This window comes from Rheinheimera sp. A13L, assembly GCF_000217935.1.
In the GTDB taxonomy this organism is placed as follows: Bacteria; Pseudomonadota; Gammaproteobacteria; order Enterobacterales; family Alteromonadaceae; genus Pararheinheimera.
In genome coordinates this window covers 57672-115342 of record NZ_AFHI01000005.1, presented here as the reverse complement: position 1 = coordinate 115342, position 57671 = coordinate 57672, and the positions used below count along the sequence as shown (strand labels likewise).

Here is a 57671-nt window from a genome sequence, read left to right as displayed (position 1 = left end):
TTGTTTATCCGGATAGGTATCAAACAGGTTGTTGGCACCAAAACCAAAACGTAATTGATCCGTCAGCTCATAGTGGAAGGTTAAATCTACAGTGGTTTTGCCGCTGTAGGTTTTATCTCCGGTGGCATAGCCAATAGTGTAAGGACCAAAGTAGTTTAGCCTCAGATTGGTTTGCAGCTGTTTATAATCCTGTGTCAGGCTCCAGACTGCCCCTTTGTTTGGGTTGGCTTTGGTTAAGCGAACCTGTTCAACCCGATCAAAAAGTTTGGTTTCCAGGCCATCCAGCAAGGCAGGAACCCGAATCGCATCTATGCTGGTATCGTTGTACTGAGCGCTGAAAGAGGTTTTCCATTCGCCCCATAAACCTGCGTCCCACTGATAGGCGGCTACAGCTTCCAGACCCTGAGTGGTGGTGTCTACTGCATTGGTAAAGAAGCGCACAGAGTTTGCTCCTGAATCGCCCAGAATCTCCGCTAAGGCAGCACTGTCGGCCCGGCCAACACTGCCCGTCAGTATCACTCGGTCGTCCAGTTCAATACGGTAAGCATCCAGCGTAAAGCTAAAGCCATCGTCGCCCTGAAAGGTAATGCCAGCACTGAAACTTAAGGCCGATTCAGCCTGCAAATCACCCTGACCTATAGCGCGGGTCACAGCTGAAATATTGTTAAAAGTACCGGACTCAGTTGGAGTCAGTACACCAGTTTGTGGATCGGCGACAAAAAGTGTCGACAGGTTGGAGAAATACAGTTGCTGCACACTAGGAGCACGGAACGCATCGTTTGCTGTGGCGCGCACTGCCCATTGCTCGGTTAACTGATAACGGCCAGACAGTTTCCAGCTGGTATCGCTGCCAAAGTCGGAATAGTCTTCCTGCCGCAGTGCTGCTCCCCAGGTGAAATCATCAGTCAGAGCGTTTTCCAGCTCCAGATAAAGGGCGGTATTGTGGCGCGATTCATCCACTTCTGATGCTGGCGTAAAACCACCAAAACCCTGAATACCACCGGCTTTATTCTGATAACCATAATTGCGCCATGACAACTCTTCACCCGCATTAATCTGGTAGCTGTTATGACGGCGGCTGAGGCCTGTGGATACCACCAATTCTGAGTCGTTGATAAAGCTGTATCTTTTGCTGGCATCTATATTAAAGTTTTGCTCGGCATTCACCAGCTCGCCGGCATAAGCGCTGCTTGGGCTGTTTGGGCCAAAAGATGCGTTCAGCGAGTTATTGACATAATATTGGAAACTGCTTTGACCTGTACCTGCAGACAAATCCAGTCGCCAGTCGGCAAGATCAAATTTAACCCCAGCAGTGAGAGAGTAATCGCCTGATTCCGGGGCTATTTCCGGCAGATAACCGTCAGGGTAAATTTCCGGGATATTACGGGCATCTTTGGCAATACGATAAAAAGCGCCTGAAGCTGATTCTCTGTGGCTGGCACCACCAAAAGCATACCATTCTGTAGTGCCGTGTTCGTAACCTGCGTTAATAAAGACAGACTGTTGCTTAAATGCGGCATCACCCACTTTGTGGCTTAAGCGGTTAAAGCTGGCTTCACGTGGGTCTGGTGCGCCGTTGATCGGGTTGTATTGTTCACGGGGATCTAAGCCCGCTCTGTTGGTGCCGTTTTTGTGTTGCTGTTCAACACTGAAATTGACAAAACCTGTGTCGGCAAAACGAAAGCCTGAATTCAGCGATGCTTTGTAGTATTCACCATCTCCTTCATAGGTCTGGCCAGCGCTGGCTGCGACTTCACCTGAACCCGCCTGATCTTTCAGTACTATGTTAATGACACCCGCAATAGCATCTGAACCATACTGAGCTGCGGCGCCGTCACGTAATACTTCAATACGTTTAATAGCTGAGACAGGGATAGTATTCAGATCCACGTTTGAACTGCCACGGCCCATAGTGCCGTTTAAGTGAACCAAAGCTGTGCCGTGCCGTCTTTTACCATTGACTAAGACCAGCGTATGGTCAGGTGACAAACCACGTAAACTGGCTGGTTTTACTGCATCTGAACCATCAGTAATAGAAGATGTTGGGAAGTTAAAGCTTGGAACCAGCATTTGCAGCGCCTTTGCGGTTTCCAGCGCTCCTGTACCTGCCAGTTGAGCTTCATCAATAATATCGACTGGTGAGCTGGTTTCAGTGGCCGAACGCACTGATAAACGGCTGCCAATAACAGAAATTTTTTCGACCTCGGCCTGTGCCTGCTGCGCCAGAGTACTGCCGCTATAAGTGCCGCTGATCAGTGCCAAAGCGATAGCGGAGGCCAGTGGAGTTTTTATTGTCATGTTAAATCCTTTTTTGATCTGCTGTTTTGGGATCATACCCAATCTTTTATGTAAATATTTTAATAAATTGTGATTTTATATTTCAAATGGATATAAACATTTCACTTTATTAGATAAAAGCCTTGTTCCTTTTGGTTCTGGCTTAGAACTGAACTGAATAGGTCGGAATGCAGACAGCCCCTATACTGGCGGCCTTTACAGCGCGGAATTATTTATGAAAAACATCAGTTTAAACTTAGCCCTCTGGCAACAGGTGTTACTTGCTATGGTACTGGGGGTGGTAGCAGGTTTAGTCTTAGGCGCCGATGCTCTGGTATTAAAACCCTTGGGTACTGCCTATATCAATGCCATTAGAATGCTGGTGATCCCGCTGGTGTTTTTTAGTCTGATTTTAAGTATCACCTCACTTGGGCAAGGTAAAGGCTTAGGTCGTATAGCCAGTAAAACAGTGGGTTTGTTTTTATTAACAGCCTTGATTGCAAGTCTTATAGGCCTTGGCGTTGGCACTGCTTTTCAATTTGAAGCCGGCCAGAATTTAGTGGCTGCACAAGTGACTGAAAAAGTCATACCTCCTGTCAGTCAGGTGCTGGTGGATTTAATACCAGCGAACCCTATTGCTGCTATGGCGCAAGGCCAGGTTTTACCTGTGATGTTGTTTGCTATTTTGTTGGGGCTGGCGCTGCGTAATATTGGTGAAAAAGGCGCTGCCATGCTTGCTGTGGTGCGTTCCGGTGCCGATATGATGTTTGAAGTTACCCGCCTGGTATTGTTGTTTACCCCAGTGGGGGTTTTTGGTTTGATAGCCTGGGTGGTTGGTACTTATGGCTTAGAGATGCTGCTGCCTTTGGGCAAATTTATTCTGGCTATTTATCTGGCTTGCCTGCTGCATATAGGTCTGACCTATGGTGGCCTGGTGCACTTTTTCAGTTCAATGAAAGTGACTGATTACTTCAAAGCGATCTTCCCTGTGCAGCTGGTTGCCTTTAGCACCTGCTCCAGTTATGCCTCTTTGCCTGCCAGTTACAAAGCTGTGACTGAAGATCTGAAGGTATCAAAAGACTATGCCGGTTTTGTATTGCCTTTAGGCTCAACCATTAATATGGATGGTTGTGGTGGTATTTATCCGGCCATAGCCGCTATTTTTATCGCCAGCTTATATGGCATTGAACTGCAGTTTATTGATTATCTGTTGATCGTTGGCACTGCTACTTTGGCTTCTTTAGGCACTGCTGGTGTACCAGGCACTGCGCTGGTGATGCTGACCGTCACTTTATCCGTAGTAGGGTTACCGCTGGAAGGCATTGCTTTTATCGCTGCCATAGACCGTATTATCGATATGGCACGCACTACGACTAATGTCACAGGCGACACTATGGTGGCTTTAGTGATCGCAGAGCAGGAAGGTTTGCTGACAGATCCTCTGACAACAGAAGACTTAAAAGACGACCGCGCTTTTACAAAAGCGCTGTCAGAAACCGCGGTTAGCTGCGAAATTCGCAGCTAACTTTTATAGTTTGGCGAGAGCCTGTGCCAAGTCGGCAATTAAATCATCGGCATCTTCAACACCTATACTCAGGCGAACCAGATTATCGGTGACGCCAGCTCTTTGTCTGTCTTCTGCTGTCATAGCGGCATGAGTGGTGCTGGCTGGATGACAAGCCAGACTTTCCACATCACCCAGGCTCACGGCCTGAGCGAATAATTGCAGGTTATTTAAAAACACTGCAGCTTTGGCAAAACCACCTTCGATATCAATAGCCACCATGCCACCAAAACCCGTGGCGGTGTCGGCTATAGCCCTATGCCCTGGATGGTTGGCGTGGCCCGGGTAATAGACTTTAGCCACTTGAGGCTGAGCTGCTAAAAAATCAGCGACTTTACGGGCGTTGTCGATATGAGCATCCATCCGTAAGGTCAGAGTTTTTACGCCACGTTGCAGCAAATAGGCTTCCTGTGGGCCTATAGGCGAACCTATATGTTTTAGCGCCACAGTGCGGATTTTCTGCATCAGTTCGCTGCGTCCTGCCACTATGCCAGCAATAATATCGCCATGACCAGACAGGTACTTAGTGCCGCTGTGCATCACAATATCAGCACCAATTTCCAGAGGGCGGAATAAATAAGGCGTTAAAAAGGTATTGTCACAAATCACCAATGCACCCACTTTACGCGCTGCTTCCACCACAATGCGGGTGTCTATCACTTTTAAAGTAGGGTTGGTGATGGGCTCAAATAACACCACTTTGGTGTTGGCTTTCACCCGTTCTGCAAAGTCCTGATCGCTGCTGTAGCGGCTTAAGGTGACGCCAGCGCGGGTTAAGGTATTACGTAAAAAGGCATCAGTACCGCCGTAGACAGGGTCGATAAAAGCCACTTCATCACCTGCATTGGTCAGCGCATACATAATAGCGCTGACAGCGGCCATACCGCTGGCGACTACTAATGCTTCGTCTGCCCCCTCCAAAGCTGCTAATTTTTGCTCTAAGGCTGCAGTGGTTGGGTTGGCAAAACGACTGTAAACATAACCCGGATTCTGACCCGAAAAACGGGCCTGACCTTCTTCGGCTGTGCCGTAACTAAAGGTGCTGGTGAAATACACCGGCGTGGCTAAAGCGCCGGTGCTTGGGTCGGGTTGCTGTCCTGCATGAATACTTAAAGTACGAAATTTCATAGTGAACCTTGGTTGTTTTTATTTTTTGTTTATACACAAATAGTGCTTTGGCTGAGCTTAGACAACTTTCGCCAGTTCCGCATAATGGGCCGCTGCCACATCACGGTGTGAACGTAAGCGTCCTTTTAGCACATTTTGACCCACCTGATAAAACAATGGGTTATTTGGATCGCTGGCCGGACCCTTAGCTTCGTCAGCTAAATGAGACGGTAATTGCAATAAAGGCACTGTGGCATCCAGTTGCGCTGCCATAAAAAAGGCACAGGAATAACGTTCAATGCCTGAATTTGGGCTGACCACACGGTGTAAGGTGGCTTTTAAATAACCGTTGGACGCCAGTTCCAGCAGCTCGCCAATATTGACCACAAAAGCGCCAGGCAAAGGGGCAACACTGACCCAGCCTTGTTCGGTTTCTACTTCTAAACCGGATTGATCATCCTGCACGACCAAGGTCAGATAACCCGGATCTTTATGAGCGCCCACACCTTGTTTGCTGTTGGATGCTTTGGCATCCACACCAGGATAACGAATAAGCTTCATATGCTGATAAGGGCCGGCTTTGATGCTGTCATCTAAGGCATCAGAAGGTTGCTGTAACGCCAGCATTAAAGCGCGCATCAGTTTCACTGTGATATCTGATAACGACTGCTGCCAGTTCAGCAATTCAGTTTGCATTTGTGGTAAAGCTGTTGGCCATTGGTTTGGGCCAATTAAACCTTGCCAGGCCGGGCTGATATCCGTTTTGGCGGGCACGGCTTCTTCACGCATGATATCAAACTGCTCGCGTATATCCGGCTGACCCCGGGTTAATTCACCACCTAAACCCGTGTAACCACGAAAATGCGGCGAGTGGATCATCTGCACTTGTTGTTTATCGGCCAGTGGCAGCGAAAAAAACTGTTTTGCCAGAGCTAAAACCTGCTGTTGTTTCTGTTCAGTCTGACCATGACCTGTCAGGTAAAAGAAGCCCACATCACGGGCAGCTACACGCAGTTGCTGAATAAAACACTGTTGCTCAATAGCTGTGCCATCCATCATGCTTAAATCCAGCACAGGTAAAGCCCTGCTGGCCTCTTGTGTAGTATTGCCGGATAAAAACTCTTGTGTTGACTGAAGCATAAGTACCCCGATGAGCTTAAATTTATACTGACCAGGCCCGGAAACAAGGCTGCAGGGCTGGCAGAAAGTGAGCGCATTCTAGGCCTCTGCAAAACCTTAAATAACTAATGGATTGGTCTTGTATAGATGAATTAGAAATAACCGGATGTCTGGATAGTTAGCGGTCTTTAAGCATAAAAGTCTTACTATCTAAAATTTTATGGAATAAAGGAATGGTCACTTATGCTTTTCAAGCAAGTCCTTTGCTAACTGGCTTATTTATAACAATATTTCGTAAAAAGTGGATAGAACGTATAAAGCTGTACGTTTTTATGGATTAAAAGCCTGAGCGTTTCTATATCGCTAAAAGTTATAACCAAGATAAATTTGGCCTGTAGCTAGATACAACAAAGGCACCATCAGGTGCCTTTGTTCATACTGAATTACCTGTTAAGCAATCAGGATAAAACCGACAAACGCCAGAGTGGCTGCTATTAATGCATAAGGCAGCTGAGTGACGGCATGCGACACCAGATTACAGCCTGAACCCTGAGCTGCTAATACAGTGGAGTCACTGTAGAAACAGGCCTGACTGCCAAAGGATGCTGCGGATAACAGCGCACCAATGACCAATGGAATATCTGCTTCTACTGCATAAGCCAAAGGCATCACAATAGGAATAGAGACCGCAAAAATGCCCCATGACGAGCCTGTAGCAAAAGACAGAATCGCCATAGCTAAAAACACAATAGCTGGCAGCATTTGTGCCGTCATATAAGGTGTCAGGTTTTCAATCACATACTGAGGCAGTAATAACTTGTCACAGACATCTTTAAAGATAAAAGCGGCGACCACAGTACAAATGGCTGGCAGCATGGTTTTAAAACCATTCATCATCACTTCCATCATATCGCCTAAAGACATCAGGCGCTGATAGCTGTAAAACACAATAGTCAGCACTAAAGTAACCAACAAACCTTTAAGTACGTCTATATCAAAGTAGATGGTAAAACCAATCAGCATCAGCATAGGCACTATAAAGTTGCGTAATTTGCCTTGCTTGTTGCTTTCTTCAAATTCCTGTTCCATCGCATGCACAGCATACTGATCACCAGCTGGTACATTCTGACCCTGCACATGATGGTGACTGGCTGAAGCTTCGACACTCACCTCTGGCAAAGCATCCAGAGGGGTACCATTTTGCGCTGCCAGTTCTGCTTTTTTCATTGGGCCTATGGCAGGCATTATTTTTAAGGTCACCAGCAACACCAGAGTGACGGCTAACCATGGGTACAGCATATAAGGAATGGCTTGCATATAGACTTCAATACCATTGCCTGCTTCAGCCACTTTGTTATCTTCCAGTAAGCTGCCAAAAAAGATAGCCCAGGTAGAGATAGGAATAATGACACAAATAGGCGCAGCCGTAGAGTCGACTATATAAGCCAGCATCTGGCGGGAAATTTTGTATTTGTCAGTGACTCTTTTCATCGCTTCACCCACGCTTAACGCATTGAGGTAATCGTCGATAAAAATAATGCAGCCTAAAACAAAAGTCATAAACATGGACGATTTAGGTCCGGTCGCCAGCTTAGAGGCCGAACGACCAAAAGCCACAGCACCGCCCGTGTGGATCAATAATCCAATCAGTGAACCAAAACCACCACACACCAGAATCAGCCAGCCAATGGTTTCATCCTGCATGACGTTTTGCGATATCTCAGCGAAGGTATTCAGTAACTCAAGAGGTTGAGTCGGGAACAGCATCAGCAAACCTGCAACAGCACCCACAACTAACGACAGAATGGGTCGTTTCAGCCAGATGGCAACAGCCATCACAACAACTGGTGGGATCAAACTAATGGCACTTGGTGAATCCATTAAAGGGTTCCTTCACAAAGCCTGGCATTGCCAGAAAAATAAAAGCCAACCGCAGTAGCATAGCTTATTTGCTTACGTACGGAGTGTTTGGGGTTGAGCTGCCAGAGCCCGGGACTGAAAGTGATTGCTTATGGCGCAATTTCATCAGATCAGGGTAAACAACAGAATGAATTTACACGGGTTAAATTCAGGCGCGCAATAATAACAAAAAAAATGTTTTGTACAATATTTGTATAACGATGAAAAACAGATATGGATTTGATGTAAGGCTTTGAATTCAAATTAAAAAGCACTGTCAGCTTTGGTGGCAGTGCTCAGAAAATTATTTAGCCGGAGTGATCAGTTCTAACTTATTTAACACATCAGCGTTAAAGCTTAATTGCACAGACTTTTGTGCTGCTTCCTGAGTTTTTACTAATTCAGTTAAAGTAGGGTAGCTGGCAGACAATACAGTCACGTCGTATAACCACAAGGTTTTGCCATCTTTTTCTGTTTTGCTGGCTGGTTCACCCAGTTTTTCAGCAATGGCAGCCTGAGTTGATTTACCTTCAGTTAAACCTAAAGCTGTACGTACTGAAGTATTTAAAGCTGCAGTTTTAGCGCTTTCTTTAGTTTCGTTCAGCGTGCTGCCTACACTATCTTTAACGGCATTTAACCAATCAGCCTGAGCTGGAGCTGCGGTCACTACTAAAGCAACGAATAAAGCGCTTAACTTAAATTTCATCATGTCTCTTCCATTTGAGAATTAATCAGGGAACCTGCAACTGCTTGCTGCAGGCGGCGCGGATGGTATAGCAGATTGAGCTTTAGTCCAAGTTTTTTACCTAAACTTTACATAGTTTTGCGATGGACTGAAGATGAAGCAGGCGCCATTCGTAAATAGAATCACAAAAACTAAAGAATTAGTTGCATTATGAAAGCTGCTCGGCTAGATTAAAACTAATTCTTTAGTAGGTTGTTTTTTATTGGGTAGCAGACATGGCCAGAACAAAATCCGTCGAGCTTACAAGCGCAGAGCAAAAAATCATGCAGGTGTTATGGCAACATGGCCCGAGTTCAGTCAAAGACATCGCAGCAGAGCTAAACAAAGATGCTGCTGTTGCTTACACCACGGTACAAACCTTATGTCGCATTCTGTTTGATAAAGGCCATGTCGATTGTGAAAAACAGGGCAAAGCTTTTATTTACCGGGCGACTACAGTGCAACAGGAAGCCCGCAGTCAGGCTTTAAGTACACTGCTGCAGCGTTTCTTTGGCGGCTCTCCGGCTTTGCTGGCACAACATCTGATAGAGCAGCAAGAATTAACGCCAGAGCTTGCTGATGAGTTGCAGGCGCAAATTAATGCTCACTCAGCCAAGGCTGCACAGGGAGACTGATCATGCTGGAATTTAGCTGGTTGTTGTTTTATCTGGTTTTACATCTGCTGTTGGCATTAGTAACAGTGCCATGGTTGTATTGGCTTAGCCAAAGCTCATGGCGGCCTGCGCCGCACTGGATGTTGCGCTTGTGGACTGCATTGGCGGTGCTGTTGTTTGTAGTACCTGCTGTTTTATTAAGTGAAGGCGCTGAGCAAATTGCTCCGCAGCAATGGTTTAACGCTGAGATCTCTGTTTTACAGCAACAGCTTCAGTTACCTGAAGTCACAGCCGCTGCAGAGATCGAACCGGCTTTAACTCAGCGCTGGGCTCTGGCGCCACAGCTGTTTTATTTGTTTGTCCCTCCAGCCTGGTGGTTATTGATTATTCCTTTGGGCAGTTGTTGGCAGATAAGAAGATTCAGCCAAAGTTACAGCGCGAGCCGCAAGTTGTGGTCACAGGCTCAGCCCCTGAGCTTGCCAGATCCAGCTCACCACAAGCCATCACTGTATCAGCACTCTGCCATTGATAGCGCTATGCTGGTGGGACTGCGTCAGCCTCGAATTATCCTTCCTGCATTATGGTTAAAGAGTTTGTCTGAAGAGCAGTTGCAGCATGTGATTGCTCATGAGCGTATGCATTGGTGTCGAGGCGATCTGGCGGCTTTTTATCTGCAACAATTATGTGCAGTGCTGTGCTGGTGGAGCCCGCTCTGGGGCTTAATCTGCCGGCAACTTAATCAATACCGAGAATTAAGTTGTGATGCTGCTGTAACGGCGCAATTAACGCAGCCCCATAGGTATGCCCAAACCTTACTGGATTGCAGCAAAGCGGATTGCAGTAAAATGAACCGCAGAGGTCAGCCAGCAATACTGGCCATGCCATGGCAGCAACAACCTTTGTTAGCACAAAGGATCCGTTTTGTGTTGCAAGGCTCTGCAGGCAAAATCACACCACAAAGTTGTGCTTTGCTTATTGCATTGTCTTTGTCTGTAGCCACAAGCTTAGTTCTGGCCCAGCGTGCTCAGGTGGCCAGGTTACCAGCTGAATACGCCCAGCTTAGCCTGACTGAATTTACTCAGTTGCAACAACTGCTGAAAAAAGTGCGGCAGCGGGATTTAGCTGAAGTGCGTCAACTACTTGCTTTGGGTTATCCGTTAAATGCCGCTATGCCGGGCGAAGGTACGGCATTGATGTTGGCTGTACGAGCCAAGGATAAAGCTATGGTTGAATTGTTACTTGCTGCTGGTGCTGATGTGAATTTGAGCAGCAGGCGGGATGGCAACCCGCTGATTATCGCTGCCCAGCTTGGCAATCTGGAGTTAGCTCGAAGGCTGGTTCAGGCCGGGGCTAATGTGAATGCCATAGTACTGGCGGATGAAACACCACTGATTAATGCCAGTTATATTGGCGATTTGGCGATGGTGCAGTACTTGGTTCAGCAAGGCGCCAGGGTTAATCTGAAAGTGGAAGCTACGGTTATGGATGGCAGTGAACTGCGCTCGCCACTCAGCAGGGCTTCTACTGCCGAGGTCAGAGCTTATCTGCTGGATCAGGGGGCAACCCCCTAGAACAAAACTGCTTTTAATTAAAGACTCAGAATTTCGGGCCTTGTATGCCTGCTGGCGAAGCTTTGCCCAAAACCATGGAAAACGATAAAACTAAAGGACAAAACCAATGAAAAAAAGACTAATAGGTGCGGCAGTTGTGTTGCTGGCTGGGGCTGCAGTGGCATGGGAGCTGTTGTCTGGCTGGACAAATTTATCGGCAAAGTTGTCAGCGGGGGTACCAGAGCAAACAAAAGTGTATCAACCAGAGTTTCAGGTCTCTGCAGAACAAGCCATAACTGCACTGAAGCAAAGTCAGCAGCAAGGTCAGTTTCCGGCTTTGACCGCTGCTGTAGCATGGCGTGGCCAGTTGTTATGGGCTGGAGCTGTGGGTTATGCCGATTTGGAAAGTCAAAAGCCAGCCAGTATTGAAAGTCAGTTTCGAATTGGCAGCACATCAAAGGCGGTGACCGCCACTGCATTAGCCAGAGCCATGGCCGCCGGCGTTATAGAATTGGATACTCCAATCAGCCGCTATAAAACCGACCTACCCAATTCGCTGTGGCAGGATTTAACGTTACGGCAACTGATGTCACACACAGCGGGTTTTCCTGGCTATAAAGAAAACACCGACTGGATTGGTGCGGTACAAACGTTATTAAAGCAAGCCGAGTTTCATGATGTGCATGATGCTTTGAGCTTGTTTGATGAAAGCAAACTGCTGTTTCCGGCAGGCACAGATTTTCATTACAGCTCTTTTGATGTCAATCTGGCCAGTGCTGTATTGCAAAGTGCGGTACAAACACCATTTTTACAGTATCTGGATGCGCAAGTCAGTCAGCCACTTGGCTTGTCCTCTCTGGCCGCTGCTGAGCAGCCATCACCCCATCAGGTCAGCTTTTACATGACCCGTGATGGTTATGCCAAAAAACACAGAGAGGTGAATTTAAGCCAAAGATGGGCAGGCGGTGGCCTCGCCGCCAGTTCAGTCGATTTAGCAGTGTTAGGCTCAGCCTGGTTTAACTCAGACTTTATTCCTGCGGCAGTACAGCAGCAATTCTGGACTCCACAAAAATTGCGCAATGGCGAAGTCAACGAGCAGTCTTATGCTTTGGGTTGGCGTAACTTTTCGCAAAAACATTTGTTTTGTGACAAAGAGAATCCGCTGAGCCGTACCGTCAGTTTTGTGCACCATGGCGGTGTGTCCAGCGGTGCACAAAGCTGGTTAGTTATTTATCCGGAGTTGCAGCTGGTGGTGGCGATGAATACCAACACAGTCAAAGAGAACTACTGCGATTTTGCTAAACAGGCTGCTTTGATCACCAGACCTTTTTTACAGCAGATAGCACCGGAATGGGTAAACAAAACATCGACGCTTTAAGCATTAAAAAGGCGACCCGCAGGTCGCCTTTTGTCTTTCTAAGCAATTGATAGTTAAATCGCAGCTATTTGTTCCTGCTGGGCTTTTAACTTCGTAATAGCTTCCAAAGCTTCTGCCAGTTTTTCACGCTCTTTTGCTAAAACCGCTTCAGGCGCTTTAGCCACAAAACCTTCATTTGCCAGTTTACCGGCAACACGGTCATGTTCCTGCTGAGCTTTTTCCATTTGCTTGGCAATACGGGCCAGTTCAGCTTCTTTGTCGATAAGGCCAGCCATAGGGATCAGAATATCCATTTTGCCCAAAAGCTGAGCGGCACAAGCTGGTGCTGTGTCGCCATCGGCTAATACAGTAATGGCTTCTAACTTCGCCATATTCTGCAGGAAGGCCATATTGCTTTGTAAACGGCGACTATCGTCTGCAGTCAGGTTACGCACTAATACAGACAATGGTTTGCTTGGCGCTATATCCATTTCACCCCGTACGTTACGGATAGCAACGATAAAGCTCTTCACCCATTCCAGATCAGCAGTAGCAGTTTCATTCACCAGCGCCTGATTAAATTCAGGGTAAGCCTGCAACATAATGCTGTCGCCGGCGCTGATGTCAGTGCGAACCATAGGGGCTACGCGCTGCCAAATTTCTTCAGTGATAAATGGCATGATAGGGTGCATTAAACGCAGCAGCGATTCCAGCACTGTCAGTAAGGTATGACGGGTGCCACGTTGCTGAGCTTCGGTGCCTTTAAACAATACAGGTTTGGTCAGCTCTAAATACCAGTCACAGAACTGGTTCCAGGTGAACTCATACAGCGTATTGGCCGCCATATCAAAACGGTAGCTGTCTAAATAACCACGGAACTGAGTGATAGTTTGCTGATACTGGCTGATGATCCAGTGATCGGCTAATGACAGCTCCATTTCACCGCCACCATTGCCGTTAACAGAGAGACCGCAATCTTTTTCTTCGGTCATCATGGTGACGTAACGGCTGGCGTTCCACAGCTTGTTACAGAAGTTACGGTAACCGTCTAAACGTTTCATATCCCAGCTGATATCACGGCCTGTTGAAGCCAAAGCCGCTAAAGTGAAACGCAGCGCATCTGTACCGCTGGCTTCAATACCTTCAGGGAATTGCTTTTTGGTCTGGTTGCCAATTTTTTCGGCCAGCTGTGGCTGCATCATATTGCTGGTGCGTTTCACCAGTAAATCTTCCAGACTGATACCGTCAATCATATCCAGCGGGTCAATCACGTTGCCCTTGGATTTTGACATCTTGTCGCCGTTTTCATCACGAATAAGGCCAGTCACATACACAGTCTTAAAGGGCACCTGAGGTTTGCCATTTTCATCTTTGATGAAATGCATCGTCATCATAATCATCCGGGCAACCCAGAAGAAAATGATGTCAAAACCAGTGACTAACACGTCGGTCGGGTGGAAGGTTTTTAAATCTTCAGTGTTGTCCGGCCAACCTAAAGTAGAGAAGGTCCACAGCGCTGAGCTGAACCAGGTGTCCAGTACATCGTTGTCCTGACGTAATTTCACGTCATCGGCTAACTCGTGCTTAGCTCGCACTTCAGCTTCATCACGGCCTACGTAGACTTTACCTGTTTCGTCGTACCAGGCAGGAATACGGTGACCCCACCACAGCTGACGGCTGATACACCAGTCCTGAATGTCACGCATCCAGCTGTAGTACATGTTTTCGTATTGCTTAGGCACAAACTGAATGTCGCCGTTTTCCACAGCTTCAATGGCAGTTTTTGCCATAGGGGCAACACGCACATACCATTGATCTGTCAGTAATGGCTCAATCACTACACCAGAACGGTCGCCGTAGGGCAGGGTGTTATTGTGATCTTCTACTTTGTCCAGAAGGCCAGCGGCATCAAAAGCAGCCACTATGGCTTTACGGGCAGCGTAACGCTCAAGGCCCTGAAATTCAGCAGGGATTTCAGCATTGTGCGCCGGGTTTGCTTCACCATTGGTAAAGAAACATTCGCCTTCAGTGCGGATAGTGGCATCGGCTGTCATCACGTTGATCATGGGCAACTGATGACGTTTACCTACTTCGTAGTCGTTAAAGTCATGAGCTGGGGTGATTTTGACACAGCCCGTGCCTTTGTCTTTATCAGCATGTTCGTCGGCCAGAATGGGAATACGGCGATTCACCAGTGGCAACAGCACTTCTTTACCAATCAAAGACTGGTAGCGCTCATCGTCCGGGTTGACTGCAATACCAGTATCACCCAGCATGGTTTCTGGACGGGTAGTGGCTACTACTATGTAGTTTTTGCCATCAGCTGTGGTCACGCCATCGGCCAGTGGATAACGTAAGTTCCACAGATGGCCTTTTTGTTCTTTGTTTTCTACTTCTAAATCAGAAATAGCAGTGTGAAGCTTCGGATCCCAGTTCACCAGGCGTTTGCCACGGTAAATCAGGTCGTCCTGATACAAACGCACAAAAACTTCCTGTACGGCATTCGACAGGCCAGCGTCCATAGTGAAACGCTCTTTGTCCCAGTCGACTGAGTTGCCTAAACGGCGCATTTGTTCAGTAATGGTGCCACCTGATTCGGCTTTCCATTCCCATACTTTTTCAATAAAAGCTTCGCGGCCCATGGCATGACGGTCTGGTTTGCCTTCGGCTGCCAGTTTACGCTCCACCACCATTTGCGTGGCGATACCAGCGTGGTCAGTCCCTACTTGCCATAAGGTGTTTTTGCCCAGCATACGTTTGTAGCGGGTTAAGGCATCCATAATAGTTTGCTGGAACGCATGGCCCATATGCAGGCTGCCGGTCACGTTTGGTGGTGGGATCATGATGCAATACGCACCATTGCTGTTATCACCACTTGGCTTGAAATAGCCTTTGCTTTCCCATGCCTGATACATGGCTTGTTCAACTTGACTCGGGTTAAATGTCTTTTCCATCTTCGTTACCTGAAACTCTCACTAAAAACGCAGGCCGGCCATCAGAGCTGCACTGTTTGCGGGGTTAACCCCGACTGGCGATAAAATTTAAATCGTTCCCGCGCCTGAACCTTTAACTGTTCTTCGGCTGGAACAAATTCGATAATGTGTTGAAAACGCTGACTAAAAGGCGGCACTGTTGCCGACAGGTTAATTAAAACCGGCCTCGCGTTACCTGGAGGCAGCCAGCTGATTTCCACCGGAGCGCCTCGTGCAGGGCCTTCGCCCGCCAGATTGTGTGGCACAAATCGCTCTGGATCAAAGCGCCATATTACCTCATCCAGCAGTTCGGCGTCCGCCTGATTTTGGCAGAACACAAAAACCCGCTGTCCGGCCTGATAAAAATCAGCGCAGAGTTTTGCAGCAACATGAAAAAAAGCTGGCTCTGACGCCAGCTGTGATTCAGCTTCTGCTGCCATTTCCGGCAGCAGATAAAAACTGACTTGAGGCACTGTTATCCCTCGATGTCGGTTCCGACACGGTTAATTAAAAACTGGGTCAACATAGCCACAGGACGGCCAGTCGCGCCTTTGTCTTTACCACCACTGCGCCATGCAGTACCGGCAATATCCAAATGCGCCCAGTTGTATTTACGGGTGAAGCGCGACAGGAAACAAGCTGCGGTAATAGTACCGGCGGCACGGCCACCTAAATTACTGAAGTCCGCAAACGGGCTTTCCAGCTGATCCTGATAGTCATCCCACAAAGGTAAACGCCAGGCTCTGTCACCACTTTGATCTGAGGCATTTAATATTTCATGCGCCAGCGGATTATGGTTACTTAATAAACCTGAAGCGTGTTTACCCAAAGCAATGACACAAGCGCCCGTTAAGGTGGCAACGTCAATCACCACATCCGGGTCAAAACGCTCGACATAAGTTAAAGCATCACACAACACTAAACGGCCTTCAGCATCTGTGTTTAACACTTCAACCGTCTGACCTGACATAGTCGTTAAAATATCACCAGGGCGATAAGCGCGGCCATCCGGCATATTTTCAGCGCCAGCCAGCACAGCCACCATATTAATAGGCAAACCTAAGCTAACCACTGCATGCATAGTTCCCAGCACTGAAGCTGCGCCACACATGTCGTATTTCATTTCGTCCATCGCATCGCTTGGCTTTATGCTGATACCACCGGTATCAAAGGTTAAGCCTTTGCCGACCAACACCACAGGCGCGCTATTATCCATAGCGCCGTTGTATTTAATCACCGCCATTTTGGCTTCGTTTTCCGAGCCACGGCCCACAGCCACGTAAGAGTGCATACCCAAAGCTGTCATTTCAGCAATGCCAAGCACTTCCACTGATACTTTGTCGTGTTGGGCTAATGCCACAGCCTGATCCGCTAAATAAGCAGGAGTACAGATGTTTGGTGGCATATTTGACACGTCTTTACAGACTTTGATACCAGCAGCCACAGCCAAACCATGTTCAACGGCTTTTTCGCCTATGGTTAAATCGCGGCGGGTCGGCACGTTAAAAACAATTTTACGCAGCGGGCGACGGGTTTCGTCTTTACGGCTTTTCAGCTTGTCGAATACGTACAAACAATCCTGGGTGGTTTCTACCGCATGACGTACTTTCCAGTAGGTGTCGCGGCCTTTTACATGCAGCTCAGATAAGAAACACACAGCTTCCATTGAGCCGGTTTCATTTAAAGTGCTGATGGTTTTGGAGATGATTTGGCGGTACTGGCGTTCGTCCAGTTCACGCTCTTTACCACAACCCACCAAGAGTACACGTTCACTCAGTACGTTCGGTACATGGTGCAATAACAACATCTGGCCGGGTTTGCCTTCTAAATCGCCCCGGCGTAATAAATTGCTGATGTAGCCTTCGCTGATTTTATCCAGCTGTTCGGCAACCGCTGACAAGCGGCGCGGCTCATAAACGCCGACAACGATACATGCACTTCGTTGTTTTTCCGGACTACCGCTTTTTACGCTGAACTCCATGCTCACTCCTGATTCTAAGACTTTCGGCCACTATACCAAGTTAGTTCGGTGGTACAGTGGTCTTCTGTGTGATGATATTTTGTCCGGCTTTACAAAAAAGCTCGGATTTATCGCCACTTTAGTCAATAATAATTGCTGTAAACATCCAGTTTACTTAAAAATCGTCAGGGTTCCAGCAAAAAGACAGGTTTTAGGGGGCATTTTTGATTGTTTTTCGTTATCTGATTGGTGAAGTGTTTAAATCCCAATTGGCGGTCTTCCTGATCCTGATCACTATTATCATGAGCCAGCGCTTTGTGAAAATTCTGGCAGACGCATCAGACGGTGATATTCCTGGTCAGTTGGTGCTGACTGTTCTGGCATTAAAACTGCCACAACTGGCGGTGATTATTATTCCTTTAAGCGCTTTTTTGGGCGTTTTAATAGCTTATGGCCGCATTTACGCCGACAGCGAAATGACGGTATTACATGCCACCGGCATCAGCGAATGGTATGTCACCCGCTTAACCCTGATGTTATCTGTAGTGATGGCGCTTGGGGCAGGTTTTGTCACTTTGTATTTAAGCCCCTGGTCGACCGAACGTGAATACCAGATTTTAGAACAGGCCGAAGCCGATTCGGGCCTTAGCAGCTTAATTCCAGGGCGTTTCCAGCAAACGTCCAATGAAAAAGCCGTGGTTTTTGTGCATGACATCAGCCGTGATGGCGGAGAGCTGGAAAGGGTGTTTTTAGCCCAGACCTCTTCAGAGCCAGGCGGTCAAACCTCTATTGTGTATGCGCAATCTGGTTACGTGAAAGAAGATGCCAGCGGTGCTCAGTTGCTGGAGTTAAACAATGGCCGCCGTTATGCCGGTGAAACCCGTTCTCCTGGTTATGAAGTGGTGGAATTTGGTCAATATCAAATTCAAATTCGTGAACAACAAGTGGAACAAAAACGCCGTAAGTTATCCAGTTTACCCACGGCTGAACTGCGCAACCAAACAGGGCCTGAAGCCGCTGCTGAATGGCACTGGCGTATAGCTATACCACTTTCTATTCCTATTTTAATGCTGATTGCAGTGCCGCTGAGCAAAGTAAACCCACGCCAGGGCAAGTTTGGCCGCTTATTACCAGCCTTGGCCTTATACCTGCTGTATTACATTTTGCTGATTGCCAGCCGCTCAGCTATAGAGGACGGCAAAATTCCAGAGCAATTAGGTATGTGGTGGATCCACGCGCTTGGCCTGACCTTCGGTATTGTGCTGTTGGTGAAACACCGCACTGCAGGCCAAAAGCTAAAAGCATTAATCACAGGGCGCTCTTCTCATGTTTAAGATACTCGACCTGTATATAGGCCGCACCATATTAACCACAGTGCTGATGACTGTGACTGTGCTGATGATTTTATCCGGCATGTTCAGGTTTATTGATCAGTTACGTTTAGTTGGCCGCGGTGATTACGACATGTTATCCGCTGGTTTATTTACCTTGTTCAGCGTACCTGGCGATTTAATTTTGTTTTTCCCTATGGCGGCTTTAATAGGCGGTTTAGTAGGGCTGGGCATGCTGGCGAGCAATAGCGAGCTGGTGGTGATGCAGGCTGCGGGTTTGTCGCGGCTTAATATCATAGGTTCAGTGATGAAAACCTCCTTGCTGATGATGCTGATTGTGATGCTGGTGGCTGAGTTTGGTGCGCCAGTGGCTGAAAAAACGGCCCGTGAACTGCGAACTAAAGCCATTTCAGGCGGTGATTTAATTTCGGCAAGGCAGGGCGTCTGGGCCAAAGATGGTGATCATTTTATCAATATCAAACAGGTGGATGACTTTGGTAACTTAACCGATTTAACCATTTACGAGTTTGATACCGACTTAAAATTGCAGGCCATTGTCAGCGCCAAAACCGCAGTCTTTATCAGCAATGCCTGGCGTTTATCTGATGTCAGCCGTTTACATTTTCGTGACGACAGAGTAGAGAAACACCAGTGGCAGGAACAGCGTTGGCGTTCTACCTTAACGCCGGATAAGCTGGGCGTAGTGTCTATTAAACCCGAGCTATTATCGCTCAAAGGCTTAACAGACTACATCGACTATCTGGACAGCAACCAGCAAGACAGCAGCAAGTTTGAGCTGGCATTCTGGCGCAAGGCCACCCAGCCTTTAACTATTATTGCTATGTTGCTGGTGGCTTTGTCTTTTATTTTTGGACCACTGCGCAGCGTCACCATGGCGGCCCGTATTCTGATGGGTATTCTGACAGGTTTTGTCTTCTATATGAGTGATCAGGTGTTTGGGCCTGTGGCTTTGGTGTACCAGTTGCCTCCTGTCCTCGGGGCCGTATTGCCTTCCAGCTTGTTTATAGCTCTGGCGATGTATTTATTGCAGAAGAAATAGCAACGCCGTTGCTAGAGTGGCGGATATAAAAAAGGCAGAATTGATTTCTGCCTTTTTGCTATCTGCTGTTTTACTACCAGTTTAGCCCGCTTTACGATGCACATTCAGCTCTTTGCTTTCATCTTTGGTCAGCTTGACTACCATGGTGTTGGTGATTTGATCCTGCAACGCCAAACCCTGACCCCAACGGATCCACAACCATAAATTCCCCAGACCTAACAAAGACACCACTAAACGCAGTAGCCCTTGTTTTAGCGTAATGGGCGAACCATCGGGCTGTATCAGCAAAATACGCCAGGCCCGCATGCCCAGGGTTTGACCAGCTTTCACCCAGAAATAAACATAAAACCAGATAAAAACCAACAGCGAATACAGTTGGAACCAAATGGAATGTTTCTGAATAAAATCGGCCTGATCCTGATAAGCCGCCAGCGAAACCAGACCCAGCTTATCCAGAATAGTTACAAGCAGCAGCGCCAGACCCATAGCCAGCATCCAGAGCGCCGCTAAAATCAGCACGTCATAAAGAATGGCAGCTAAACGGCGGAACAAACCCGCCTTTGGAGATTCGTGATACATCAGTGTGTCCTGACTTTTATTGATTCGATGAATGGCGCTAAGTGTATCACGCAGCTTAGTTTTTCCGAAACTGCTGCAAAAACGCGCAACCAGACAGCCAACTGAAACTTTTGCTTGCGCCGCGCCATTCGCTTTGTATAATGCAAGCGTTTACTTCTGTACGACCCTCAATGCCTGGGTGGCGAAATCGGTAGACGCAGCGGATTCAAAATCCGCCGGGGGAAACTCCGTGTCGGTTCGAGTCCGACCCTAGGCACCAATGTTTTAAACTTCATTTCTATTTTTACATACTGCTTATGATATTGGTTCTGTTGAGTGTTCCTATCTAGTTGCTTGAAAACACCCTCTTCAATTTTGACCTTTCAAATTCCGTTTGGTGACACATCCGGTCCATACACGGTTCTTTTTTGTAAGGTTTTTAGCTCGCATTGCTTGAAATAACTTGCATACGCTCGACACCATTTCGCTTTCGATATTGGATTGATGAATAAACTTTATTTTTAATCCACTACTTTCAGTTCTGGTCTTGTCGGAATGGAGTGGCCAACTTTTTCGAGTTTCAAGAAATTCAAGAACAGAGAGAGATTCCATACTTATATACTCTTAAACGGACTGATTTGCCGCGAGAGCGTTGCGAATTGTCTAATAGTCAAATTGAGATCCTGACCATATTTTGTTAGAAACTAATGGTAGTAGCGTAAGTCTCGCTTTATTTAAACTATTTCCTTGAAAAACAATTGAAATATAGAAACTTAGTCGTTATCTCTGGACAAGGTAAAATCTAACAAACTATGGCATAGTTTGTTAGATTTTTGGGTATTTTTCCTTCTAGTAAGCTGGTAAGTTACTTCAGAGTATCGCATTGCCTTTATCGCGTATTGGGCACGTTAGAAGTAGGGATATAGAAATATGAGCATGAACGAAGCGGATACCCGCTATCACTTAATTGATCCGGTGTTACGTGATAAAGGCTATGTGAGCAAGGATCGCATAACTCTTGAGACTATTTTAACGCCAGCTCCAGTTGAACCCAGTGGCGCTAAAGGACGGCGTAGAAAGGGGCCAGGACGCACAGACTACTTACTCTGCGTAAAGGTGGGCCAGATGCCCAAAGCACTGCCCGTTGCTGTTCTTGAAGCAAAAAAAGAAAGTGAAGACCCACTTAAAGGCATGCAGCAGGCTAAGGGTTATGCAGATTGTAAACGCTTTGATGTGAAGTATGTATTTTCTACTAATGGCCATCGCTACGGTGAGTTTGATTGCACCAGCAACTTGCAAGACGGCCCGTTTCCATTCGTAGACTTTCCACCTCATGCTGATTTAACAGCGCGTTATGCTAAAGATGTTGGTATCGATTTGAATAAACCCGGTGCAGCCATGTTATTTCAGGCCGACAGCCCAGCCTGGTCACAATCACGCTATTATCAAGATGCTGCTATCAGAGCTGCTTTTGAAAAAATCTTACTCGACCAACAAGCAGGAAACGCGCCTAGAGTATTACTCACGCTCGCTACCGGTGCTGGTAAAACCGTCATTGCAACTAACCTGCTCTGGCGTATGAGCCAAGCCGGTCAGTTACCCAAGCCTGCGCTGTTTTTATGTGACCGCGACGAGTTACGAGAGCAGGCATACACCAAACTCAAAGCTGCTTTTGGTGATAATGCTCGCATCGTACACACTGAAAAAGGTGGTAATGCCGCAGCAAACGCCCGCATCCACATCGCTACTTATCAAACTTTAGGTTTGGATGACGATAACGGTTTCGCAAGCTTTTTAAGCGAACACTACGGTGAAGACGCTTTCAGCGTGATTATTATCGACGAATGCCATCGCTCCGCTTGGGGGCGCTGGTCTGAGGTGCTAAAGCGCAATCCCAATGCAATTCATATAGGCCTAACCGCAACACCGCGTAAACTAGAAGAATCTAAGCATACAAGCAAAGAAGATCACGAAATTACTGCCAATAATCGCCAGTATTTTGGTGAGCCGGTTTATGAATACACACTGATCCAAGCACAAGAAGACGGCTATCTTGCAGCATGCGAAATAGTTAAACGTAAAGCTAGCATTGATAAAGCCACCTTTACCAAAGAGGAAATTCTTAAGGCGGGGGTGAAGGATATCAAAACGGGAAAACTATTAACCGAAGCAGACCTGACCAAAAACGAATATACCGACAAAGACTTCGATGATGAACTCTTCATCGAACTGCGTACGCCTAAAATGTGTGCCGATTTGTTCAAATTGCTGTGTGAAAATGGCGGCCCAGAACAGAAAGTGATAGTTTTCTGCAACCGCGAGATACACGCAGACCGCGTAGTACAACATATGAACAATTTGTATGTGCGATGGTGCAAAGAACAAGGGAAATCGCCCAAAGACCATTATGCATTTAAATGTATGGGTGGCCCCAATAACGGCGCAGATATGATTGAGCCTATGCGCGGCTCTGCCGAGCGCGCCTTTATCGCATGTACAGTGGATTTGTTAGAAGCTGGTGTAGATATTGAACGCCTGAACGCCGTGGTGTTTTTCCGCTACTTACAATCACCAATCAAGTTTTATCAGATGGTCGGGCGCGGTACGCGCATCCATGAAGAAACCCAAAAATTCAAGTTCTGGCTTTATGACTATACCGACGTCACACAACTGTTCGGCACAGATTTTATTACTAAACCACCACGTCCAGGCTCTGGTGGTAAAGGTAGTGGTGGTAATGGCCCTGATGATGTCGGGGGAAATGAAGGACCTGCTGTAGCAGAAATCGCTGGACAAAGCGTCATTATCAATCCGCAAGGACGCTTTATTCTGAGCCGCCGCGATGGTCGTGACACTCCAATCCCAGTGGATGATTACCGTCGGGAAGTGATACAAAGAGTTTTGAACGAAGCTCATAACTTAAATGAATTCCGTTCGCTATGGATTGAAACCCAAAAGCGACGCCAATTAATCGCTCACTTGCTGGGCGACAACTTTAGCCCTGAAGTGATCCGAGAAATAGACCAAATGAACGATTTTGATTTGTATGATTTTTTTGGTCACCATGGTTACCATGCTCGTGCACTTAAACGCCCAGAACGCGGCGCACACTTTATTAGTCACAACCAAAGTTGGTTTGATGGTATGGATGGCAAAGCAGCTATTGTAGTGAAAAATCTTGGGCACCAGTTTGCCCAAGGCGGCACTGATGCATTGGAAAGTCCAAGCCTGTGGGAAGTACCAGATATTAAATTGGCGGGTGGTTTAAATGCTCTTCGGGCTTTAGGTGCACCAGTACAAGTTATGCATGATGCGAAGTCAAGGTTGTTTGGAATATGAATGTACCCATGAAGAAAGTATCTGAACTATTTTCGACTTTTAAAATAGGAGGAACGCCAAGTCGAGGCAATCCTTCATATTTTGATGGCCCAAATTTGTGGGTATCAATCCGAGACATGGAAGGGCAATCAATAATTACAAAAACTGCTGAAACAATTTCTGCCGAAGGTGTTCGCAACTCTAATTGCAAGCTAGTTAAAAAAGGAAGCTTGCTTTTTAGTTTCAAGTTAACAGTTGGCAGGATTTCTTTCGCAGGAGTAGACCTTTATACTAATGAGGCAATTGCTGCTTTTGATCCAGATGAAGCTAAAGCAGCTGGCATCGACTTAGAATATCTATCTCTTGTATTACCCATTGCAGCAAGCACTGATACAACAAAAAATAGTATGGGCGCTGCTCTTCTTAATAAAGACAAGATTCTAAACTTAGAAATTCCTTATTTTGAACTCCCTCAACAGCGCCAAATCGCCGCTCGCCTGAAAGCGCAACTTGCCGAAGTGGAAACAGCCCGACAGGCGGTGCAGGAACAGATGAGAGATGCATCCGCACTAAAAAAGCGAGCTCTAGAGTCTTTGTTTTCGTCTCTTCAGAGTTGGTCACCAATCTGTAGCGCTGCAAAACTTCAATCAGGATACGCTTTTAAGAGCGACACTTTCAAAACAAGTGGCGTCCGACTATTGCGGAATGCGAATATTCTACCTGGGAAAGTGTATTGGGATGATTCGGTTTTTCTGAGCGAAATTGATGCAGCAAAATTTTCTAACTTTGCACTGGATTCTGACGATGTTCTGATAAGTTTAGATCGTCCATTAATTTCAAGTGGAATCAAAGTTGCTCGTGTTAGCAACGATGATTTGCCAGCTTTGCTGGTTCAGCGAGTAGGGCGATTTATAGTTGACCCCGATAAGCTGGATAAAGATTACCTATATGCATTTTTGCAAACAGATTTGTTTATTTCGAATATTAGCGGGCATGATCAAAGCCTTGGAGTACCTCACATATCGCCATCGCAAGTCGAAGCTATCGAGCTCCCCTTACCGGGACTTGATGAACAGAAAGTTCTAACAAAACGTTTAAAAGAAATAACTGACACTTGGCAAAATTTAGTCTCAGCTTTGCAGAAACAGATTAATGACTTAACGATTTTACCCAAAGCAATCCTTGCCCAAGCCTTTAAGAATGAATCATGACTAAAACGAAAAACACAACTAAGCAGCCCAAAGCTATCGCCTCTACCCAATCGCTCTCCAGCTTTGTAAAAAGCATCTGTGACATAATGCGCCGCTCTAATTGCTCCAGTGCTTTGCAATATGTACCTGAGCTCACTTGGATTTTGTTTTTACGCATTTTGGATGCACAAGAAAGTAAATCTCGAGAAGAAGCTGAAGTATTGGGAGCTGACTTTACGCCAGCATTAACCCCCCCTTATCGCTGGCAGGATTGGGCAGCTCCATATTCTGATAAACCTGACCACCCTAAAACAGCGGAAGGTAAACCGTTCGGCTGGAAACGACAGGAGTTATTTGCGGCTGGCGATGGTAAGTTGTTCGAATTTATCAATAAAGACTTACTACCCCATTTACACAGTTTAGATGCAGACCCACAAACAGGGTTACCGAACCCTGGAGCCAGCCGTAAGCAGCGTATCATGGGACGTACCATGACCGCCGTTGAACGCGTGCGCGTCGATAGTGAAGCCAACCTGCGTGATATTCTCGACAAAGTGCATGAGATAAATATTGAACACGTTGACGACACTCACTTTTTTACATTGTCGCAAGTGTATGAAGATTTACTGTTAAAAATGGGAGAGAAAAACTCCGACGGCGGCCAGTTTTTTACGCCGCGGGAAGTTATTCGAGCTATGGTGCACACAGTGCAACCTCAACTTGGCCAAACTGTGTATGACCCTTGCTGTGGAACCGGCGGCTTCCTGGCCGTGGCTTATGAACATATAGCCAGACAATTAGGTCAAAGTCCGGCTAGTACCGATTTGGATACGCTCAAGCACGATACCTTTTTTGGTCGTGAAAAAGAGAACTTAGTTTTCCCTATCGCTCTCGCGAACTTAGTACTGCATGGCATCGATCAGCCTAATCTGTGGCATGGCAACTCATTGACCCGCCGCGCCACTTACACCGGACTTTTTGAGCAGGCACCTAAGCAGTTTGATGTGATTCTTACCAACCCACCCTTTGGTGGTAAAGAAGGTAAAGATGCACAGAAAAATTTCCCCTTTGAAACCAGTGCTACGCAAGTGCTTTTTGTACAGGATATTCTTGCTGAGCTGGCACCTGAAGGCTCGTGTGCGATCGTACTCGATGAAGGGCTGTTATTCCGTACGAACGAGAGTGCTTTTGTCGAAACCAAACGCAAACTGGTAGATGAATGTGACCTATGGGCCATTGTCAGTTTACCCGGTGGGGTTTTTTCAACCGCAGGAGCAGGTGTCAAAACAAACTTGCTGTTTTTTACCAAAGGTAAGAAAACCGAGAAAATCTGGTACTACGATTTGTCATACGTCAAAGTTGGTAAGAAAACACCATTGACGCTTGCACACTTTGGTTTTGATGCCGACGGCAGTGTGTTGGCTGATGCGCAATTACCAAACATCCTCACCGCAGACTGGTTAGCAGATGAAGGCAACGCAGGTAAGGCGTTTCCAAGCTATGCACGGATGTTACAAAATCATGGTACTGAAAAAGGTGGTAGTCGTTATTCTTGGACAATAGATTTTGCTGCTCGCCGTGCTCAAGCCCGTTCTGAAATGCAGCCATTGTTAGATGAAGCGGCCACGTTAAAAGCCGTTGTAGTAGATCTGAAAGAACAACTCAAATGGATGAAAAAAGACAAAACAGACAAAACTAAAGTGGAAGCTGTTACTGCACAGATTACGGAGCAGGAAAAGCTTGTACGTGAGCTTGAGAATAAAGCCGCTGACATCGAAGCAGCCGTGTTCGATTTGAAAGCCGTCAACCCCCACGTCATCGTGGAAACAGATACCAGAACACCTTTGAATATTATCGAAAATATCCAGTTGCAACAGAAGGTGATAGATAACGCGCTAAAAAACCTTGCAGAACTCATGAATAAATTAACATTCTAAATTGGATATGTTCGGATAAACCATGGAAACATGGTTTATCCGAATTCATATGAGAAATTTGACAACGGATTGAAATACAACCACTTATGGCAGTTATTCATCGTTTTTTTGCGAAAAATTAAATCAGGAACAGCCATAAATATTCCCTTTTACGCCTAATTTATTATTTTATTTTCCCCATTTCTGGAGGGGCGGTTTATTAGAAAAGTGAATATACCTTCTATGTATCAGTAACTAAGGAAAGGTTGGTCGATGCCATTATACGAGATTAGCAATAACGAATTAAAACCGCTGGTTGGCACCACTTTTCGGGAGCAGAACCTTTGGGAGCGGCGTGATTTGCAGCGCCTTTTCAAGCTGAATATTTCAGTGATAGATCCCGATCTTCTTGTCATTGCCGAAGAGTTTGGTGAATGGAATGAAGGCAACCGCCGGATAGATTTACTCGCGGTTGATAAGAACGCCAATCTTGTTGTTATTGAACTAAAACGCACCGAAGACGGTGGCCATATGGAGTTGCAGGCAATTCGTTATGCCGCCATGATCGCCAACATGAGATGGGATGTTGCAGTTTCTGTATACACGCGATTCTTGGCAGATAATGGCATTGATTTAGATGCAGAAAGCCGCCTCTGTGAATTTTTGGAGTGGGATAAACCGCGACAAGATGATTTTGCGCAAAACGTTCGCATAATCCTTGCTTCAGCTGATTTCTCAAAAGAGATTACTACTTCAGTTCTTTGGCTAAATGAACGGGAGCTCGATATCTGCTGTATCCGCTTGTCATTGCATAAGATCGATAACAAGTTAGTACTTAGTTCAGAGCAAATAATCCCACTTCCCGAAGCAGAAGGTTATCAAATCGAAGTCCGGCAGAAAAAACGGGAAGAACGAGTGTCGCGTGGTGATTCAAAAGACCGCTCGTTGTACACAATATCCTTTAATGATGAAGTCTTTGAATCCGACTTCAGGAAGTCGGATATCGGTTACAACACCGTTAAGCTGTTAGAGGCGAATGGCTTGATCGATAGCAGTGTTTTCGCCTTACTACGGGACGATACTTCTTGCAGCTTCAAACTGCTTAAACTTCCTGAAGAAATGACAGACACAGAAAAGCAGTATGCGAAGTACCGTTACCGGCAGGAGCCTGAGATTACTTATGAAGGTAAAGGCTATTACATCGCTCGAAACTGGGGCTTGGCAAATACACCAAGGTTTATCGAAAAAATGGAAAGATCGTTTCCGGGTCTGAAGTATTCATCTAATGGTGACTAATTGGGATAAGCGCGAGAAGATGAAAGTGTTTATAATCCCGGAATTGCTGAAGCATTGAGCAAGCATTTCCCTTAACAGGTAGAAAAAGTGAGTAACGCAAAAATCAACAAAGCTATGCTGACATGGGCGCGCGAGCGTTCTGGCTATGCTTTGCCTGAATTTGCGCACAAGCTCAACGTGACTGAACAGAAAGTCAGTGAATGGGAAGCTGGAGAGCGGGAAATAACATTCGTTCAGGCTATGGCCTTTGCAGATAAAGCCCATGTGCCTTTTGGTTTTCTGTTTCTGAGCCAACCGCCAGTTGAAAACCTGCCTATCCCGGATTTACGAACTGTTGATTCTGCAGAGCTAAAGCGTCCGAGTGCGGAGTTAATTGATTTACTCAAAAACATGCTGGAATGTCAGGACTGGTACCGCGACTATGCACGCAATCAGTTGTTGCAACCCATAGATGTTGTCGGTAGTTTTCGCCCTGAACAGGGCGTGGCTGCCGTAGTTGCGGATATGCGCACTAAGCTGAACATTCCACCTCACCCAAAACGGGGTAACTGGACAGATTATTATCGTGATCTGGTACAGCGCATTGAAACTCTGGGCATTTTGGTCATGAGACAATCCAGCCTTGGCCACCACAGCAGACCCTTTAGTGTCGAAGAGTTCCGTGGTTTTGCAATGTGCGATGAGTTTGCGCCCATTATCTTCGTCAATCATGCTGATGCGCCTGGCGCCCGACTCTTTACCTTAATCCACGAGTTATGCCATATCTGGATAGGCCAAACCGGGATCTCTGATGGTGATGCGAACAATCATCGGGCAGAAGAACGCTTCTGTAATGCGGTGGCGGCAGAGTTTTTAGTACCTACAGATGAATTCCAGGCGCTGTGGCGCAGTGACTATGATCACTGGCAGCAAAACCTGCCTGATCTCGAAGCTCATTTCCATGTCAGTCCCTGGGCTTTGGCACGAAAAGCACTCACCCTAGAGTTGATCAGCCAAGGTGAATACGGAGCTTTTATTAAGGCGCAAATTGACGCTTTTAAAGAACGTGAAGCGAGCGGCAGTGGTCCAGGCTATTTTAAAACCAAAAAAGCACAAATTAGCCAATTGTTTTCTAAAGCTGTGGTCAGTGAAGCACTGAATGGCAAGTTGTTGTTGCGTGATGCGGGTTGGATGTTAGGAATGAAACCTGCCAGTGTCGCAAAGTTCGCACAGGAGCTTGGGTTGTGATTTATCTGCTGGACGCTAACACTTATATCGAAGCCAAAAACACTTACTACAGCATGGATTTTTGCCCGGCTTATTGGTCCTGGCTTGACCAACAGTTTGTGGCTGGCGTAGCTGGTAGTATTGATATGATTGGTCGTGAACTGAAAGACGGCAATGACGAATTGGCAACATGGGTTAAGGCGAGGAGTGGCCAGTTTATTGCCAATGATGATGATGCAACCCAAACTGCATTTGTTCAAATCATCGAATATGTCATGTCACAGAGCTTTAATCCTGCGAACAGGGATAACTTTCTGGCAAAAGCGGACCCGTGGTTAATTGCCAAAGCTATGTCTACCGGAGCTGTTGTGGTAACCCACGAAAGCTCGGTCAGTGAAGCAACGAAGAAAGTAAAAGTTCCAAACATCTGCAAGCAGTTTGGGGTTAAATGTATTAACACGTTTGAGTTTTTGCGTCTTACAAAGGCGAGGTTTGGACTCATCTGAGTTTGTCAATTTAGGTCCTTTTTTCAATTCAAGTAATGTCATGTGTATTGAGTCCGTCCCCAGGCACCAAATTTTTTCCTGCTGCTTTTAGCTTCTCTGATTTGCAACTGCTGGCTGTAATCTGCAATTTATCTTTTGCTATTCCCCACTTAGCTCGTCAGCGCACAGAGAGGCGCTATATGGTGCTGCTAGGCTCATTGCTGGACATTTTCCGATGGGATGGATCACGCAATGGAATTCATAGATTATTACAGTGTGCTTGGCGTTGTTCCAACGACGGACGCCAAAGCTATTAAAACGGCCTATCGCAAACTTGGGCGAAAGTATCACCCTGATGTCAGTAAACTGCCAAATACCGCAGAGATGTTTAAACGTGTAGCTGAAGCCTATGCTGTCTTACACAGCACTGAGAAACGAGCCAAATATGATGCATATTGTGCAGCGCGCCGCCATGGTTTTATACGGTTAGTCCGGGCAAACACCAGCAGGCGTTAATGCTGTCTGTGAAGGGGTGAATACGCTGTTTTGCAATAGTCGCGGGAAATCCTGCTTCCCTCATCAACCGGATGATGCTGTAACCACCACCGGAATAGCTCCATTCGGTGCATGCTATTGATTCAACCCGAACAGGCTCTGTATTGGCGGGTGCTTCACGATTTAGCACCGTTCAGCAGCAACTGCCAATGTCGCATAGTCAGTTAAAGTTGAGAATTCTTAAAAGCTGTTAATGACATGAGCTTCAAAGTGCTTTTGCCTTTCTGTATTTTCAGCTACTTAGCCTGATGTATGCTGACTAAGCACCAGCATGGAGAACGCTCTCAAACTGGTGCATACTCAGACGCATGTTTTCCTGGTTTTCCGGCGTTATGCTGATTTCAATTGTCTCTGTTGTCCTGCAGCAACTGCGTCAGTTTAGTTACTGGCATGGTAAGTTGTTTGGTGTGCTACTCACTCTTTTTATGGCCTCAGACGCAGCTGCGACAGAGCCTAATACCTCAGCAATAAATATTGTGTATTACCCAGGTGCACCACGACAGGAATACTCCACTGACTTGCTGCAGTTGGCATTAAGTTATCCCTGCCAGCACTATTTTCAGCTACAAGCCTCAAATCTTGATTTACCAAAAGGACGCGCCTTTGACCTGATGAATGCTGGGCAGGGCATTGACGTGATGTTTGGCAGTGCCAGCCTTGAACGCATAAAACAGTATAGAGCTGTGCCTTTTCCTATCATGCGCGGCTTAATGGGGCTTCGTGTGGCTTTGGTCAGTAAAGAGGGCAAAAACAAACTGCAGCATCTGTATAGTCTGTCCGCTTTGGCAAAGTTACGGGTTGGCCAGTTTACGACCTGGAGTGACACTGAAATTTTGCGTGCGAATAATTTTAATGTGGAAACCGGTAGTGATGTTGATGGACTATACCAAATGCTGGCGCTGCGCCGGATAGACTACTTCCCGCGATCTGTGCTGGAAGTACAGCAAAATCAGCAGCAGTATGCTCAGCTGCAGTTAGAAATAGACCCACACATTCTGTTGTATTACCCCACAGCTGTTTATTTTTATGTGGCAAAAGACAACACAGCCTTGGCCGACACCTTGCTCTGTGGGCTGGAGCAAGCACAGAAAGATGGCCAGTTAGATAGCCTGTTTAATCAGTACTACGGCGGTTTGCTGCAACAACTGCAGATTGATAAACGCCGGATCTTTAAGCTGCAGAACCCGCTGCTGCCGGATAATGTCCCGCTGCAACGACCTGAACTTTGGTACCCACTGTTGTTATCAAAGTAAAAACATCAGCGTTTTGTTGTTCACCATTCTGTTTTTGAGATATCTGCTTGCGCTTCGAAGTCGTGAGCTTTAGTCTGTTCCTGTATTTTGATTTTTTAGTCGCGTAAGTTTAAGTGACCGAACAGTGATGTTGTAATTGCTAAGCATGGAGTGCTGATGGCCCGCCGAAAGAAAACCAGCTTGCTGGAAGACTTATTTAATATAGCCGCTGCTTTGCCCTGGTGGGTTGGGGTTACACTGGCTGCTGTTGTGTTCTGGTACCTCGATTCGCTTGCTGCCCAGCCTGTTCCTGTAGCAACGAATGCAGAGCAGTTATTGTCGGGTGTGAAGTATCAGGCTCTGCATGTGTTTGCATTGTATGGTCGTATCATACTTCCTGTCGTGTTGCTGTTTGGAGCTGTTGCGTCATTTTTCGCAAGGCGCAAAAGAGTTAAGCTTTTAGCGAGCGCAAGAAACACGGAATTTGCTGATCCATTCAGTGTTTTATCCTGGCATGACTTTGAATTACTGGTAGGTCAGTACTTCAGGGAATTGGGCTATAGCGTGGCCGAAACCAGCTTTGGCGCAGATGGTGGTGTGGATTTGCGGGTGAAAGACGGTGCTGAAACTTATCTGGTGCAATGCAAATTATGGAAAGCCAGCAAGGTTCCTGTCACTGTGGTGCGTGAGCTGTACGGTGTCATGATGGCCGAAGGGGCGTCCGGCGCCATAGTGGTCACCAGCGGTGAATTTACCCCAGATGCCAAACGTTTTGCTGAAGGTAAATCTATAGTGCTGGTAGATGGCCGCTTATTGGTGAATTCTATTCGCAATAAAGAACCCAGCTCTGAGCTGAAAGCCGATATCCGCTGCCCTTTATGTGGCAGCGATATGCTGCTACGAAAAGCCAGAAAAGGCCCGAATACCGGCAATTTCTTTTATGGTTGTACTCGTTATCCTGGTTGTAAGGGGGTAAGAGCTGCACCAGCTGAGGCACAGCGGAATTCAGAGATCCGTGTGTAAAATACCAAAGCCACAGTCGTCAATTCGATGGTTCATCTTTATACACATCAGCGGCTCTTCTATAAGCTTTGTTGCGCATCCCTGACGTATGCTTTACTGTGCAAGCTAGATGAATGTTAAATGGTTAGCTTTCTGAGATTTATCTAAAAACGAGTTTTTCTTTGAAAACAATAAGGTTAAGGATAAATAAAAATGAAAAAACTTTTAAAAGCCAGCATCGTAAGCTCTATTCTGATCTTGGGTATGGGCCAGGCAACGGCTGCGGTATTCAGCTCAGAGCAGGTCATCGCTAATCAGCAGTTCAATTTCAACAAGCAGCAAGTATTGTCTTATGTAGACAGTGTAGAAGTGCAGAATAAACTCATCGAGTTGGGCGTAAGTCCTGCTGACGCAAAACAACGTATCGCTAATATGACTCATGCAGAGCTGAATGCGCTGAATAGTCAGATGAACGAAATGCCTGCAGGTGGTATTGTCGGTATTGTGCTCACTGTAATGGTGGTTGTGGTTGTAACGGATTTAATGGGTCTTACTGACGTTTACCCTTTTATCAACCCAATTTAATTCGTGAGTTTGATGGTTTTACTGCGACAGGCCTGCCTTTTGGCGGGCTTGTTGATTGTACTGACTGGCTGCCAAACGCCGCCACAAACTAAGCTGCTATTGGCAGAGCCTCCTGCTATCGCGTCCCGGCATCTGATCCCGCACGTGCCATTTTATCCACAGCAAGAGTATTTTTGCGGCCCAACCACTTTATCTGAAGTCGCTGGTTTTTATGGGCTTGAAAAAGACCCTGCCACTATAGCGCCCACTACTTTTATTTCGGGGTTGCAAGGCACTCTGCAAATTGAAATGTCGGCTGCAACACGGCAACTTGGGCTGGTTGCTTATGCGCAGCGCGGTACCATGCACCAACTGTTAAGTCTGGTTGCGGAGAACATTCCAATCATAGTGCTGCAAAACAACTCTCTCGCCTGGCTGCCGCAGTGGCATTATGCCGTGGTGATAGGGTACGACCTGCAAAGCAAAGAAGTGATTTTGCATACCGGAGTGACCGAAGCACACCGGCTGAACTTTTCCACCTTTGAGCGTACCTGGGCGCGTGGCAACTACTGGCTGTTAGCCATGTTACCTGCGGATAAAAGCAGTGCGCAGCTTGAGCCCTTTATTTACACCAAAGCCAGTCAGGATTTACTCAGTACTCAACAGGTAAACAGCGGTATTACAGCGCTTAAAACCGCGACAAGCCAATGGCCTGACTATTGGTTGCCGTACTTTTTACTGGGCAATCATTATTTCTCAAGCCAGCCTTTAGTTGCTGCAGAGTGGTTTGAAAAAGGACTGCCTTTTGCCCTGCAGGAAATATCTTATCTGAACAATTACGCTGTGCTGCTGAGTGAACAAGGTTGCCATGCTAAAGCAACCACACTGATTGACACCGCGTTAGAAATATCTCCGAATGACAGCAATCTGCTGGATAGCCAAAAGCAAATTCGCTCCTCGCAGGAGTCTGGGGTTAATACTATCTCTCAATGTCAGCTGCAAAAAGCCCACTAGTTGCAGGCTGTTTGAGTACCTGAGCTTTATCAGCCCGGAATGCGCGCTATCACCTTAATCTCAAAATCAAAGCCGGCTAACCAGGTCACTCCCACTGCTGTCCAATTTGGATAAGGTGGGGTGCCAAAGATTTTTTGTTTCACTTTCATTATGGTGCCGAACTGTTGTTCTGGGTCAGTATGAAAGGTGGTGACATCAACTATATCGTCAAAGGTGCAACCTGCTGCTGCCAGAGTGGCTTTGAGATTCTCAAAAGCTAACTCAACCTGAAGTTCAAAATCCGTTTCAGGGCTGCCGTCAGCAAGGCTGCCAACCTGACCTGATACAAATAGCAAATCGCCTGAGCGAATAGCAGCGGAGTAACCATGTTCTTCATAAAGTGCGTGTCTGTTGGCTGGGAAAACAGCTTGTCTTTTTGTCATTTGATAGCTCTCTTTGTAATAGGTCAGATTAAGTGCGCAGCTGTTTATAGCGGCTGTAGCACAGCACAACTTGTGTGGTTTTCATGGTTCTGTATGTTGAATTGGTTTAACATACGAGGCGTATGTAGAGTATCTGACATACGCTGCGTATGTCAATTGGAATACGGCGCGTATGTGAAAGGAGTAAGGAATGAGTACCCGATTAGCAAAGATGGCTGAAAACCGCGACAAGCTGATTGCAGCTGCACGGCGGGCCTTCGCTGAGCATGGTTATGCTGCGGCTTCTATGGATAGCTTAACTGCTGAAGCAGGGCTAACCCGGGGCGCGCTTTATCATAACTTTGGCGATAAACGAGGTTTGCTTGCTGCTGTTGTTGATCAGATAGATTCAGAAATGGCTCAATACGCGCAGTCTGTCGGCGCCAAAGCAGAAAATGCCTGGTTAGGTTTGTTGGCTGAAGGCGCTGCTTATATAGAAAAGGCGTTGGACCCTGAGGTGCAGCGTATTGTGTTGCTGGATGGCCCTTCTGTGCTGGGCGACCCGTCGCAATGGCCAAGCCAGAACCGATGTTTACAGTCGACCAGAAACACCATTGAGCAGCTGATTAAAAATGGCACTTTAAAGCAGGTAGACCCTGAAGCTGCTGCTATGTTGCTAAATGGTGCAGCTTTAAATGCAGCGCTTTGGATAGCGTCAAGCTCTGACCCTCAGACTATACTTCCAAAAACGCTGGAGGCATTTAATTTATTGGCTTCAGGTTTTCTTGTGAAAAGCTGACAGAGGAGGGAAGCCTCCTCTGAATGGATCGCAGTGCTGGCTGTTGACCAATGCCAGCTTATAAATACAGTGGAATTAGGCCGTTTTAAACTGCTTTACGTTTTGCTCTAAAGTTTTAGCCAGTTGCTCAAGCTGCTGACTTGCAAAAGTGATTTTACTTGCCTGCTCCTCAGCCAGCACAGCTGAATGAGTAATTTGGCTAAAGTTGCGGTTTATTTCGGATGCCACCACAGATTGCTCTTCTGCCGCAGTTGCAATCTGAGTGTTCATGTCGCTTATTTTTGTCACCGACAAATTAATAGCATTTAGCGAATCGCCCGCACACTGGGCTTGTTCAACGCTGGTTTCTGCCTGAGCTTTACCTTCATTCATCACAGCCACTGCTTTTAAAGAGCTGCTTTGCATTTTTTCAATAACAGCCTGAATTTGACGGGTGGACTGCTGAGTTCTGCCTGCCAGATTACGCACTTCATCTGCAACCACGGCAAAACCCCGGCCTTGTTCGCCGGCTCGTGCTGCTTCAATAGCAGCATTGAGTGCCAGCAAATTAGTTTGCTCAGCTATGCCCTGAATCACTTCCAGTACAGAGCCTATCTGACGACTATCTTCTGACAGATGATTGATCACATCTGATGCTTCACTGACCTTATCCGCCAGCGCATTGATACTGGACTGGGTTTTACTGACTTCAGCCTGACCTGCTTTGAATTCATTGATGGCAGTTTGCGCCAGTCCTGCGGCATCACTGGTATGGTTGGCAACTTCAGCCACAGTGGATGACATTTGATTGATCGCAGTCGCCCCTTGTTCAGTGGCAAGTTTTTGCTGGCTGATCAAATCCTCGTTGTATTGCGCTGTCAGCAACAAATCTTTGGAGGCAGAAAGCAATTCGTTGGCTGCACCTATCGAGTTTTTGGTGATACCTGACATATGCGCTGTTAAATCTTTCACAGCACTCAATATACTCTCAGGGCTGTGAAATCTCACTTGAACTGTCAGATCGCCGGAGGCTATTTCCTTAATTACAAAAGCGGCATATTCAGGTTCACCGCCCACCATTCTTTTTAACCGGTTTACTGTACTGACAGCTACGACACAGCCAATCACTATGGCGATGGCCGTCACTAAAAGCATAATCCATTGAAAGCTGTTAGTTTGTTCACGAGCTGAGGCGACCTGATGTTGTATGGCCTCCTCTTGAAAGTCGATTAGCTTATTAATACGTTTCAGCCACTCGCTGTATGCAGGAGACACTGTGGTTAATAAGTAGTCTGTGGCTTCTTGCTGGCGCCCGCTGTTAATCATATCCAGTATGTTTTTGGTAACGCCTAAAGTTGAACTTTCAATATCCTTGATTTGGCGTAATAAGTTTTCTTCCTCAGGGCTGTGTTTTACCTTGGTATACATGCTGTCCAAGGTAGCGGCTGATTGCTGGTAAAACTCATTTAAGCGGACTATGTCATTTTGGTGGATCAGGGATGCGTTGACATCGTTTACTAAAACTGTGTCACGAATTGAAATGGCTCTGTCGTGCACACTGCCACGAAAGTTAATGGCCTGGCGTTGTTCTACAGCAGTTTGCTCGGACAATTGAGTTAAATTCTGGTCTGCTATGCTGATTTTAAACAGGCCAAAAAGTGTGATACCAAGCATAATCAACAGCAGCATAGCGAAGCCTGAGTACAAGCGATTTATAACATTCATCTGTCACACCTTCTTTTAATTACTGTTCTGATTTATTGACAGTAGTGGTTAGAATACGGATAGCTGCAGTTTTAGTTCACAAGGCACGACATTTATAAATTCTCTGTGTTTGCTGCCCGAGTATTAAAGCGCTGATGCCAAGCCGTGACATCTAAGTTGGTAGTACTGAGAGCATGCCATAACGACAGTTCAGTGTGTTGATACAAGTCAAATATACTTCTGATTGGCCCTTTTTAACTCATTGATTTTTAATAACTGTCATATTAGTGTCAGCTGACAAAAGCAGGACTGTCATAGCAAGGTCGTCTGAGCTGTTGCGCTCTTGTGTTGTACTGAGCCTGAACTTTATGAGCGGAGAACTCCTATGAATATTCAAGCTGATCGTGCGGTAAGTTTTTTTGATTTTTGCGAAGATTGTATACGTGTTGAGTCGTCTTTTCTGACGGGAATGGAGCAAGTTTTTGTCAATGATGAGCTGATCTCTAAAAAGCTAAGCTGGCGTTTTAAGTCAGTGCATGCCTTTGAAGTGAAAGGGCAGAACATTGAAATCAGGCTCCGTGTTAGCGGCATTTTATTTAGCTCTGTGGTGATTGAGTTTTGGGTCAATGGCGAAATGAAAGACAGTGATGAGTGGGATCTGAAGCGTATTATGCAGCAAGGTAAGCAGCTCAGAGCCCAACAATCCTGGTGGAAGCTCTTATTAACGATCTTTATTTTTGGTATGGCTGGTGCCGCTGTGGGTTATAGCCTGGCTTCACTGTTTAAAGGATGATGCTATGCAGCTTAACTTCGTTTTTATTCGTCAACTGCGAACAGAAAAAGGCTGGACCCAGCAGCACTTAGCAGACATTTGCGCTGTAAGCTTACGAACTATTCAGCGGGTAGAAGTGCATGGCATCGCATCGCTGGAAACCAGTAAAGCTTTGGCTGCTGCCTTTGAGGTGAACAGAGAGTCGCTGTTGGGAGAGGAAGAACTTACAGTGACTGATGCCAGAAAAAAGCCTGTGCCACTTTGGTTACTGGCAGTGACTTTTCTGGCCGGAGTACTTTGTGGTGCATTTTTTCTGAGTTTGCTGCGTTAATCAGTGCTGACGGCAGCAAAAAGGCATAGTTGCTCTGGCTACTATGCCTTTATTGTTGGCTTTTACTCAAAATGGACAAGGGCAGACTACTTTCATGCGTTGCCCCGTAGCAGGATGCTCAAATTCCAATTCAGAGGCGTGCAGTAATAAACGTGGTGCCATGTGTTGTGTTTGCTCTGTACCGTATAAGTCACAACCCAAAATAGGATGGCCGATAAACTGGCTATGGATACGCAACTGATGGGTGCGGCCTGTTTCCGGCGTAAACAACACCAGGCTGCGGTTTGGGTGGGGCAGACGTTCCAGCACCTGATAATGGCTGATGGCTTTTTGGCCTTGTTCAAAGCATACAATCAGTCGTGGAAACAAAGCTTTGTCTTTGCTGATCGGCGCTTCAATCACTCCAGTGTCTTGTTCGATATGGCCTGCCAGCATACTGTGATAACGCTTTACCACAGTGCGGGACTGAAACTGTTGGCTTAAATGAGCGTTGCTGGTTTTATCAAGCGCCAGCAGCATTATGCCCGAAGTACCCAAATCTAAGCGGTGGATCAGCGTGATCTGCGGGTATATGTCAGCTAAACGGTGATGCACTGAATCCAGATTCAGCGGGTTTTTGCCCGATAAACTTAACAAGCCGCTGGGTTTGTTAATCAGCAGAATATGTTCATCCTGATACAAGACTTCAATCTGTTGATGACAGACAGGGGCTACAAAGTGATCTATGACCGTCATCTTCAGTGCCAAAATTAAATAAGGCGCAAAGTGTACTTGAAATCAAAGCTTGCTGCCGTTGTTTAACTTGGTGAGAATAGCCGTTTTCAGAGGGCAAGGGCATTTGATGATGGATTTAGATGAAGCAGAAGATTGGGCCTGGTGTGACGCGCAATTTGCCGCTATTGAAGCTTATGTAAAAACACAGAATATTCCGCATGGTGTGATTTGTGACTGGCCTGAATGGTATGCCGCACCTTATGTAGGTTTATGGGCTGTAGAAGATCCGGCAGATCCGGGTTTTGTGGGGCATTGGATTCTGGCGGGTGACAGCACTGGCGTACAGCCTCAGCCTGTGGCTTTTGATTTTATAGCTGCAGAAGAGTGCGCCGAACCTCGTGAAGCTTTAGCAGCTTTTGCTAAAAAATGGGCTGCTATAGCTGCAGCTGCCGCCAAAGGCACAGCCTGGACTGGCAGCCCTGTGCTAAGTGGTGATTTACCCCAGCAAGCAGCTCAGCTAGCCAGACAAGCAGAGCTGTTAAAACTCTGGGCCAGTGATGAGGATATGTGGGAGCAGGATTAAGCTTTTACCTGCAACTGCTTTAGGTTAGTCTGGTTCTGTAAAAGGAATTTTTAGCAGGAGTTCAGGTGAAAACAACCCATGTTCTGATGGTATCTGTTTTAGTCTTTGTTGTGGGTCTGGTGACCGGCTTACAGTTAAACAGCAGCACGGACAAGCAGCCTGAGCCAGGAAGCTCTGCGGATAGGACTCAGCTGCTGGATCCAGCCCCCGAATTGCCAGCACCCCTGGTTCAGCCTTTAGCCCAGGCTCCAGTAGTTGATGCGACAGAAGTAGAACAGCTGCAGCTAAAGGTCAGGGATTTAGAGCAACAACTGTCTGCACAAGATCAGATGCTGGAGCTTGCTCAGCAGTCTTTACAGCAAGGCTTGGCATCTGAAACTAAAGATCCTGAGCAAAACACTGATGCTGCCGGGACCGCTATCAGCCCTGAGCAGGCCAGCTCCTTTTTGCCTGAACCTTTTGCCAGCCTGATGGCGAAACAAGCAGGCCAGGCTATTGATTATCTGAATCAGCATCAGGTGGAAGAGATAGACAGCGAATGGGCTTATCAGATGGAGCTGAAAATAGCTGACCATTTTGCCACTCACGAGCATGCCAGTCAGGTGAATTTAAGCTCAGTATCCTGCAAAACCAGTATCTGCGAAATCCGTGGTTATGAATACGAGCCAGAGCGCTTTATTGTGGTGTACAACGCGATGCAAACGCAGAACTGGTGGCGTTATAGCAGCTCTTATGCTTTTCAGGACAGTAACGAACAAGGCCGATACTTCTACCTGCTGGCTGAACTGAAGCGTTAAGGCAGTGGGCCCTACAGCTCTATACCTGCCGCTTTCAGTTGCTGCAGTAAAGGCTCCAGCATAGGCTGATACTTCTGCCAGCGCCCTACTGATTTTGTATTGACCGGCTCACGCACCTGAACTTTAGAAGCTGTAGATACAGGCGCCTGATTCAGTTCACTGTGTAAACAAGCCTGTTGCCAATCCAAATCACAAAATTTAAGTAATTCAGCTATCTGTTGCTCTGGGTTTTGCACCAGTTCCTCATAACTTTGCAGTCTGAAATTCGGCAAATTTTGCTGTTGCCAGAACAAAGCCAGTTGGTGGAAAGCGGCATAAAAACGTGCGGTGTGTTTTAAATCAAAGGCATAACGGTAATAAGGGCTGCCGAGGGAAAACAACGCTCTGTAGTTGCCAAGGCAAGTGTCCATCGGATGACGCATCATGCAGATGATTTTGGCATTGGGCAGGGCACGGCGTATTAAATCGATATAAAAAAAGTTAAAGGGCAGTTTGTCGATAAAACGTGCTTTGCTGCCTGTCACCACTCTGCTACGCTTGAGATAACGTTCGCCTAAAGCGTTAAAATCCAGAGCATAAGCGGCGTTTAAAGTCTCCACATCCACCACTTTAGCGCTGGTTGTGGCTGTCAGTTCTTTAACCGCTATACCAAAATCCTGTAATTCACCTGCTGATAATACGTCGCTGTGGCTGCTTAAAATACGTTCCACTAAGGTGGTGCCTGAACGGGGCATGCCAAGAATAAAAATGGGCTCTGAGCTTTGACAGCCTGCTGTACTGAGCACAGGGCTTGTTGAGTACTGAGTGGCTGCAGCAAACAAGGCTAAATCTTCCTCCACCTGATAATTCAGAGTCTGAGATTTGTATCGTTTGGCCTGACCCAGCTCAGCCATAGCGGCCGGGTAGTTGTGTATCGCCTCATATTCTTTGGCCAAAGCATGGCCTATATGCAATAAAGCATCGGGCGATTCCAGTCTGGTTTTGACCTGTTGTAATTCAGTGATCCTGACTTCTGGATCCGCGGTCATTGCCAAATCACTCATGGCGTAATGAGCCTGATAATAGTTAGGTTCGAGCTGTAAAGCCTGCTCAAAAGCCGCTTTGGCAGCAGGAAAGTCACCAATAAACTTCAATGACACGCCAAGGTTGTAAAAATAGCTGGCCTTGTTTTGCTGCACAGTGACAGCACGTTGAAAATAGCTCAGGGCCAGTTGATGCAAACCCACCCGGCTTAACGCCACACCTAAGGTATCCAAAGTTAAAGCCTGCTGGATCTGTTCTGCAGGCAAAGCTTCAGCTATGGCTTTGGCTTTTTCTAAGGCGCCTGTCAGGCTGTAGCCTTTGGCTAAATGGGCCAGATACTCATCTTTTGCATGCAGGCTGACGGCTTTTTCCATTAAAAGCACAGACTTCTGCACCTGGCCATATTCCAGGTTAATCACACCTAATAAAAAGTAGCTATCTGCATGATCTGGCTGATGTTCGAGTAACTGGGCTAAGCAGGCGTGGGCCTCTTTAAAGCGGCGTTGCTGGATTAATTGCAGGGCGTGCTGATGTTGTTTAGCTAAAGCTGGAGCGAGTTGTACAGTCATACTAATCCGGAAAAATAAGGGCACTGTCAGTGCCCTTCAGAAAAAACAGTTTTACCTCAACTGAGCTTAAATCTCAAACTGATAGTTAAACTTCATGCCCACTGTCATTGGCGTCAGAATGAAATGACCGTAGTTGCGTTGCAGTGCTGGGTCGTTCACATTTCTGTCCGGAAAGGTTGCCAGGCCGGTATCGCCTTTATCACGACGTACTGAAGTAAAGGCATATTTATCAAACAGATTGTCGACATAGAAGGTGACAGACCAACTGTCGTCTGCCAGTTTGGCGGCTATGTTACTCAAAGCGTAGCCTGGTAAGGTTTCACCATCAGCTCTTAAACCCACCTTGGAAATCACGTCACTTTGGTAGGTTAAACCGTAGGTCAGATCCAGCTGTTTTCCGTTCAGAACTTCAGTTTCGTAGTTCAGGCCCAAAGAGAACTGATTTTCAGGTGAGCCCGGCAGTCTGTCACCGTCTTTACCGTCATAAAAGTCTTGTATCTCAGTGCCTTGATCGTCCACTACAGCAAACAGGAAAGGTGCATCGCTGGTCAGCTCTGCTCTGGTGTAAGCATAAGTGGCATAAGTACTGATACCATTAGGTAAAATGGCCCGTGCTGAAATTTCCACACCTTTAGCATTGGCTGACGCCGCGTTGGTGACAATAGGCTGCTGACCATTGACGGTAGCACCTGAAACCTGGGCATCTTCCCAATCGACATTAAATACAGCTGCATTAAAGTGCAGTTTGTTTTTAAACCAGGTGGTTTTAAAGCCCAGCTCGTAGTTGGTGGTCATATCCGGAGTGAAAATACGTTCATCCGGCAGGGCACAAACAATCTGGCGATCTTCTGGTAATGGCACCGGACATGGCGCTACACCGTTCGAGCCACCAATACGGAAACCTTCACTGACGGTAAAATAACCCATCACATCCGGCGTAAATTTATAGTTGGTATTAAATTTCAGCAGGTTACCGCTGTCTTCTGCATTGGCGTCTTTAAAGTCCAGCGTAATAGCATCAGATGGTGCACCGTCGAACACTGAATTGTACAGAGGTAAGTCGATGGCTGATCTGGATTTCACATCGTAGTCATAAAAACGAGCGCCCAGGGTAAAAGCCAGTTGTTCTGTCATTTGATAACCGAGTTCACCAAAAATTGCTTTTTCAGTGACAGTGGTGTCATCAACAGAAATATATTCCAAAGCGTCAGGACGTGGGTTACCGCCGGTTTCCCACTCGGTCAATGCATATTGATCAAAGCCCGGGGTGAATTCTCGGCTGTAGCCTTCAAAGTCGGACTGGTTATAAAAAGCGCCAACAATCCAGTTCCAGTCGCTGTCACCTGTGGAGACTAAGCGCAGTTCCTGAGTAAAGACTTCTTCTTCCTGATCTTCACGGGTAAAAGCGGAGAAGGCAGGAAACTCTTCATAACCATAATTCAGACGGATCAATAAGTCGGTTTGATCACGTTGACCATGTTCTTCAGTTTTGGCTAAACCCGTGGCAGAAACCAGTTCAGCAAAACCTAAATCTGCAGTCACTTCCAGACTTAACAGCGAGTTATCAATGTCGTTTGGTTCTTCATAACGGTAAGCGGATTCGTATTTGCCAATCAAAGGTTTTAACGGGTTCGCTTCACCTAAAGCGTCGTAGTGGGTAATACCACGGCCTTCAATTTTTTCGTTCTGGAAGTAATAATTTAAAGTGCTGTCTAACCAGTCGTTTGGCGTCCAGCGCAGAGCTATACGGCCAGTGGTGGTTTGTTCACCATTGGCATCGGCTTTACGGTAGGTGTTTTCTGCTACTTCAGCACTGTTACTCCAATCCGGATCGGTCAGTGATACACCAGGTTCACGCACCATGTAGTTGTAATCTATATAACCCGGATCGTTCAGATAGTTCAGTGAAGCACGTAAAGCTAAGGTGTCGTTAATCAGTGGAAAATTGACAATAAAGCCACCTTGTTTACCTAAGCTGTCACTTTCTTTTGTGGACGATAAATCACCAAAGACGCTTGCGCTGGCTACGTCAGTTTCTGGTTTATTCAGAATGTAACGGATAGCACCACCTAAAGTACCAGCGCCATATAAAGTGCCCTGGGGGCCAATTAATACTTCAACCCTTTCTACATCAACCAGTTTCAGATCCACAGCTGCAGGCAGTTCACCAATATAAGTAGAGACTGTGCCACCGTCAGAACCCGGGCCTGAAGAGTTGGTATTTAAACCACGCACAATAATAGGGGAAGCTTCACGGCCACCTTGATCAGTAATGGTTAAGCCTGGTACCCAGCGGGCGATATCTGCCAGCTCACTAATGTTTTGCTGGGCAATCACATCATTATCCAGGGCTGTAATATTCAGAGGTGCGTCCTGCACTGTTCCGCTGCGGCGGGTTGCGGTGACATTAATCACCTCAATTTGTTGCTCTTGTGCTGCTAATGCTTCTGCTTTTACAGCAAGGGTGGGTGCTGCTAAAACAGATGCAATAGTCAGCGATAACAGGCTGGGCTTAAACTGCATGGAAATTACCTCTATTGGTCGTATTTTTTTGGGGTTTCATCCGATAGAAACACATAAAAAATCAGAAAACAATAGGCATTTAAATCGCTTGCTGAATTTATATTCAATAATTAACAAATTAAATTCATTTGTCTGTTTTCGCTTAACTTTTGCTGTAGCTCTTTATTCTTATAGTGTTGCTGATATTTGGCTGAGGGGGGCATGAAATTTGAACTGCATTAAAATCATATTTATGCAAAATATGTATGAGTGATTTATTTTTATCCGATAAGTGAAGTATTTTTGTTCATCAGCAGAACCTGTCTTTTTGTTGTTTTTATCGCTAAAACGCAGCGTACTGAGTGATTTATAAACTTTGAATTTGCTGCAAATGCTGACGGATATGCATCACATGAGCGGCCTGATAGTCCTGCTGATTCAGCACTCCGTAGGCAAAGTGCGGGCTAAGCCTGGTGCTTTGGGCAAACAACTCTAACGCCTGTAACAAGGTCTGCAATGCCTGTTGTGTTGGCATAGTCGCATCAAGCTGCGGCATGCCTGGTATCACTTCATCCAGTGGGTGAAACATAGCGCCTGCAGTTTTAAAAGCTTTTAAGGCGACAGGCCCCACGCTGTGGGTAAACCAGGCTGCTTTATGTTCAGGATAACCCTGAAACGAGCCCTGAACACTTTGCGCCAGATGCTGAAATATCTGACTCGGGTTCCAGCTGCCGCTGCTGCTGAGTTCTTTATTCTGCATTGAGCGCAGCTGATCCATCAGTTGATCCCAATGGGCTTTAAAGCCTCTGCTGCCAAGCTCTACTCCTGCGGCTGTTGCCACAGAAACTGCTACACCTGCGATTAAAAATTGTCTTCTGTTCATCTGCTTTCCTGGAACTGACGCTGCTGTACTTGCTGATTTTATCCGGATCTCCTACCTTGTGCACAGTTTGATTGGTTCAGGTTCATTTATGCTCTATGGTTTTGCATCACAGCTTCGACAGCACAGCAGTTGGTTTGCTGCTTTATCTGAGGCTCAACAGCAGCAGTTGTTAGCTCAGGCCAGACAGCTTCAGCTGGGTGCTGACCAGCGTTTATTCAGCCGCGGTGATGAGTTTGATGGCATTTATGTGCTGCTATCCGGCGCTTTGCTGATTGCTGGTGTACATCATTCAGGCCGCGAAGCGCTGCTGACTATAGTGGAGGCGGGGGACTGGATAGGTGAAATTGCCTTGTTTGACGGCAAAGCCCGCACCCATGATGCAATTGCAAGTTTGCCTTGTCAGTTATTGCATCTGAATAGTGCTGCTTTGCAGCTGTTGGTGCAGCAGGATCCGCTGTGGTGGCAACGCTTTGGTCAGTTACTGACTGAAAAAATGCGCCTGGTGTTTCAGGCGCTGGAAGATATCAGTTTGTTACCTTCTTCAGTCCGTCTTGCCAGACGTTTACTGATGTTATGTCGTTTACATCAACAGGATGAAAGGAATCTGATCCCAGTGCATCAGGAGCAACTGGGGCAGTTATTGTCTTTATCACGCCAGACCATTAATCAGTTGCTGCAACAATTGGTGGCGAGTGGCGTGATCCGCACTAATTATGGGGAAATTGAAGTATTAGATTTGAAACTGCTAAAACAAGCCGCAGAGACCCCAACTGATTAAACTCCTGACCAAAAGAAAATAGATTGTCGGCTGTCCGACAGTGTTGATTGCTGTTTTGTCTTAGAGTGTTTTTTTGCTAAGGAGAACCGGATGAAAACTTTGTCTGAGCATTTAATTCAGTACGCCCATTACCACAGAGATAAACGCAATATTTACACCCACTTTGCCGGTATACCGCTGATTGTGATCGCCTTGTTTAGCTTATTGTCTTTTGAGTTGTTTGCCGGCATTACCGCCACTCATCTGTTGCTTGTTGGCTCTTTGTTATTTTATTTTCGCTTAAGTGTCAGTATGGGGCTGGTGATGCTGGGCTTTAGTGCGAGCTGTTATCTGGTCGCGCTGCAGCTGGTGGCACTGGACAGCACAATGGCCTGGTTAGGTGCTTCTGTGGCGGTGTTTATTTTTGGTTGGGTGCTGCAATTTATCGGGCATTATTTTGAAGGCAAAAAACCGGCTTTTGTCGATGATTTGGTGGGTTTATTGATAGGGCCTTTATTTGTGATGGCGGAAGTGCTGTTTTTGCTGGGGTTTGCCAAATCACTGCAGCAACAAATCGATCAAAAAGCAGGGCCTGTGCATTAAATCCGGCGATATGGAGCAGAACGGCATTATTGCTAGGACGCCTTGACCAATAGGCTTACACTAAACGTATCGTAAATAGTGGTTGTGCAAAGCGCAGGAAGTTGTAATTGTGGATTTAATACCGGGCCGTGCTGATTTGTGGTTTTTACCTTTGGGTGGCACAGGCGAAATTGGCATGAACCTGAATTTATATGGTCATGCCGGTGTGTGGCTGATGGTGGATTGTGGTGTAACTTTTAACAGTCCGTTGCAGCCCAACAGTGTAAGCAAAGCAGATGTAGTGGCTGCCGATCCGGCTTTTATTGCCAGGCAACCGGAAAACCTCGCTGGCATTATTATCACCCATGCTCACGAAGATCATATAGGGGCTTTGCCTGCACTCTGGCCTCGTTTTAAATGCCCTGTCTACGCCACAGCTTTTACGGCTGAAATTTTGCGCCGTAAGCTCGGCGAAGTTGGGCTTTTGGATAAAGTCCCTATCATTGAAGTCAAAACCGGTGACACCAAACATATAGGGCCTTTTGCGGTGCAGTTTTTGGCTATTACCCATTCTATCCCTGAACCTCATTGCCTGATGATACGCACGCCAGCTGGTTCGGTGTTTCACACAGCTGACTGGAAAATAGACGCAACACCTATGACAGGGAAAGCTTTTAAACCCCGCGTCTTTCAGCGTTTAGCTCATGAAAATGTCACAGCTATGGTTTGTGATTCCACCAATGCATTACGTGACGGTTTTTCAGTGTCGGAAAACGACTGTTATGAGGCGTTGTTGCAGGTGATTAGTAAAGCGCAGGGTCGTGTGGTCGTCAGTGGCTTTAGCAGCAATGTCGGACGCTTAATAGCCCTTGGCCGGGTAGCCAATAAAACCGGTCGTTATATGGCGCTTTTGGGCCGTTCTTTACAAAATATGGTCGGTGCTGCCCGCGCTACAGGGCACTGGCCAGACGACATTCATTTAATAGACGCCAATGATTTAGGCTATTTGCCCAAAGAAGAAGTCTTAGTGGTCGCCACCGGCAGTCAGGGTGAACCTAAAGCCACCTTAAGCCGTTTAGCCGCAGATATGCAGCGAGAACTGACACTGGAAGCCGGAGATTTAGTGATTTTCAGCTCCATTATTATTCCGGGTAACGAAGCTTTTATCGAAAAGCTGGTGCAGCAATTCCAGCAACGTGACATCCAAACCCTGCAAAGCCACGACACAGATTTACCCATTCACGTTTCAGGTCACCCGTGCCGTGGCGAGCTGGAATTATTGTACAGCTGGGTAAAACCGCAAATCGCAGTGCCTGTGCATGGTGAAGCCGCTCATATAGAGGCTAATGCTCAGGTCGCACATCAAGTCGGTGTGCCAATCCAACTCACTGGTTTGAATGGCGACTTGTATGTACTGGCACCAGAGCCCCGTGTTTATAAACAAGTGGTCAAAACCGGCCGTATTGCCCTGCTCAGGTAAAGCCGCGCTGTTGCAAATTTAGTCTGCAACAGCTCACTGGCTTTCTATCTGCTGGCTTAACAGGGTTAAGCTGGCCGCTGCTTCATCAAAATCATAGTTATTGATATGCTTGAGTAAAGCAGCAACCGCCACTTTATATTCTGTGCCGCTGAGTAACAGCTGCAGTTGTTCTGCTTTATCTACGGCTTCAGTGTCATTGTCTGCGATTAAAGCAGTCAGTTCCTCTAGTAAACTCTGGATCTGCTGTGGATCGGCCTCTTGTATTTCTGCAGAAACCTGACTCTGACTGAGTTGCTGTAAAGAAGTTAATACCACAGCCAGCTCCTGCTCAAGCTGCAGTAAAGGCGCTGTGATATCTGTGTGCTCACGGCAGGCCATCTCTAAAGCTTGTGCCGCAAACTGCACTGCCTTAGCGCCAATATTTCCGGCTGAACCCCGTAAGCTATGCGCACAGCGGCTGGCGGCTTCCGGGTCTGTGTCCTGCAGCGCTTGTTGAAACTGCTGGCTGAAATCCTGGTTGGAATCGGCAAAACGTTTTAATAACTTCAGATACAAAGCCTGCTTGTGCTGGCTGACAGCAAGCCCGGCTTCTGTGTCTATACCTGCTAATTCAGGCAGTTGAAGCTGGTCTGCATCTTCAGAAACGGGCATCACTTCAGGCTGCGGATCAGCAACCTTGATCCATTTTGCCATCACCAAAAACATCTCATTGACGTTAATAGGTTTGGCAATATGAGCATTCATACCAGCATCCAGCGCTTTTTCAATATCTGCGGCCATCACATTGGCGGTCATGGCGATAATAGGCAACTGGCTGAATTGCCCAAGCTGGCGAATCGCAGCTGTTGCAGCATAACCATCCATCACTGGCATCTGACAATCCATCAGCACGGCATCAAAATGTTGCTGCTGTAATAAATCCAATGCCTGTTGGCCGTTTTCTGCCAGGGTGACAACAAGGCCATTGCTGCTAAGCAGCTCCATCGCCAATTCCTGATTCAGTATATTGTCTTCAGCCAGCAAAATGCGGGCGCCCCGTAACTGCCGGATAGCGGCCTGAACTTTGGCTGTTATGCCAGTTTCTTTGCTGCTGACCTGACTGTTGTGGCCAAAAGAATGCAACACAGCCTGCAGCAGGCTGTGACGGCTAAAAGGTTTCGCCAGATAACTGTCAATCTTCAGATGAACAGCTGCTTGTCTGGCCTCATCAGTGCCATAGGCGGTCACCAGCATAATCTTAGGAGGAGATAACAAAGGCAGTTGCTGCAGCTTGGCAATAGTGGCTAAACCATCCAGACCCGGCATATTCCAGTCGATACAAAGTAACTGGAAAGGCTGCTGTTGGTCGGCTTCGCGCACCACAGACAGTGCTTGTTCACCACTGTCTGTGCTGGTGACATCAAAGCCCTGATGGCGCAGCAGCCCGGCTAAAATATCCCGAGCTGTATCGTTGTCGTCGGCCACTACAACTTTCAGCCCTGTCATTGAGTCTGGTAACCCGGTTGCAGTCTGAGGTTGCGTGACTACACCTAAGCGTGCTGTAAAATGAAAAGTACTGCCCTGGCCTTCAGAGCTTTCAACCCAAATCTCACCCTGCATCAGTTCTGTTAAGGTTTTACAAATAGCTAAACCTAAACCTGTGCCGCCGTATTTGCGGGTGGTCGAACTATCGGCCTGGCTGAATGACTGAAATAATTTGGCTTGTTGTTCTGCAGTCATACCAATACCACTGTCTTTGACGGCAAAATGCAGCAGCACCTGATTGGCTTCTTGTTGTTCACAATGCACTGAAACCGTGATTTCACCGGCCTGTTCGGTAAACTTCACCGCGTTATTGCCCAGATTCGTCAAAATTTGGCCTAAACGCAGTGGATCGCCACTCAATACAGTGGGTACATCAGGGGCTATGGAAAAATGCAGTTCTATGTGTTTTTCAGCCGCTTTCAGCCCAACCATATCCACCAGTTGTTCCAGCACTGTATCGAGCTGGAACTCTGTTTGTTCTATGTCCAGTTTACCTGCTTCAATTTTGCTGAAGTCGAGAATGTCATTAATAATACCAAGCAAGACTTCAGCACTGCGATGCACTTTTTCGATGTAATTGCGCTGTTTGGGCGCTAATTCTGTGTCCAGTGCCAGATGACTCATGCCAATAATGGCATTCATAGGAGTACGGATTTCATGCGACATATTGGATAAAAAGTCGGACTTGGCTTTGGTTGCCTGTTCGGCTTTTTCTTTGGCTTCCAGCAACGCACTTTCCATCGCCTTGGATTCGCTGACATCCAATAAAATACCAAATACCTTGTGTTGAATAGCTTTCCCCACACTCAGCATCCATTTCCACTGACCGCTGCGGCTTTTCATCCGCATCTGCACCCGATACACATCGCTGAAGCCTTTGATATGGTGCACAAAAGCAGCCTGGGTTCTGGCTAAATCGTCCGGATGCACTAACTGACTCAACTGATCGATGGTGTTGCCATAGGAGGCCAGCAGTTCGTCCGGGGTATAACCCAGCATAGTGGCCCAGATTTCATTGGTAATCAGCTCCCCTGTCTGGTTATTCAGCTCCCATGAACCTGCATTGGCTCCTATCATTGCCATTTCAAAACGTTGCCGGGTTTCGGACAGTTGCTGGAAAGATAAAGCATTGGACACAGACACTGCCGCATGGCTGGCGATAATACGCAGCATATTAATTTTGGCTTCACTAAAAGCGTCGTTTTGATCACTTTGAATGCTCAGAATACCCAACAGTTGCTCGCCTGCAATCAAGGGTTCACAAATCACAGTCTGGGTTTGTGGGCCATTCAGGCAATGCTGGGGAGACAGGCCATAACGTGCCCAGTCCGATGGGGTAGAGAGAATAAACTCTTGCCGCTGCTCAATGCAGTAGCAACTTGGGCGACGTGGATTGTTCAGTTGCACTGAGACGGGGTCAACTCGTTCGCCTTTTCGCATGGCAAACAGATAATTGACCTCCGAGCGCTGCTGATCGTACAAACCCAAAGCCACAGTGTCGGTGTTGAGTACTGTGGTCAGGTGGTTATAGATTTTTTGTGCTACTTGCTCCAGCTCAAAAGTAGCGGCTATGTCTTTGCCCAGCTCACCCAACAATAAAATGTCCTTTGTGCGTCGACTGACTTGTTCGGTTAAATGTTGTTCGCGCTCTCTTTGGGCCCGGGTTCTTGCTCTGAACCAGAAAAAGATCAGCAGCGCCAGTGTCAGCGGGGCTGTTACTAAAAACACAGTAGTTTGATACCAGGGCGGTAATATCTTCAATTTCATCCGCTGTGGGTTTGGGTTCCAGACACCATGATTATTGCTGCCAAGTACCTCAAACTGATAGTCACCCGGGGGCAGGCGGCCATAGTTAACCTTGTGTTCGGGTGTTCTGTTGCTCCACTGATCGTCATACCCCACTAAGCGGGTTTGATACCTGTTGTCTTCAGTGGCCTGAAAATCCAGAGCCGTAAAATCAATGCTCAAATTTTTAAAATCAGCTGCAACTTCAAGTAACTCAGGCAAGGGAAAAGACTGCTGTTTCCCATCAATCCTGACCGACGTAATCACCACAGGAGGTGGCACTTCATTGACCCTGACTTGCGATGGGTATACTGCTGTTATGCCTTCAACGCTGCCAAAAAAAATCCGGCCATCCGGGGTTTGAGTGACTGAACGAGGCAAAAAGCCGTTGCTGCTTAAGCCATCATTGGTAGTGAAGTAGTTAAATATTCCAGTGTCCGGATCCAGCCGGGATACGCCATGAGAGGTCGCCAGCCACAACATACCATTGGTATCCAGTGCCATGGATTGCACTGAAATAACTTCACCTTCGATCACATGTTTAAAGTGAGTGACTGTCCCCGTTTTTTTCGAGTACAGGTCTACGCCCTGACTGGTCGCAAACCATAAGCTGTCGGCATCGGCTTGCACTATGGCTAATACGCTGGCTGTACTCAGATTGGTATTGCTCAGGCTCTGGCTGGTGGCGGGTAAAAAATGGGAAATCTGTGTACGATCGGCTGAAATACGATAAGTGCCGTCTCCGAGCGTGGCAACCCAGATTTCATTTTGCTGATCAACAAAACTAAACACAGGGTCTACGTCTTTTAAAAAGTAGTCTGTGGTATTGGTTTTTGGATCCCAGCGCACCAGATGATGAGTGGAGGACAACACCAGCCAGAGTTGATCGTCTTTATCCACCGCCAGCGACTCTACGCCATCCCCGGCTAATTTCAACCAGTCCATCGACAGCTGATGGATTTGCAGTTGGTGTGGCTCCAGTTTATACAAGCCTGAATCTGTATTGATATAAAGCTGGTCTTGACTGTCATAGGCCATAGTTTTGATGCGAAAGCGGGTGAACTGACCTGGAAAGCTGGCTGAAGTTAAAGGGCTGAATTGCTGCTGACCATCAAAGGCGACCAAACCTTTGCCTGTGCCCAGCCATAAACCGCCATCTGGCTTTGCGATCATACTCTGTACCTGAGAATACAAACCGGACAGCGGCCTGTGGCTTAAGTAGTTGTTCCAGCCCTCAAAAGCGGGTAGGCGTGGAAATACTTTCACCACACCGGCATAACGGGTGGCTGCCCATAACAAGCCTGTGGAATCGAGCAGCACCTGGCGCACGTCATGGCTGCCTAGCAAAGACCAATCGCCATTTAATGCGGCCGGACGAAAGCTTTTTTCTTTGGTATTAAAATGATAGACGCCGGCCAGAGTGGCCAGAATAAGTAAGTCACCCTGAGCTGTCATACTGTTAACGCTGGGCAGTTCGCCATCCGGTAATGCATAGCGCTGATAGCTGTTATTGTCTGGCTCAAAGCGGCCAAAACTCAAACGGGTAGAGACCCAGAGCTGATCTTGGGCGTCGATAAAAATAGAACGTACTTCAGGGTGATCCAAAGAGCCTTCGGCTACGCCATATTTATGAAATTGCTGTTGCTTAGCGTCAAATCGATACAAACCATCGGTAGTGGCAACCCATAAATTCTGCTTACTGTCTTCTGCTAAGCCCCAGATCCTGTTGTTGCCAATACTTTGCGGATTAGCAGGGTCATGGGTGTAGCTTTTAAAAGCGCCGCTTTGTGGCTGATATAAATTTAAACCGCCGCCATTGGTGCCCACCCATATATCGCCGGATTTACTTTCAAACAGGGATTGCACTCTGTCTGCACCTAAGGAACCTGGTAACTCTGGGTCGTGGCGAAAATGCCGGAAGGTCTGACTTTGTGGTTGATACAAATTCAGCCCGCCGCCCCAGGTGCCCACCCAAAGCCGGCTTTGAGAATCATGCAGCATCACCCCTACATTATTGTTTGACAAAGAACCTGGCTGGTCTGGCTCATGCTGAAAGGAAACAAACTGATAGCCATCATAACGTTTCAATCCGTCTGTTGTGCCAAACCATAAGAAGCCCTGATGATCGTTAGCCACACTGTAAATTTGTGGATTGGCCAGCCTGCTGTACACCGACAGTTTTTCAATTTTTTGTTGTGTGGCTGCTACTGTGAACATCAGCAGCGCAGGAATAACAGATGCCAGCAGCCTTATGCCCAGCAGATACAAAGGATTCAATCAGACTCTCCGGATAAACAATTCATGTCGATACTGGCTCTGGCTCAACTGTCAGCCATCCGCAACTATTCGTCAAGTTGGGCTGCTGAATTTATACCCAAGTATATAGCTGCGTTTTTGTCGGACAGAATGATTCCCATTCAGTAAAAAAGAAAGTAACCTGCAAAACAGAAGATGAAGCCGGAGTGCAACACTATGACAGTCAAAGCTATGGATACAACGACAGAAGCAGCAGAAGCTGTGCGAAAGCCATACTCTGAAATGACAGTACTGGTGGTAGATGCCACAGACATTGTGCGTGAAACCGTGGTTACTATGCTGCGGGACATGGGCTTTGGTCAGGTGTTGCAGGCAGGCAATGGCGAACATGCCTTGAGTATGATGCTGCTCAAGCAGGTTGATTTAGTGTTATCTGAATGGCAAATGCCAAAAATGGATGGCATGGAGTTGCTGGCCAAAATTCGTGCGGATAAAAAACATAGCCGCACTCCTTTTATCATGCTCTCGTCCATTATCGAACAAGCTGCGGTGATCCAGGCCATTAAGTCTGGTGTGTCTGAGTATGTGGTGAAACCTTTTTCAGCCAAGATATTGAGTGAAAGGGTGTTGCGTGCCATTGAAGGGCCAGCCCGTTCTGCAGCACAGAAAAAAGCTGCCGAGTCCTCCAAAGAAGAACCACTGCAACAACAACCGCTGCGTATTCTGGTGGTGGATGATGTGGTGGATAATATTCAGGTGATCAGTGACATCTTGCGCAAAGACTATAAAGTTGGGGCTGCCACCAGTGGCGAAAAAGCACTAAAAATTTGTGCGGCAGAACCTCAGCCTGATCTGGTCTTACTGGATGTGATGATGCCGGAAATGAATGGTTTTGAGGTTTGTAAACGTTTAAAAGCCGATCCACAAACTCAGCATATTACGGTGATTTTTTTAACAGCTTTGGATCAAACCATGGATATAGTGCGTGGTTTTGAATTAGGAGCTGTGGATTACATTACCAAACCCGTGAATCCGCCCGTGGTAAAAGCCAGAGTCAAAACTCATGCGGCTTTGATCCAAAGTGCCAAAGAAATGCGCAACCAGATTGATACGCTGCAGGATAGCTTCCGCTTAAAAAATGATGTCGAGCATATTTTGCAGCATAAGGTAAAAGGTGCGCTGTCGGACCTGCAAATGACGCTGACGGCTTTGGAGCAGGGGGCTGAAGATGCCGCTACAGTGCGTATTAATAGCTCATCCATTCGTTTGTCCTGCTCAGATTTAACCCAGCAGATTGAGCAGCTGTTGCTGCTAACAAAACAAGATTAAATAAACCGGAAAAAGGGCGTTATTGCTGTGGAGTTTTATGCGTTTTGAATGGCTGTCTTCACTGGCTGAAGTGACAGCTGCAGACTGGAATGGCTTATTTCCTGCTGATTATCCGTTTTGCCGTTATGAGTTTTTACTGGCGTTGGAGCAAGGTGGCAGTGTCGGCAGCAGTGCAGGCAAAAACACCGGCTGGCTGGTGCGGCATTTTGTGGTCTGGCAAAACGATCAGTTAATAGCTGCAGTGCCTGCTTATATTAAATTGCATTCTTATGGCGAATACCTGTTTGACTGGTCTTTTGCTGAAGCTTATCAGAACTACGGCCTGGACTATTACCCTAAGTTGTTGCTGGCTATTCCCTTTACGCCAGCCGAAGGACCCCGTTTGGGGCTAGCTGCTGGTATTGATAAAGCAGAGCTGTTGCAGTGGCTGGCTCAAGGAGTTTCAGAACTGCAGCAGGTTTTGCCACTAAGTCATCTGCAATGCCTTTATGCTTCACCACAAGATCAGCAGGCTTTTCGGGATGCTGATTTTATCGAACGTTTTGATGTGCAGTTTTTATGGTCCAATAAAAACTACTCCTGCTTTGACGATTTTCTGGCTGTGCTGACAGCCCGCAAACGTAAACAAATCCGCAAAGAAAGAGCTGCAGTCACAGAGCAGGGGGTTGTTATCAAAACCCTGACTGGTGCTGAACTGGACTTAGTGTTCTGGCAGCAGTTTTACGCTTTTTATTGCGACACTTACCAAAAGCGCTCACGCCATCAGGGTTATTTAACGGCCGATACCTTCTGGCGTTGGGGTCAGACTATGGCAAAACAAATAGTAGTTTTTGCTGCCTTTAAAGATGAGGAAATGCTGGCGGCATCTTTGTGTTTCCAGTCAGAAAGTACTTTGTTTGGCCGCTACTGGGGTTGTAAACAGGACTTTAACTTCCTGCATTTTGAATGCTGTTATTACAGCGGCATAGACTATTGCATCAGGCAAGGGCTGCAGTTTTTTGATGCCGGAGCTCAGGGCGAACATAAGCTGCAACGGGGTTTTGCGCCAGTGCTCAGGCATGGTTTTTACCGCTTTACTGAAAAAGCAGAACACAAAGCGATGAATGACGCTATAGCCCGTTACTGTGTGCAAGAGCAACGGGCTTTGGTGTTGTATCAGCAGGAAGCACAAGACAGCCTGCCTTTTGCTAACCGAGCCGATTAAGCTTTAGTTTTTTATGCTTTAGGGATGCTGTCAAAATCGGCTGCGCTGTGGCGCTCTGGCAATTGCTCATGGGGCTCGCCCCAGTTGCGATTCACCTTCACAGCACGTTGTACAGCAGCACGCGCATCAATCTGTTTAGCCCAGCGCTGCAGATGTGTATAACTTTGCACATCTAAAAACTCAGCCGCATTGTATAACCGCCCCAACACCAGAGCGCCGTACCAGGGCCAAATCGCTATATCGGCGATGGAATACTCATCACCTGCGATAAATTCATGGTTCGCTAATTGCTGGTCCAGCACATCCAACTGACGTTTGGTTTCCATCGCATAACGGTTGATGGGGTATTCATATTTTTCCGGGGCATAGGCATAAAAATGACCAAAACCGCCGCCGACAAAAGGTGCACTGCCCATTTGCCAGAATAACCAGTTCATCACTTCAGTGCGTTTAGCCAGATCCCGTGGCATAAAAGCGCCAAACTTTTCGGCCAGATAGAGCAAAATAGAACCGGACTCAAAGACCCGGATGCCGGTGCCTTTATCAACTAAAGCCGGGATCTTACTGTTTGGGTTTACGCCAACAAAACCGCTGCCAAACTGATCGCCATCACGAATGCTGATAAGCCAGGCGTCGTAGTCTGCTGCTTTATAGCCAGCCTCCAGTAATTCTTCCAGCAGCATAGTCACTTTCACCCCATTGGGTGTCGCCATGGAATACAGCTGCAAGTTATGCTCGCCAACAGGCAAAGTTTTGTCATGGGTTGCACCTGATACAGGTCTGTTGATGCTGGCAAAAGCCCCACCGTTTTGACTGTCCCATGTCCAGACTTTAGCCGGGGTGTAGGTATTGCTCATAAGATCTCCTGTTGGAACTGGTTTCGCAAACTACAAATGGATATTGGTGGTGTGGTCCTGGATATCAAGGGCCGTACTTTGAGTTTTGCCCTCCCCGGCACAGATCTGTACAATCCGGCTTTTTAGCGGGTGGGTATCAAATGTTTAGCCTTGAAACTTTAGCGCAGACCAAAACACCATTAAGCCGGATTAATCTCTCTGCTGGCCTGCAAGAGTTTCCGGCCGATTTATACCGTTTTGCCGACAGTGTCGAAATTCTGGATCTGTCCGGTAATGAGTTATCAGACTTACCTGCTGATTTACATCGTTTTACTAAACTAAAGCGCCTGTTTTTAACCAATAATAACTTCCGCCATATTCCCGTTGTGCTTAGTCAATGCCCAGAATTAGTGATGGTCAGTTTTAAAGGCAATCAGTTAACAGACTTTGCTGAAGCTTCTTTGCCGGAGCAACTGGAATGGCTGATCCTGACGGATAATCAACTCACTGTATTGCCGTCTGATTTTGGCCGTTACACCAGACTGAAAAAAGTGGCTATGGCAGGCAATCAGTTGTCCTCTTTGCCGGACTCCATGCAGCAGTGCCGTGAGCTGGGTTTATTGCGACTTTCACTGAATAAGTTTGAGTCTTTTCCTGATTGGTTATTCAGGCTGCCAAAATTAGCCTGGCTGGCGCTGGGTGCAAATCCGGCTAGCCCTGTGCCTGAAGCCGAAGCGAAAAATACTCACTGGCTGAAGGACTATCAGTTGCTGGAAAAGTTAGGCGAAGGCGCGTCCGGTGTTATTTATCAGGCCCGTTTTGCACAAGAGCCAGAGCTGGTGGCTTTAAAGCAGTTTAAAGGCTGGGTCACCAGTGATGGTTGTCCAAAAGATGAAATGAATAATTACCTGAATGCTGGTGATCATGCGAATTTAATAGCTGTCAAAGCCAAACTAAAAGACAGCGATTTACCGGGTTTAGTGATGGAACT

45 protein-coding genes and 1 tRNA gene (2 of these 46 cut by a window edge) are annotated in these 57671 nt (G+C 46.8%); 29 read left to right on the top strand and 17 right to left on the bottom strand.

Going from position 1 to position 57671, the window contains the following annotated elements; all coding sequences use genetic code 11:
* A protein-coding gene (locus RHEIN_RS03855; protein ID WP_008897662.1) for a TonB-dependent receptor plug domain-containing protein crosses the window boundary here: on the bottom strand, positions 1 to 2298 show its 5' portion. It extends 105 nt beyond the left edge of the window; the window shows 2298 of its 2403 coding nt (coding positions 1-2298); it begins with the start codon at positions 2296 to 2298; its stop codon lies off the left edge, out of view.
* Between the two features lie 214 nt (positions 2299 to 2512).
* Here RHEIN_RS03855 and RHEIN_RS03850 point away from each other — a divergent pair, with 214 nt between their 5' ends.
* Positions 2513 to 3802, top strand: a complete 1290-nt coding sequence (locus RHEIN_RS03850; protein WP_008897661.1) for a dicarboxylate/amino acid:cation symporter — start codon at positions 2513 to 2515, stop codon at positions 3800 to 3802.
* A gap of 3 nt (positions 3803 to 3805) precedes the next feature.
* Here RHEIN_RS03850 and RHEIN_RS03845 read toward each other — a convergent pair whose 3' ends face one another.
* From RHEIN_RS03845 to RHEIN_RS03830, 4 genes are all read right to left on the bottom strand, one after another.
* Positions 3806 to 4969 (bottom strand): trans-sulfuration enzyme family protein, encoded by a 1164-nt coding sequence (locus RHEIN_RS03845; protein ID WP_008897660.1) that lies wholly within the window; start codon positions 4967 to 4969, stop codon positions 3806 to 3808.
* Between the two features lie 57 nt (positions 4970 to 5026).
* Positions 5027 to 6088: an isopenicillin N synthase family dioxygenase gene (locus RHEIN_RS03840; RefSeq protein ID WP_008897659.1), complete on the bottom strand. Its 1062-nt coding sequence runs from the start codon at positions 6086 to 6088 to the stop codon at positions 5027 to 5029.
* A gap of 429 nt (positions 6089 to 6517) precedes the next feature.
* Positions 6518 to 7948, bottom strand: coding sequence for a Na+/H+ antiporter NhaC family protein (locus tag RHEIN_RS03835; RefSeq protein ID WP_008897658.1), 1431 nt, complete (start codon positions 7946 to 7948; stop codon positions 6518 to 6520).
* Between the two features lie 322 nt (positions 7949 to 8270).
* On the bottom strand, positions 8271 to 8675 hold the full coding sequence (locus RHEIN_RS03830) for a hypothetical protein (protein ID WP_008897657.1): 405 nt from the start codon (positions 8673 to 8675) through the stop codon (positions 8271 to 8273).
* A 251-nt stretch (positions 8676 to 8926) separates the two neighbouring features.
* Between RHEIN_RS03830 and RHEIN_RS03825 the strand changes: the two genes are divergently transcribed.
* The 3 genes from RHEIN_RS03825 (at position 8927) to RHEIN_RS03815 (ending at position 12232) form a co-directional block, all read left to right on the top strand.
* On the top strand, positions 8927 to 9325 hold the full coding sequence (locus tag RHEIN_RS03825; protein ID WP_040554439.1) for a BlaI/MecI/CopY family transcriptional regulator: 399 nt from the start codon (positions 8927 to 8929) through the stop codon (positions 9323 to 9325).
* Between the two features lie 2 nt (positions 9326 to 9327).
* A complete protein-coding gene (locus RHEIN_RS03820; RefSeq protein ID WP_008897655.1) occupies positions 9328 to 10875 on the top strand; it encodes a M56 family metallopeptidase in 1548 nt (515 codons plus the stop codon).
* A 106-nt stretch (positions 10876 to 10981) separates the two neighbouring features.
* Positions 10982 to 12232, top strand: coding sequence for a serine hydrolase domain-containing protein (locus RHEIN_RS03815; protein ID WP_008897654.1), 1251 nt, complete (start codon positions 10982 to 10984; stop codon positions 12230 to 12232).
* Positions 12233 to 12285: 53 nt separating this feature from the next.
* Here the strand turns inward: RHEIN_RS03815 and RHEIN_RS03810 are convergent, their stop codons facing one another.
* From RHEIN_RS03810 to pepA, 3 genes are read right to left on the bottom strand one after another with little or no spacing between them, the layout of a single operon-like run.
* Positions 12286 to 15165 carry a valine--tRNA ligase gene (locus RHEIN_RS03810; protein ID WP_008897653.1) on the bottom strand — a complete coding sequence of 960 codons (2880 nt, stop codon included), beginning with the start codon at positions 15163 to 15165 and terminating at the stop codon, positions 12286 to 12288.
* 41 nt (positions 15166 to 15206) lie between these two features.
* Positions 15207 to 15656, bottom strand: a complete 450-nt coding sequence (locus tag RHEIN_RS03805) for a DNA polymerase III subunit chi (protein WP_008897652.1) — start codon at positions 15654 to 15656, stop codon at positions 15207 to 15209.
* 2 nt (positions 15657 to 15658) lie between these two features.
* Complete coding sequence (gene pepA, locus RHEIN_RS03800; RefSeq protein WP_008897651.1) at positions 15659 to 17164, bottom strand: leucyl aminopeptidase; 1506 nt, start codon at positions 17162 to 17164, stop codon at positions 15659 to 15661.
* 203 nt (positions 17165 to 17367) lie between these two features.
* On the opposite strand from pepA, the gene lptF reads away from it, so the two are divergent.
* A complete protein-coding gene (gene lptF, locus RHEIN_RS03795) occupies positions 17368 to 18477 on the top strand; it encodes an LPS export ABC transporter permease LptF (RefSeq protein WP_008897650.1) in 1110 nt (369 codons plus the stop codon).
* The gene (gene lptG / locus RHEIN_RS03790; RefSeq protein ID WP_008897649.1) at positions 18470 to 19534 is read left to right on the top strand and encodes an LPS export ABC transporter permease LptG; all 1065 of its coding nucleotides are present in this window, start codon (positions 18470 to 18472) and stop codon (positions 19532 to 19534) included. The genes lptF and lptG overlap by 8 nt, the downstream gene beginning before the upstream one ends.
* An 81-nt stretch (positions 19535 to 19615) precedes the next feature.
* Here the strand turns inward: lptG and RHEIN_RS03785 are convergent, their stop codons facing one another.
* Positions 19616 to 20113: an RDD family protein gene (locus RHEIN_RS03785; RefSeq protein ID WP_008897648.1), complete on the bottom strand. Its 498-nt coding sequence runs from the start codon at positions 20111 to 20113 to the stop codon at positions 19616 to 19618.
* Between the two features lie 172 nt (positions 20114 to 20285).
* On the opposite strand from RHEIN_RS03785, the gene RHEIN_RS03780 reads away from it, so the two are divergent.
* The 12 genes from RHEIN_RS03780 (at position 20286) to RHEIN_RS03725 (ending at position 33870) form a co-directional block, all read left to right on the top strand.
* Positions 20286 to 20372, top strand: a tRNA-Leu gene (locus RHEIN_RS03780).
* Positions 20373 to 21022: 650 nt separating this feature from the next.
* A complete protein-coding gene (locus RHEIN_RS03775; protein ID WP_008897647.1) occupies positions 21023 to 23431 on the top strand; it encodes a DEAD/DEAH box helicase family protein in 2409 nt (802 codons plus the stop codon).
* 8 nt (positions 23432 to 23439) lie between these two features.
* A complete protein-coding gene (locus RHEIN_RS20275; RefSeq protein WP_158005464.1) occupies positions 23440 to 24621 on the top strand; it encodes a restriction endonuclease subunit S in 1182 nt (393 codons plus the stop codon).
* Positions 24618 to 26537, top strand: coding sequence for a class I SAM-dependent DNA methyltransferase (locus RHEIN_RS03765; RefSeq protein WP_008897645.1), 1920 nt, complete (start codon positions 24618 to 24620; stop codon positions 26535 to 26537). The genes RHEIN_RS20275 and RHEIN_RS03765 overlap by 4 nt, the downstream gene beginning before the upstream one ends.
* 252 nt (positions 26538 to 26789) lie before the next feature.
* Positions 26790 to 27812 carry a membrane protein gene (locus RHEIN_RS03760; protein ID WP_008897644.1) on the top strand — a complete coding sequence of 341 codons (1023 nt, stop codon included), beginning with the start codon at positions 26790 to 26792 and terminating at the stop codon, positions 27810 to 27812.
* Between the two features lie 87 nt (positions 27813 to 27899).
* Positions 27900 to 29039, top strand: a complete 1140-nt coding sequence (locus tag RHEIN_RS03755) for an XRE family transcriptional regulator (RefSeq protein WP_008897643.1) — start codon at positions 27900 to 27902, stop codon at positions 29037 to 29039.
* Positions 29036 to 29524, top strand: coding sequence for a DUF4411 family protein (locus RHEIN_RS03750; protein WP_008897642.1), 489 nt, complete (start codon positions 29036 to 29038; stop codon positions 29522 to 29524). The genes RHEIN_RS03755 and RHEIN_RS03750 overlap by 4 nt, the downstream gene beginning before the upstream one ends.
* A 231-nt stretch (positions 29525 to 29755) precedes the next feature.
* On the top strand, positions 29756 to 30019 hold the full coding sequence (locus tag RHEIN_RS03745) for a DnaJ domain-containing protein (protein ID WP_008897641.1): 264 nt from the start codon (positions 29756 to 29758) through the stop codon (positions 30017 to 30019).
* Positions 30020 to 30390: 371 nt separating this feature from the next.
* Entirely contained in the window at positions 30391 to 31311 is a 921-nt protein-coding gene (locus RHEIN_RS03740; RefSeq protein WP_008897640.1) for a substrate-binding periplasmic protein, read from the top strand.
* A gap of 156 nt (positions 31312 to 31467) precedes the next feature.
* On the top strand, positions 31468 to 32313 hold the full coding sequence (locus RHEIN_RS03735; RefSeq protein ID WP_008897639.1) for a restriction endonuclease: 846 nt from the start codon (positions 31468 to 31470) through the stop codon (positions 32311 to 32313).
* 192 nt (positions 32314 to 32505) lie between these two features.
* A complete protein-coding gene (locus RHEIN_RS03730; RefSeq protein WP_008897638.1) occupies positions 32506 to 32877 on the top strand; it encodes a PA2779 family protein in 372 nt (123 codons plus the stop codon).
* 12 nt (positions 32878 to 32889) lie between these two features.
* Positions 32890 to 33870, top strand: coding sequence for a PA2778 family cysteine peptidase (locus RHEIN_RS03725; protein WP_008897637.1), 981 nt, complete (start codon positions 32890 to 32892; stop codon positions 33868 to 33870).
* 29 nt (positions 33871 to 33899) lie between these two features.
* On the opposite strand, the gene RHEIN_RS03720 is transcribed toward RHEIN_RS03725, so the two are convergent.
* Positions 33900 to 34292 (bottom strand): RidA family protein, encoded by a 393-nt coding sequence (locus tag RHEIN_RS03720; RefSeq protein ID WP_008897636.1) that lies wholly within the window; start codon positions 34290 to 34292, stop codon positions 33900 to 33902.
* Between the two features lie 190 nt (positions 34293 to 34482).
* Between RHEIN_RS03720 and RHEIN_RS03715 the strand changes: the two genes are divergently transcribed.
* On the top strand, positions 34483 to 35070 hold the full coding sequence (locus RHEIN_RS03715) for a TetR/AcrR family transcriptional regulator (protein WP_008897635.1): 588 nt from the start codon (positions 34483 to 34485) through the stop codon (positions 35068 to 35070).
* 75 nt (positions 35071 to 35145) lie between these two features.
* Here RHEIN_RS03715 and RHEIN_RS03710 read toward each other — a convergent pair whose 3' ends face one another.
* On the bottom strand, positions 35146 to 36774 hold the full coding sequence (locus RHEIN_RS03710; RefSeq protein WP_008897634.1) for a methyl-accepting chemotaxis protein: 1629 nt from the start codon (positions 36772 to 36774) through the stop codon (positions 35146 to 35148).
* A 364-nt stretch (positions 36775 to 37138) separates the two neighbouring features.
* Between RHEIN_RS03710 and RHEIN_RS03705 the strand changes: the two genes are divergently transcribed.
* Both RHEIN_RS03705 and RHEIN_RS03700 read left to right on the top strand, forming a co-directional pair.
* Positions 37139 to 37546 carry a hypothetical protein gene (locus tag RHEIN_RS03705; protein WP_008897633.1) on the top strand — a complete coding sequence of 136 codons (408 nt, stop codon included), beginning with the start codon at positions 37139 to 37141 and terminating at the stop codon, positions 37544 to 37546.
* A 4-nt stretch (positions 37547 to 37550) separates the two neighbouring features.
* Entirely contained in the window at positions 37551 to 37856 is a 306-nt protein-coding gene (locus RHEIN_RS03700; RefSeq protein WP_008897632.1) for a helix-turn-helix domain-containing protein, read from the top strand.
* A 66-nt stretch (positions 37857 to 37922) separates the two neighbouring features.
* Here RHEIN_RS03700 and RHEIN_RS03695 read toward each other — a convergent pair whose 3' ends face one another.
* Positions 37923 to 38591 carry an RluA family pseudouridine synthase gene (locus RHEIN_RS03695; protein ID WP_008897631.1) on the bottom strand — a complete coding sequence of 223 codons (669 nt, stop codon included), beginning with the start codon at positions 38589 to 38591 and terminating at the stop codon, positions 37923 to 37925.
* 106 nt (positions 38592 to 38697) lie between these two features.
* On the opposite strand from RHEIN_RS03695, the gene RHEIN_RS03690 reads away from it, so the two are divergent.
* Both RHEIN_RS03690 and RHEIN_RS03685 read left to right on the top strand, forming a co-directional pair.
* On the top strand, positions 38698 to 39153 hold the full coding sequence (locus RHEIN_RS03690; RefSeq protein WP_008897630.1) for a DUF4826 family protein: 456 nt from the start codon (positions 38698 to 38700) through the stop codon (positions 39151 to 39153).
* A 65-nt stretch (positions 39154 to 39218) separates the two neighbouring features.
* Positions 39219 to 39950: a hypothetical protein gene (locus tag RHEIN_RS03685; protein WP_008897629.1), complete on the top strand. Its 732-nt coding sequence runs from the start codon at positions 39219 to 39221 to the stop codon at positions 39948 to 39950.
* An 11-nt stretch (positions 39951 to 39961) separates the two neighbouring features.
* Here RHEIN_RS03685 and RHEIN_RS03680 read toward each other — a convergent pair whose 3' ends face one another.
* From RHEIN_RS03680 to RHEIN_RS03665, 3 genes are all read right to left on the bottom strand, one after another.
* The gene (locus RHEIN_RS03680; protein WP_008897628.1) at positions 39962 to 41542 is read right to left on the bottom strand and encodes a tetratricopeptide repeat-containing sulfotransferase family protein; all 1581 of its coding nucleotides are present in this window, start codon (positions 41540 to 41542) and stop codon (positions 39962 to 39964) included.
* 66 nt (positions 41543 to 41608) lie between these two features.
* Positions 41609 to 44065, bottom strand: a complete 2457-nt coding sequence (locus RHEIN_RS03675) for a TonB-dependent receptor (protein WP_008897627.1) — start codon at positions 44063 to 44065, stop codon at positions 41609 to 41611.
* 346 nt (positions 44066 to 44411) lie between these two features.
* Entirely contained in the window at positions 44412 to 44927 is a 516-nt protein-coding gene (locus tag RHEIN_RS03665) for a DUF1569 domain-containing protein (RefSeq protein ID WP_008897626.1), read from the bottom strand.
* Between the two features lie 58 nt (positions 44928 to 44985).
* Here RHEIN_RS03665 and RHEIN_RS03660 point away from each other — a divergent pair, with 58 nt between their 5' ends.
* From RHEIN_RS03660 to RHEIN_RS03650, 3 genes are all read left to right on the top strand, one after another.
* On the top strand, positions 44986 to 45705 hold the full coding sequence (locus RHEIN_RS03660) for a Crp/Fnr family transcriptional regulator (RefSeq protein ID WP_237704329.1): 720 nt from the start codon (positions 44986 to 44988) through the stop codon (positions 45703 to 45705).
* A gap of 90 nt (positions 45706 to 45795) precedes the next feature.
* Positions 45796 to 46287, top strand: coding sequence for an Mpo1 family 2-hydroxy fatty acid dioxygenase (locus tag RHEIN_RS03655; RefSeq protein WP_008897624.1), 492 nt, complete (start codon positions 45796 to 45798; stop codon positions 46285 to 46287).
* Between the two features lie 109 nt (positions 46288 to 46396).
* On the top strand, positions 46397 to 47746 hold the full coding sequence (locus tag RHEIN_RS03650) for a ribonuclease J (protein WP_008897623.1): 1350 nt from the start codon (positions 46397 to 46399) through the stop codon (positions 47744 to 47746).
* A gap of 33 nt (positions 47747 to 47779) precedes the next feature.
* On the opposite strand, the gene RHEIN_RS20270 is transcribed toward RHEIN_RS03650, so the two are convergent.
* A complete protein-coding gene (locus tag RHEIN_RS20270; RefSeq protein ID WP_008897622.1) occupies positions 47780 to 53332 on the bottom strand; it encodes a response regulator in 5553 nt (1850 codons plus the stop codon).
* Positions 53333 to 53527: 195 nt separating this feature from the next.
* Here RHEIN_RS20270 and RHEIN_RS03640 point away from each other — a divergent pair, with 195 nt between their 5' ends.
* Complete coding sequence (locus RHEIN_RS03640; RefSeq protein ID WP_008897621.1) at positions 53528 to 54640, top strand: response regulator; 1113 nt, start codon at positions 53528 to 53530, stop codon at positions 54638 to 54640.
* A 37-nt stretch (positions 54641 to 54677) separates the two neighbouring features.
* Complete coding sequence (locus RHEIN_RS03635) at positions 54678 to 55844, top strand: GNAT family N-acetyltransferase (RefSeq protein ID WP_008897620.1); 1167 nt, start codon at positions 54678 to 54680, stop codon at positions 55842 to 55844.
* Between the two features lie 11 nt (positions 55845 to 55855).
* On the opposite strand, the gene yghU is transcribed toward RHEIN_RS03635, so the two are convergent.
* Positions 55856 to 56701, bottom strand: a complete 846-nt coding sequence (gene yghU / locus RHEIN_RS03630) for a glutathione-dependent disulfide-bond oxidoreductase (RefSeq protein WP_008897619.1) — start codon at positions 56699 to 56701, stop codon at positions 55856 to 55858.
* Between the two features lie 140 nt (positions 56702 to 56841).
* Here yghU and RHEIN_RS03625 point away from each other — a divergent pair, with 140 nt between their 5' ends.
* On the top strand, positions 56842 to 57671 hold the 5' portion of the coding sequence (locus RHEIN_RS03625; RefSeq protein ID WP_008897618.1) for a leucine-rich repeat-containing protein kinase family protein. 457 nt of this gene lie beyond the right edge of the window; only the first 830 of its 1287 coding nucleotides appear in the window; the start codon lies at positions 56842 to 56844; its stop codon lies off the right edge, out of view.

Excerpts from the sequence above, each read along its gene's own strand:
- RHEIN_RS03850 (WP_008897661.1), top strand. The coding sequence starts at position 2,513 with ATGAAAAACATCAGTTTAAACTTAGCCCTCTGGCAACAGGTGTTACTT.
- RHEIN_RS03845 (WP_008897660.1), bottom strand. The coding sequence starts at position 4,969 with ATGAAATTTCGTACTTTAAGTATTCATGCAGGACAGCAACCCGACCCA.
- RHEIN_RS03840 (WP_008897659.1), bottom strand. The coding sequence starts at position 6,088 with ATGCTTCAGTCAACACAAGAGTTTTTATCCGGCAATACTACACAAGAG.
- RHEIN_RS03835 (WP_008897658.1), bottom strand. The coding sequence starts at position 7,948 with ATGGATTCACCAAGTGCCATTAGTTTGATCCCACCAGTTGTTGTGATG.
- RHEIN_RS03830 (WP_008897657.1), bottom strand. The coding sequence starts at position 8,675 with ATGATGAAATTTAAGTTAAGCGCTTTATTCGTTGCTTTAGTAGTGACC.
- RHEIN_RS03825 (WP_040554439.1), top strand. The coding sequence starts at position 8,927 with ATGGCCAGAACAAAATCCGTCGAGCTTACAAGCGCAGAGCAAAAAATC.
- RHEIN_RS03820 (WP_008897655.1), top strand. The coding sequence starts at position 9,328 with ATGCTGGAATTTAGCTGGTTGTTGTTTTATCTGGTTTTACATCTGCTG.
- RHEIN_RS03815 (WP_008897654.1), top strand. The coding sequence starts at position 10,982 with ATGAAAAAAAGACTAATAGGTGCGGCAGTTGTGTTGCTGGCTGGGGCT.
- RHEIN_RS03810 (WP_008897653.1), bottom strand. The coding sequence starts at position 15,165 with ATGGAAAAGACATTTAACCCGAGTCAAGTTGAACAAGCCATGTATCAG.
- pepA (WP_008897651.1), bottom strand. The coding sequence starts at position 17,164 with ATGGAGTTCAGCGTAAAAAGCGGTAGTCCGGAAAAACAACGAAGTGCA.
- lptG (WP_008897649.1), top strand. The coding sequence starts at position 18,470 with ATGTTTAAGATACTCGACCTGTATATAGGCCGCACCATATTAACCACA.
- RHEIN_RS03785 (WP_008897648.1), bottom strand. The coding sequence starts at position 20,113 with ATGTATCACGAATCTCCAAAGGCGGGTTTGTTCCGCCGTTTAGCTGCC.
- RHEIN_RS03775 (WP_008897647.1), top strand. The coding sequence starts at position 21,023 with ATGAGCATGAACGAAGCGGATACCCGCTATCACTTAATTGATCCGGTG.
- RHEIN_RS20275 (WP_158005464.1), top strand. The coding sequence starts at position 23,440 with ATGAAGAAAGTATCTGAACTATTTTCGACTTTTAAAATAGGAGGAACG.
- RHEIN_RS03765 (WP_008897645.1), top strand. The coding sequence starts at position 24,618 with ATGACTAAAACGAAAAACACAACTAAGCAGCCCAAAGCTATCGCCTCT.
- RHEIN_RS03760 (WP_008897644.1), top strand. The coding sequence starts at position 26,790 with ATGCCATTATACGAGATTAGCAATAACGAATTAAAACCGCTGGTTGGC.
- RHEIN_RS03745 (WP_008897641.1), top strand. The coding sequence starts at position 29,756 with ATGGAATTCATAGATTATTACAGTGTGCTTGGCGTTGTTCCAACGACG.
- RHEIN_RS03740 (WP_008897640.1), top strand. The coding sequence starts at position 30,391 with ATGCTGATTTCAATTGTCTCTGTTGTCCTGCAGCAACTGCGTCAGTTT.
- RHEIN_RS03735 (WP_008897639.1), top strand. The coding sequence starts at position 31,468 with ATGGCCCGCCGAAAGAAAACCAGCTTGCTGGAAGACTTATTTAATATA.
- RHEIN_RS03730 (WP_008897638.1), top strand. The coding sequence starts at position 32,506 with ATGAAAAAACTTTTAAAAGCCAGCATCGTAAGCTCTATTCTGATCTTG.
- RHEIN_RS03725 (WP_008897637.1), top strand. The coding sequence starts at position 32,890 with ATGGTTTTACTGCGACAGGCCTGCCTTTTGGCGGGCTTGTTGATTGTA.
- RHEIN_RS03720 (WP_008897636.1), bottom strand. The coding sequence starts at position 34,292 with ATGACAAAAAGACAAGCTGTTTTCCCAGCCAACAGACACGCACTTTAT.
- RHEIN_RS03715 (WP_008897635.1), top strand. The coding sequence starts at position 34,483 with ATGAGTACCCGATTAGCAAAGATGGCTGAAAACCGCGACAAGCTGATT.
- RHEIN_RS03710 (WP_008897634.1), bottom strand. The coding sequence starts at position 36,774 with ATGAATGTTATAAATCGCTTGTACTCAGGCTTCGCTATGCTGCTGTTG.
- RHEIN_RS03705 (WP_008897633.1), top strand. The coding sequence starts at position 37,139 with ATGAATATTCAAGCTGATCGTGCGGTAAGTTTTTTTGATTTTTGCGAA.
- RHEIN_RS03700 (WP_008897632.1), top strand. The coding sequence starts at position 37,551 with ATGCAGCTTAACTTCGTTTTTATTCGTCAACTGCGAACAGAAAAAGGC.
- RHEIN_RS03695 (WP_008897631.1), bottom strand. The coding sequence starts at position 38,591 with ATGACGGTCATAGATCACTTTGTAGCCCCTGTCTGTCATCAACAGATT.
- RHEIN_RS03690 (WP_008897630.1), top strand. The coding sequence starts at position 38,698 with ATGATGGATTTAGATGAAGCAGAAGATTGGGCCTGGTGTGACGCGCAA.
- RHEIN_RS03680 (WP_008897628.1), bottom strand. The coding sequence starts at position 41,542 with ATGACTGTACAACTCGCTCCAGCTTTAGCTAAACAACATCAGCACGCC.
- RHEIN_RS03675 (WP_008897627.1), bottom strand. The coding sequence starts at position 44,065 with ATGCAGTTTAAGCCCAGCCTGTTATCGCTGACTATTGCATCTGTTTTA.
- RHEIN_RS03665 (WP_008897626.1), bottom strand. The coding sequence starts at position 44,927 with ATGAACAGAAGACAATTTTTAATCGCAGGTGTAGCAGTTTCTGTGGCA.
- RHEIN_RS03655 (WP_008897624.1), top strand. The coding sequence starts at position 45,796 with ATGAAAACTTTGTCTGAGCATTTAATTCAGTACGCCCATTACCACAGA.
- RHEIN_RS03640 (WP_008897621.1), top strand. The coding sequence starts at position 53,528 with ATGACAGTCAAAGCTATGGATACAACGACAGAAGCAGCAGAAGCTGTG.
- RHEIN_RS03635 (WP_008897620.1), top strand. The coding sequence starts at position 54,678 with ATGCGTTTTGAATGGCTGTCTTCACTGGCTGAAGTGACAGCTGCAGAC.
- yghU (WP_008897619.1), bottom strand. The coding sequence starts at position 56,701 with ATGAGCAATACCTACACCCCGGCTAAAGTCTGGACATGGGACAGTCAA.